Source organism: Mesorhizobium kamtschaticum, assembly GCF_056174585.1.
Window position 1 is genome coordinate 632,471 of the sequence record NZ_JBWBWI020000002.1, and the last position, 55,505, is coordinate 687,975.

Annotated in this window: 53 protein-coding genes, 1 tRNA gene and 10 pseudogenes (2 of these 64 running past the window's edge); 32 read left to right on the forward strand and 32 right to left on the reverse strand. The window is 59.8% G+C overall.

The window, feature by feature from the left end:
* On the reverse strand, positions 1-413 hold the start of the coding sequence (locus AC0V7N_RS38760; protein WP_258581067.1) for an AAA family ATPase. Its footprint begins 964 nt before the window's first position; only the first 413 of its 1,377 coding nucleotides appear in the window; it begins with the start codon at positions 411-413; its stop codon lies beyond the left edge, outside the window.
* 1,646 nt (positions 414-2,059) lie between these two features.
* On the opposite strand from AC0V7N_RS38760, the gene AC0V7N_RS38765 reads away from it, so the two are divergent.
* The gene (locus AC0V7N_RS38765) at positions 2,060-2,386 is read left to right on the forward strand and encodes a hypothetical protein (protein WP_258581068.1); all 327 of its coding nucleotides are present in this window, start codon (positions 2,060-2,062) and stop codon (positions 2,384-2,386) included.
* Between the two features lie 831 nt (positions 2,387-3,217).
* Here the strand turns inward: AC0V7N_RS38765 and AC0V7N_RS38770 are convergent.
* A pseudogene (locus AC0V7N_RS38770) lies at positions 3,218-3,640 on the reverse strand (IS5 family transposase); the annotation flags it as partial.
* Positions 3,641-4,017: 377 nt separating this feature from the next.
* On the opposite strand from AC0V7N_RS38770, the gene AC0V7N_RS38775 reads away from it, so the two are divergent.
* The 3 genes from AC0V7N_RS38775 (at position 4,018) to AC0V7N_RS38785 (ending at position 6,436) form a co-directional block, all read left to right on the forward strand.
* The gene (locus tag AC0V7N_RS38775) at positions 4,018-5,667 is read left to right on the forward strand and encodes an MFS transporter (RefSeq protein WP_496628175.1); all 1,650 of its coding nucleotides are present in this window, start codon (positions 4,018-4,020) and stop codon (positions 5,665-5,667) included.
* A 39-nt stretch (positions 5,668-5,706) separates the two neighbouring features.
* The gene (locus tag AC0V7N_RS38780) at positions 5,707-5,955 is read left to right on the forward strand and encodes a DUF982 domain-containing protein (RefSeq protein ID WP_496628176.1); all 249 of its coding nucleotides are present in this window, start codon (positions 5,707-5,709) and stop codon (positions 5,953-5,955) included.
* A gap of 211 nt (positions 5,956-6,166) precedes the next feature.
* On the forward strand, positions 6,167-6,436 hold the full coding sequence (locus tag AC0V7N_RS38785; protein ID WP_496628177.1) for a bifunctional hydroxymethylpyrimidine kinase/phosphomethylpyrimidine kinase: 270 nt from the start codon (positions 6,167-6,169) through the stop codon (positions 6,434-6,436).
* Between the two features lie 662 nt (positions 6,437-7,098).
* Here AC0V7N_RS38785 and pmtA read toward each other — a convergent pair.
* The 3 genes and pseudogenes from pmtA to panB all read right to left on the reverse strand — a co-directional run bounded on the left by pmtA (position 7,099) and on the right by panB (position 9,497).
* Positions 7,099-7,694, reverse strand: a pseudogene (gene pmtA / locus AC0V7N_RS38790) (phospholipid N-methyltransferase PmtA).
* A 70-nt stretch (positions 7,695-7,764) separates the two neighbouring features.
* Positions 7,765-8,655 carry a pantoate--beta-alanine ligase gene (gene panC / locus AC0V7N_RS38795; RefSeq protein WP_496628178.1) on the reverse strand — a complete coding sequence of 297 codons (891 nt, stop codon included), beginning with the start codon at positions 8,653-8,655 and terminating at the stop codon, positions 7,765-7,767.
* Complete coding sequence (gene panB / locus AC0V7N_RS38800; RefSeq protein ID WP_496628179.1) at positions 8,652-9,497, reverse strand: 3-methyl-2-oxobutanoate hydroxymethyltransferase; 846 nt, start codon at positions 9,495-9,497, stop codon at positions 8,652-8,654. The genes panC and panB overlap by 4 nt, the downstream gene beginning before the upstream one ends.
* Between panB and AC0V7N_RS38805 the strand changes: the two genes are divergently transcribed.
* Positions 9,478-9,837, forward strand: coding sequence for a hypothetical protein (locus AC0V7N_RS38805; RefSeq protein ID WP_496628180.1), 360 nt, complete (start codon positions 9,478-9,480; stop codon positions 9,835-9,837). The genes panB and AC0V7N_RS38805 overlap by 20 nt on opposite strands.
* A 571-nt stretch (positions 9,838-10,408) precedes the next feature.
* Here the strand turns inward: AC0V7N_RS38805 and AC0V7N_RS38810 are convergent.
* A pseudogene (locus tag AC0V7N_RS38810) lies at positions 10,409-11,558 on the reverse strand (IS110 family RNA-guided transposase).
* Positions 11,559-11,908: 350 nt separating this feature from the next.
* On the opposite strand from AC0V7N_RS38810, the gene AC0V7N_RS38815 reads away from it, so the two are divergent.
* From AC0V7N_RS38815 to AC0V7N_RS38835, 5 genes are all read left to right on the forward strand, one after another.
* Positions 11,909-12,157, forward strand: coding sequence for a hypothetical protein (locus AC0V7N_RS38815; protein ID WP_496628181.1), 249 nt, complete (start codon positions 11,909-11,911; stop codon positions 12,155-12,157).
* A 101-nt stretch (positions 12,158-12,258) separates the two neighbouring features.
* The gene (locus tag AC0V7N_RS38820) at positions 12,259-12,498 is read left to right on the forward strand and encodes an ATP-binding protein (RefSeq protein ID WP_496628450.1); all 240 of its coding nucleotides are present in this window, start codon (positions 12,259-12,261) and stop codon (positions 12,496-12,498) included.
* 62 nt (positions 12,499-12,560) lie between these two features.
* Complete coding sequence (locus tag AC0V7N_RS38825) at positions 12,561-12,926, forward strand: response regulator (RefSeq protein ID WP_258581075.1); 366 nt, start codon at positions 12,561-12,563, stop codon at positions 12,924-12,926.
* A gap of 459 nt (positions 12,927-13,385) precedes the next feature.
* Entirely contained in the window at positions 13,386-15,227 is a 1,842-nt protein-coding gene (locus tag AC0V7N_RS38830; RefSeq protein ID WP_496628182.1) for a HipA domain-containing protein, read from the forward strand.
* Positions 15,228-15,719 (forward strand): hypothetical protein, encoded by a 492-nt coding sequence (locus tag AC0V7N_RS38835; protein WP_496628183.1) that lies wholly within the window; start codon positions 15,228-15,230, stop codon positions 15,717-15,719.
* 82 nt (positions 15,720-15,801) lie between these two features.
* Here AC0V7N_RS38835 and AC0V7N_RS38840 read toward each other — a convergent pair.
* The 4 genes and pseudogenes from AC0V7N_RS38840 to AC0V7N_RS38855 all read right to left on the reverse strand — a co-directional run.
* A pseudogene (locus AC0V7N_RS38840) lies at positions 15,802-16,044 on the reverse strand (SMC-Scp complex subunit ScpB); the annotation flags it as partial.
* Positions 16,045-16,048: 4 nt separating this feature from the next.
* The gene (locus tag AC0V7N_RS38845; RefSeq protein WP_258599832.1) at positions 16,049-16,150 is read right to left on the reverse strand and encodes a DUF1403 family protein; all 102 of its coding nucleotides are present in this window, start codon (positions 16,148-16,150) and stop codon (positions 16,049-16,051) included.
* The gene (locus AC0V7N_RS38850) at positions 16,147-16,518 is read right to left on the reverse strand and encodes a DUF1403 family protein (protein ID WP_496628184.1); all 372 of its coding nucleotides are present in this window, start codon (positions 16,516-16,518) and stop codon (positions 16,147-16,149) included. Before AC0V7N_RS38850 ends, AC0V7N_RS38845 begins: the two co-directional genes overlap by 4 nt.
* Positions 16,519-16,603: 85 nt before the next feature.
* Positions 16,604-16,888 carry a DUF1403 family protein gene (locus AC0V7N_RS38855; RefSeq protein WP_496628185.1) on the reverse strand — a complete coding sequence of 95 codons (285 nt, stop codon included), beginning with the start codon at positions 16,886-16,888 and terminating at the stop codon, positions 16,604-16,606.
* 113 nt (positions 16,889-17,001) lie between these two features.
* Here AC0V7N_RS38855 and AC0V7N_RS38860 point away from each other — a divergent pair.
* The 7 genes and pseudogenes from AC0V7N_RS38860 (at position 17,002) to AC0V7N_RS38890 (ending at position 24,812) form a co-directional block, all read left to right on the forward strand.
* A pseudogene (locus AC0V7N_RS38860) lies at positions 17,002-18,122 on the forward strand (site-specific integrase).
* A 353-nt stretch (positions 18,123-18,475) separates the two neighbouring features.
* Positions 18,476-18,679, forward strand: coding sequence for a LuxR C-terminal-related transcriptional regulator (locus AC0V7N_RS38865; protein WP_496628186.1), 204 nt, complete (start codon positions 18,476-18,478; stop codon positions 18,677-18,679).
* 1,025 nt (positions 18,680-19,704) lie between these two features.
* Positions 19,705-19,875: a hypothetical protein gene (locus AC0V7N_RS38870; protein ID WP_496628187.1), complete on the forward strand. Its 171-nt coding sequence runs from the start codon at positions 19,705-19,707 to the stop codon at positions 19,873-19,875.
* 714 nt (positions 19,876-20,589) lie between these two features.
* Complete coding sequence (gene repA / locus AC0V7N_RS38875) at positions 20,590-21,792, forward strand: plasmid partitioning protein RepA (protein ID WP_496628188.1); 1,203 nt, start codon at positions 20,590-20,592, stop codon at positions 21,790-21,792.
* Between the two features lie 74 nt (positions 21,793-21,866).
* Positions 21,867-22,832 (forward strand): plasmid partitioning protein RepB, encoded by a 966-nt coding sequence (gene repB, locus AC0V7N_RS38880; protein WP_258581084.1) that lies wholly within the window; start codon positions 21,867-21,869, stop codon positions 22,830-22,832.
* A 155-nt stretch (positions 22,833-22,987) separates the two neighbouring features.
* A complete protein-coding gene (gene repC, locus AC0V7N_RS38885) occupies positions 22,988-24,193 on the forward strand; it encodes a plasmid replication protein RepC (RefSeq protein ID WP_496628189.1) in 1,206 nt (401 codons plus the stop codon).
* Positions 24,194-24,464: 271 nt separating this feature from the next.
* A complete protein-coding gene (locus tag AC0V7N_RS38890; RefSeq protein ID WP_258581086.1) occupies positions 24,465-24,812 on the forward strand; it encodes a helix-turn-helix domain-containing protein in 348 nt (115 codons plus the stop codon).
* Positions 24,813-24,843: 31 nt separating this feature from the next.
* Here the strand turns inward: AC0V7N_RS38890 and AC0V7N_RS38895 are convergent, their stop codons facing one another.
* From AC0V7N_RS38895 to AC0V7N_RS38905, 3 genes are read right to left on the reverse strand one after another with little or no spacing between them, the layout of a single operon-like run.
* Positions 24,844-25,983 carry a tyrosine-type recombinase/integrase gene (locus AC0V7N_RS38895; RefSeq protein WP_496628190.1) on the reverse strand — a complete coding sequence of 380 codons (1,140 nt, stop codon included), beginning with the start codon at positions 25,981-25,983 and terminating at the stop codon, positions 24,844-24,846.
* 2 nt (positions 25,984-25,985) lie between these two features.
* Complete coding sequence (locus AC0V7N_RS38900; RefSeq protein ID WP_258581088.1) at positions 25,986-26,372, reverse strand: type II toxin-antitoxin system VapC family toxin; 387 nt, start codon at positions 26,370-26,372, stop codon at positions 25,986-25,988.
* Positions 26,372-26,629 (reverse strand): type II toxin-antitoxin system VapB family antitoxin, encoded by a 258-nt coding sequence (locus tag AC0V7N_RS38905; RefSeq protein WP_258581089.1) that lies wholly within the window; start codon positions 26,627-26,629, stop codon positions 26,372-26,374. The genes AC0V7N_RS38900 and AC0V7N_RS38905 overlap by 1 nt, the downstream gene beginning before the upstream one ends.
* 167 nt (positions 26,630-26,796) lie before the next feature.
* Between AC0V7N_RS38905 and AC0V7N_RS38910 the strand changes: the two are divergent.
* Positions 26,797-27,812: pseudogene (locus AC0V7N_RS38910) on the forward strand (DUF1403 family protein).
* A gap of 5 nt (positions 27,813-27,817) precedes the next feature.
* Complete coding sequence (scpB, locus tag AC0V7N_RS38915) at positions 27,818-28,525, forward strand: SMC-Scp complex subunit ScpB (protein ID WP_496628191.1); 708 nt, start codon at positions 27,818-27,820, stop codon at positions 28,523-28,525.
* A gap of 405 nt (positions 28,526-28,930) precedes the next feature.
* Here scpB and AC0V7N_RS38920 read toward each other — a convergent pair whose 3' ends face one another.
* The 8 genes from AC0V7N_RS38920 to AC0V7N_RS38955 form a co-directional block, all read right to left on the reverse strand.
* Positions 28,931-29,710: an SMODS domain-containing nucleotidyltransferase gene (locus AC0V7N_RS38920; RefSeq protein ID WP_496628192.1), complete on the reverse strand. Its 780-nt coding sequence runs from the start codon at positions 29,708-29,710 to the stop codon at positions 28,931-28,933.
* The gene (locus tag AC0V7N_RS38925) at positions 29,707-30,216 is read right to left on the reverse strand and encodes an SLATT domain-containing protein (protein ID WP_023679075.1); all 510 of its coding nucleotides are present in this window, start codon (positions 30,214-30,216) and stop codon (positions 29,707-29,709) included. The genes AC0V7N_RS38920 and AC0V7N_RS38925 overlap by 4 nt, the downstream gene beginning before the upstream one ends.
* Before the next feature lie 275 nt (positions 30,217-30,491).
* Positions 30,492-31,538, reverse strand: coding sequence for a DUF4238 domain-containing protein (locus AC0V7N_RS38930; RefSeq protein WP_496628193.1), 1,047 nt, complete (start codon positions 31,536-31,538; stop codon positions 30,492-30,494).
* A 192-nt stretch (positions 31,539-31,730) separates the two neighbouring features.
* Entirely contained in the window at positions 31,731-32,804 is a 1,074-nt protein-coding gene (locus AC0V7N_RS38935; protein WP_496628194.1) for a TIR domain-containing protein, read from the reverse strand.
* A 146-nt stretch (positions 32,805-32,950) separates the two neighbouring features.
* Positions 32,951-33,055: transfer RNA gene (locus AC0V7N_RS38940), tRNA-OTHER, on the reverse strand.
* A gap of 6 nt (positions 33,056-33,061) precedes the next feature.
* Positions 33,062-33,544: a helix-turn-helix domain-containing protein gene (locus AC0V7N_RS38945; RefSeq protein WP_023679072.1), complete on the reverse strand. Its 483-nt coding sequence runs from the start codon at positions 33,542-33,544 to the stop codon at positions 33,062-33,064.
* Between the two features lie 349 nt (positions 33,545-33,893).
* Positions 33,894-34,721 carry a DUF3800 domain-containing protein gene (locus tag AC0V7N_RS38950; protein ID WP_091600501.1) on the reverse strand — a complete coding sequence of 276 codons (828 nt, stop codon included), beginning with the start codon at positions 34,719-34,721 and terminating at the stop codon, positions 33,894-33,896.
* Between the two features lie 192 nt (positions 34,722-34,913).
* A complete protein-coding gene (locus tag AC0V7N_RS38955) occupies positions 34,914-36,209 on the reverse strand; it encodes a DUF2130 domain-containing protein (protein ID WP_496628195.1) in 1,296 nt (431 codons plus the stop codon).
* A gap of 192 nt (positions 36,210-36,401) precedes the next feature.
* Here AC0V7N_RS38955 and AC0V7N_RS38960 point away from each other — a divergent pair, with 192 nt between their 5' ends.
* Entirely contained in the window at positions 36,402-37,040 is a 639-nt protein-coding gene (locus tag AC0V7N_RS38960) for a poly-gamma-glutamate hydrolase family protein (RefSeq protein ID WP_496628196.1), read from the forward strand.
* Positions 37,041-37,074: 34 nt separating this feature from the next.
* Here AC0V7N_RS38960 and AC0V7N_RS38965 read toward each other — a convergent pair whose 3' ends face one another.
* The 5 genes from AC0V7N_RS38965 to AC0V7N_RS38985 all read right to left on the reverse strand — a co-directional run bounded on the left by AC0V7N_RS38965 (position 37,075) and on the right by AC0V7N_RS38985 (position 39,837).
* Positions 37,075-37,551 (reverse strand): hypothetical protein, encoded by a 477-nt coding sequence (locus tag AC0V7N_RS38965; RefSeq protein WP_496628197.1) that lies wholly within the window; start codon positions 37,549-37,551, stop codon positions 37,075-37,077.
* Positions 37,552-37,762: 211 nt separating this feature from the next.
* Complete coding sequence (locus tag AC0V7N_RS38970; protein ID WP_496628198.1) at positions 37,763-38,170, reverse strand: ubiquitination-like system serine protease family protein; 408 nt, start codon at positions 38,168-38,170, stop codon at positions 37,763-37,765.
* On the reverse strand, positions 38,167-39,342 hold the full coding sequence (locus AC0V7N_RS38975; protein WP_496628199.1) for a DUF6791 domain-containing protein: 1,176 nt from the start codon (positions 39,340-39,342) through the stop codon (positions 38,167-38,169). The genes AC0V7N_RS38970 and AC0V7N_RS38975 overlap by 4 nt, the downstream gene beginning before the upstream one ends.
* Positions 39,317-39,589 (reverse strand): multiubiquitin domain-containing protein, encoded by a 273-nt coding sequence (locus AC0V7N_RS38980; protein WP_120018640.1) that lies wholly within the window; start codon positions 39,587-39,589, stop codon positions 39,317-39,319. The genes AC0V7N_RS38975 and AC0V7N_RS38980 overlap by 26 nt, the downstream gene beginning before the upstream one ends.
* 26 nt (positions 39,590-39,615) lie before the next feature.
* Positions 39,616-39,837, reverse strand: coding sequence for a DUF2188 domain-containing protein (locus AC0V7N_RS38985; protein ID WP_496628200.1), 222 nt, complete (start codon positions 39,835-39,837; stop codon positions 39,616-39,618).
* Positions 39,838-39,991: 154 nt separating this feature from the next.
* On the opposite strand from AC0V7N_RS38985, the gene AC0V7N_RS38990 reads away from it, so the two are divergent.
* The 5 genes and pseudogenes from AC0V7N_RS38990 (at position 39,992) to AC0V7N_RS39010 (ending at position 41,814) form a co-directional block, all read left to right on the forward strand.
* Entirely contained in the window at positions 39,992-40,318 is a 327-nt protein-coding gene (locus AC0V7N_RS38990; RefSeq protein WP_496628201.1) for a helix-turn-helix domain-containing protein, read from the forward strand.
* A complete protein-coding gene (locus tag AC0V7N_RS38995) occupies positions 40,315-40,563 on the forward strand; it encodes a hypothetical protein (protein ID WP_496628454.1) in 249 nt (82 codons plus the stop codon). Before AC0V7N_RS38990 ends, AC0V7N_RS38995 begins: the two co-directional genes overlap by 4 nt.
* Positions 40,515-40,685: pseudogene (locus tag AC0V7N_RS39000) on the forward strand (ImmA/IrrE family metallo-endopeptidase); the annotation flags it as partial. The gene AC0V7N_RS38995 and the pseudogene AC0V7N_RS39000, both read left to right, overlap by 49 nt.
* Before the next feature lie 69 nt (positions 40,686-40,754).
* Positions 40,755-41,365, forward strand: a pseudogene (gene istB, locus AC0V7N_RS39005) (IS21-like element helper ATPase IstB); the annotation flags it as partial.
* A gap of 119 nt (positions 41,366-41,484) precedes the next feature.
* Positions 41,485-41,814: a hypothetical protein gene (locus AC0V7N_RS39010; RefSeq protein ID WP_496628202.1), complete on the forward strand. Its 330-nt coding sequence runs from the start codon at positions 41,485-41,487 to the stop codon at positions 41,812-41,814.
* A gap of 371 nt (positions 41,815-42,185) precedes the next feature.
* Here the strand turns inward: AC0V7N_RS39010 and AC0V7N_RS39015 are convergent, their stop codons facing one another.
* Together AC0V7N_RS39015 and AC0V7N_RS39020 are read right to left on the reverse strand one after the other, a co-directional pair.
* Positions 42,186-43,412, reverse strand: coding sequence for an ApeA N-terminal domain 1-containing protein (locus AC0V7N_RS39015; protein ID WP_496628203.1), 1,227 nt, complete (start codon positions 43,410-43,412; stop codon positions 42,186-42,188).
* A 236-nt stretch (positions 43,413-43,648) separates the two neighbouring features.
* Positions 43,649-44,890 carry a hypothetical protein gene (locus AC0V7N_RS39020; protein WP_496628204.1) on the reverse strand — a complete coding sequence of 414 codons (1,242 nt, stop codon included), beginning with the start codon at positions 44,888-44,890 and terminating at the stop codon, positions 43,649-43,651.
* A 176-nt stretch (positions 44,891-45,066) separates the two neighbouring features.
* Here AC0V7N_RS39020 and AC0V7N_RS39025 point away from each other — a divergent pair, with 176 nt between their 5' ends.
* Positions 45,067-46,221, forward strand: a complete 1,155-nt coding sequence (locus tag AC0V7N_RS39025) for a phospholipase effector Tle1 domain-containing protein (protein WP_496628205.1) — start codon at positions 45,067-45,069, stop codon at positions 46,219-46,221.
* 282 nt (positions 46,222-46,503) lie between these two features.
* On the opposite strand, the pseudogene AC0V7N_RS39030 reads toward AC0V7N_RS39025, so the two are convergent.
* Positions 46,504-47,440 (reverse strand): annotated as a pseudogene (locus tag AC0V7N_RS39030) (IS630 family transposase).
* Between the two features lie 603 nt (positions 47,441-48,043).
* Complete coding sequence (locus AC0V7N_RS39035) at positions 48,044-48,817, reverse strand: glycoside hydrolase family 19 protein (RefSeq protein WP_496628206.1); 774 nt, start codon at positions 48,815-48,817, stop codon at positions 48,044-48,046.
* Positions 48,818-49,093: 276 nt separating this feature from the next.
* On the opposite strand from AC0V7N_RS39035, the gene AC0V7N_RS39040 reads away from it, so the two are divergent.
* From AC0V7N_RS39040 to AC0V7N_RS39060, 5 genes are all read left to right on the forward strand, one after another.
* Positions 49,094-49,618, forward strand: a complete 525-nt coding sequence (locus tag AC0V7N_RS39040) for a hypothetical protein (protein ID WP_496628207.1) — start codon at positions 49,094-49,096, stop codon at positions 49,616-49,618.
* Positions 49,615-49,998: a hypothetical protein gene (locus AC0V7N_RS39045; RefSeq protein WP_496628208.1), complete on the forward strand. Its 384-nt coding sequence runs from the start codon at positions 49,615-49,617 to the stop codon at positions 49,996-49,998. The genes AC0V7N_RS39040 and AC0V7N_RS39045 overlap by 4 nt, the downstream gene beginning before the upstream one ends.
* Before the next feature lie 19 nt (positions 49,999-50,017).
* Positions 50,018-50,161 carry a hypothetical protein gene (locus AC0V7N_RS39050; protein ID WP_496628209.1) on the forward strand — a complete coding sequence of 48 codons (144 nt, stop codon included), beginning with the start codon at positions 50,018-50,020 and terminating at the stop codon, positions 50,159-50,161.
* Between the two features lie 403 nt (positions 50,162-50,564).
* A complete protein-coding gene (locus AC0V7N_RS39055; RefSeq protein ID WP_496628210.1) occupies positions 50,565-51,050 on the forward strand; it encodes a TniB family NTP-binding protein in 486 nt (161 codons plus the stop codon).
* A 284-nt stretch (positions 51,051-51,334) separates the two neighbouring features.
* Complete coding sequence (locus tag AC0V7N_RS39060) at positions 51,335-51,718, forward strand: hypothetical protein (RefSeq protein ID WP_496628211.1); 384 nt, start codon at positions 51,335-51,337, stop codon at positions 51,716-51,718.
* A gap of 111 nt (positions 51,719-51,829) precedes the next feature.
* Here AC0V7N_RS39060 and AC0V7N_RS39065 read toward each other — a convergent pair whose 3' ends face one another.
* A complete protein-coding gene (locus AC0V7N_RS39065) occupies positions 51,830-54,397 on the reverse strand; it encodes an EAL domain-containing protein (RefSeq protein WP_496628212.1) in 2,568 nt (855 codons plus the stop codon).
* A gap of 56 nt (positions 54,398-54,453) precedes the next feature.
* Here AC0V7N_RS39065 and AC0V7N_RS39070 point away from each other — a divergent pair.
* A pseudogene (locus AC0V7N_RS39070) lies at positions 54,454-55,020 on the forward strand (ISL3 family transposase); the annotation flags it as partial.
* Here AC0V7N_RS39070 and AC0V7N_RS39075 read toward each other — a convergent pair.
* Positions 55,016-55,505, reverse strand: partial view of an IS481 family transposase gene (locus tag AC0V7N_RS39075; RefSeq protein ID WP_496628213.1) — the 3' end only. Its footprint extends 503 nt past the window's final position; only the last 490 of its 993 coding nucleotides appear in the window; its start codon lies off the right edge, out of view; the stop codon is at positions 55,016-55,018. The pseudogene AC0V7N_RS39070 and the gene AC0V7N_RS39075 overlap by 5 nt on opposite strands.

The window sequence follows — 55,505 nt, forward strand, 5'->3', positions numbered from 1 at the left end:
GGCAAATAGGCGATTTCCACTTGAACCGTTCGGCCGCCCCAGTGGTCAAAAAACTGCGATAGGAGGATCGCGACAGGCTCTTGGCCGATAAGGAACAACCAGAGGCCATTGTGCAGAGACGCGTAGGGCACATCTTCGCCGATATCGATGTCCTGATATTGCAAGGGTGTCAGCGCAACGGCGTCACCGTCGCGAATCACCATGTCCGACAGCTTCATGGCTTCGAACTCGTCCCACTGGTGGACGCCGATGAGCTTGGGAGATAAAGTCGTAATCTGCTCTTCAATGACCGTTTGAAGGTCAGGCAGCATATGGGCAGCAAACTTTCGGCGCGAGCTAGCGAGACCCGTCAAATCATCGGTTTTGAAATGCCGATTTAGTGCCTGCCAGGCATAGCGATCGATATCGGTCACAGCAGAATCCTTTTTTGCGGTTGAGGGAAGAACGATGCGACTGCATCATTTGTCGTTACGGCGCCGCCGAGCTCCCCCGAATTGCTCCCACCGGCAAGATTATCGAAGCAATTTGCGTGCCCGGTTGGCGCTCCGTTGGCGTTCCACCGCTTCCCGCTAGCCAGCGGCGCTTCTTGGCGACCTTTCGGTCGGCCTTGCGACATTCTAGTCCAGTTCCGGACACAAGAAGGTCTCGATACGCACGCTCGGCGAGACCAAATTGGAACCCCAAGCATGTAAACGTCGCACCCCAGCCCAATTCGATGCTCATCGAAGGCGCTTGCTGAAGAGCGGCTGGCCATTGGGGTGCTGCCACGGGCGTGCGTTCGCGCTAGTCGCGGCTCTGCGTACACAAAAACACGCTAGGGTAGACACTGTGCAATCGCTGCAATGCCCCCCGTGTGCGGTATTGCATGGGCTTGCGCTGTCTGGTCCGTCTTTTGCCAGCCGGTGCGGAAGCGTGAAATTCATCGCTACACAGAACTTTTGTTTCAATGCGATGACCTGGCGGCCATAGCGCGCACCCTACCTTGGCGAACACGTCGTCGAAGCCAAAGCGTTTGTGCAGAAGCATTTCATTGGAAATGGCATGCCGCTTGCTCCTCGTGCTTAGAGCCCATCAAACCACGAAGAAAGCGACTACCGGACCATGGTTGACACCCGAAGCCCTAAACGATCGACAAAGGCGACGGTGGTCGTCCTCGCTGAAGACCGGGACATCGTCCGGTTCGGAGATCCGTCCTCGGAGGTCGCTTTGCAGAGGGGGTCCGATGCCGACACGCCAGATGATGCTCGCGCATTTGCCGTGTACCGGTCCGCATCAGCTAGCCAATACGCTGAACCAGTTCAGCCACGCCAGTCTGTGGCGTGGAGACTCACATTTGCGACTCATACGCTTATCCCGCTACTGGCCATTTCCGGCTGTCAAGAGTTTCACCCCGGGCATGAGCAGTGGGTGATCCATGCCGGTTCCGGCGCCGCAGTCGCGGTAAGACGGATCGAGCCGCTCGAAAGTCCCCTCATCCCTCACATCGATACCGTTCGGGTGAGGAACATCTGGAGCCGGACCGTTCCCATGGATCGGGAGCCGCGTGGCATCATCTCGCGCCTGGTACGGGGCCCCAGCGCGGTACTCCCGCGAGCTCAGTCCAGTGCGCCAGTTTTTCTAGAGGAGCAAGCTGAATGACCGTTCAAAAAAAGGTTCCCTTCGTCACGTTTCTCACGCGTGTTCGCGACACCACGCAGGATCCCCGTCGCGCAAGATCGCCGGTAGCTTTCAGGCTGCTGTCAGCTAGGGCTGGCAAAAAAGGTGTTATCGGAACAACCAATCAGGAGACCTTATAAAATGAAAACTTCGGCCCAACTCGGCCAAGTTGGCACGAGTCTTGAAGCCCTTCGGTTCGAGGCGGCGAGAGCTGCCGACCGGCATTCATGTCGCGGGCAGCCGCGATGAATCGAACAGAAGAAGGAAAGCTACATGTCGGGCCTGCACAGCTTCGAGTCGGAGCAGACAAACGAGCATGGCGGACCAGGTTCTCATCGTCGACGACGACAGGGTCGCCTGTCCGCCCTGCTGAAGATGAAGCAATACTACACAGAGAAGTAACATGAAAAACAGACTTCGCGTATTGGCAATGGCGGCTATCATTGCCTCTTCCCTTCCATCCTTTGCGCTGTCAGAGATTTACGAATGTTGGATCGATGTCGAAAATCACAGTGACGTTGCAGTAGAAGAGCTCCACATAAAGCCCATCCGCGCCAAGCGCTGGGGTCCGGATCTTCTGGGTTCGTCCTACTTGGATCCAGGCTCCGAGATCATGGTGGAGCGGCCGGGCGGCTTGTGCCGCTTCGATGTGCTGATTGAGTACGAAGATGGCCGCAAAAAGGTCATCCGGGATATCAATCTTTGCGAGGAGGACGCTCTTAAAGTCTGACCCGCAACGCAAATGGAAAGGTCAGCCTCGAGGCTGACCTCAGACCGCTGACAAACCCCGTCGAATTTCGGCGGGGTTTGTTTTACGTGATTGAAGTGCTTTGGGAAGGTTGCGTCAGGAGATTTTGACAGGTTGAATGCTTTTTGGCTTGGCACGCTACATGCGCGCTGTTCAGCAAACGCGCGACTGAGTGGTCCCACCGCCACGAGAGCCGCTGACTTACGCCACCTCCCAAGGCGTACCCGGCCCGGCAGCGAGCTCAGTTTCCTGCCGGCATACGTGTTCAGACTTACTCGCGTTCAGAACAGCAGCTCATTCTAAAGCTGTGGAACTTTAATGGGAGAAGCGAAATAGGGGGTCCAGAGGAGCACTTTACCAAGCATTCACGCATTCACGCCTTCTTCATTGAGCCGCGCGGCGATCTTCTTCGCCGCGATATCGAGGGGTCGGCGGAACGTCGAATAACGCCAGCCGAGGCGCTCGCGCAGGGACTGGCCTACCGCGGTAATCCCAAAAGGCTGGTGACGATGCAGATGCAGAAGCCAATTATTGTTCTGAGCATGCTGTCAGCAAATTTGATCTTACCCGCGTACTTTGTGAAAAAGAAAACTGCCAAAGTGCGAAGAAAAAGACGGTTATCGAAATGATTACTTCTGCCATTATGTAAGGACGAAAAACATCAATGTTTATATCTGATCCCTTAGGTGCAGCAAGTGCCACCTACACTCGCATAAAGTTGCTTGCTTCGTGTAAGTTCGACACGTATCTCAACAGTATCCTGTCAGCTTCTCCTGCTCGAACGACAAGAGATCTCAGAGTCGGTTTGGAAAATCACGGATGGGCGTTTCTGCGTAGCATGATGCCGCCCATGGCGACGAGGATCATGGCCTGCGAGACATCGATGCGCTGCTCGTAATCGCGCACGAGGCGTCGCCACCGGATCATCCATCCGAACGTCCGTTCGACGACCCAGCGACGCGGTAGAACCTTGAAGCCTTTCTGGTCGTCGGCGCGGCGGATGATCTCGACGATGAAGTCGAGATAGCAGGCCTTATCCATCAGCTTGAGCCGGTCATAGGCCCCGTCGGCGAAGAGATGCTTGACCCACGGCCAGCGTTTGCGGATGCCGTCGAGTATCGCCTGCGCACCCGCGCTGTCGGAGATGTCAGCGGTGGTCAGGTTGACCATCAGGAGCCGTCCGTCCGTATCGACCGCAATATGGCGCTTGCGCCCGACGATCTTCTTACCCGCGTCGGTCGCGCCATATATGGGAACGCCTGATTGTAGGCTTAGGGCCAGACTTACGAGTGATTCCTCGACCGCAACAACGGTCACCGGGTCGCTTTGATAACTGTGACCCAAGGGGTCGCGAACCGGATGTGGATGTTTGCCAGGCAGGTATGCGTAGTCCGGGAAATTCTTTTCGCGAGGACGTGACATAGACCCAGCGATTATGAAAGCGCGTTGGCGGCAATTCCAGATGAAGTAATCGCTTGCGCCAGAGTGCCAGCGGTAAAGAAATATCTTGCGCTGCCCCGACAAAATGCGCTCATGGTGCCATTCCTCCATGGGCACGTGCGCCGGGAGGGCACCTCTAAAACGACCGATAGACCGAGGGAGGGCTCAACCCAATGAGCAGGGTGCCGCGCGCAGATGCGAGTCCAGCTTCGTCGGCGACATTTGCGCCGCTCGAGAATGCGACCTTTCGATCGATCTGGCTTGGCACCCAGGTCGCCAGCCTTGGCTGGCTAATTCAAACTGTCGCCATCAGTTGGCTGATGGCGACCATCTCGACTTCGGACGTTATGGTCGCCTTGGTTCAGGCTTCGACCACACTGCCCGTATTCGTCCTGTCGATCTTCGCCGGGGCCCTGGCTGACAACTACAGCCGCCGCAATCTCATGTTCGCTGGCTGGTGCATGATAGCGTTGTCCTCGGCGATGCTGACTGTTCTTGCGGCCCTCGGGATTTTCAATCCATGGATGGTTCTTGCCTTCAGCTGTTTGGCCGGAGCGGGCGCCGCTTTCACCGATCCTGCTTGGCACGCGTCGGTGGGCGATATCTTACGAAAACGCGAAGTCCCAGCCGCGGTCACGCTCATCTCGGTTGGATACAACGCCATTCGAAGCGTCGGCCCGGCGCTGGGTGGCATCGTCGTTGCCTCCTTTGGACCTCTGACAGCTTTCGCTGTGGCGACACTGACCTATGTAGCGCTGCTGTGGACCATAGGGCGCCGCAAATGGGATGTTCGCACCTCACCTCTCCCGCGCGAGCCTTTGACCACCGCCATCCATGACGGAGCGCGCTTCACGGCCCTGTCGGCGGAGATCAAGGCGGCAATCGCGCGTGGAGCGCTTTTTGGCCTGACCAGCATCTCCATACTCGCGCTGCTGCCTCTCGTTGCCCGCGATCAACTAGGGGGAGGACCAATCGTTTATGGTGTCCTGATGGCCGGCTTCGGGACGGGCGCCTTGTGCGTCGGCATTTGCAACAATGTCTTGAGGCGGTCGCTGTCCCAGGAGCGGCTGACAACACTGGCATGCATTGCCTGTGCGGCGTGCTGTCTATCTCTTGCTCTCACTACTTCAGTGGCGGTGGCGGCTATTGCGCTGGCGCTCGGCGGCGCGGGCTGGGTCGTCACCTGGACGGGGCTCGACGTGAGTGTCCAATTGGCAAGCCCAAGGTGGGTCGTCGGTCGCACGCTCTCGATCCACTATGCCCTCTCGTCTGGCGGTATCGCGGCCGGCAGCTGGCTGTGGGGCTCAGTGGCTGAGACCTATTCGCTTACCTTGTCCCTCGAGGTTTCCGCTGGAGCGCTGGTAATGGTCGCGGCCACCGGCTTCCTGATGCCTATCCGTCAATGGCAGGACTCTGATCAGGATCCTTTTGGCTTCGAAACGCCACAGCTCGCTCTCGACCTGAAGCCGAGAAGCGGGCCGATCGTCGTCAAGATCGAGTACTCAATACCGGAGGCAAACGTCGAAGCTTTCCTGGACCGGATGCAGGAACGACGGCGAGTGCAAAGCCGCGTCGGTGCTCGGCACTGGAACCTCCAGCGCGATCTTCAGGATCCTTTGCTTTGGACAGAAACCTTCCGCACGCCGACCTGGATGGACTATTTGCGGCTGAATCATCGCCTGACGACGGCGGACAAGGCGTTGGACCAACATCTGCTCGAATTGAACATGGCAAATCCGCCTCGTACCAAGCTTTCGATTGAACGACCGACCGTGGCAACCCAGAGGCGGGATCAATCGACGCGATTTTTCTTCCGGCTGTGATCGCCGGCTTTGGGTTGGTAGAGCTTGGGGGACAGCGAGATGACCGGTTTGGTGAGATTTGAGAGGCAAGTCGTGGTCCAGATTGGCCGCCACAGCCTAGAACGTGCCGTATTCGATGTCAATGATGCGGCCGCCATCTTGCTGCAGGTTTTTGGTCGTCAGACGGAGAAGCGCAGGGCAGCGATGGACGCCTGTTTGAAGGCTCTACGGGGTAAGGCTCATCCACCCGCCGCCCGAAGGGCCTTCGTCGCGGCCGCGCGCGAAGCAAATATCCTACGCGGCGATTAAAGGTCAAAAATTCGTATCGTTCATCAGTTCCTCCATTAGCCGAACGAGCGTTTAAGACGTCGAGCCCGCGTCGCCCGACGCTGACCGAAGCGGCGAGAAAATATGTAAAGAGCCGCTTTGGCTGACAAGAATGCACCGGTCTACGTCTTCAGCAACGCCGGCAAGCAGCGTAAAGTCTTCGCCCGAAATCAGGTGGTATCCGATCTCCAGGGTGAACGCGCCGCTGGCCGCCGGGCCTCAGGCTCTGCTGATCAAGGGCGGCGGCCACGCATCGGGACCTCGATCGACCGACATTCTGTTACTCCGCGATCAACAACCGATCCGCTTCGACACGCCGCGCCTCGCCGCATCGATGCGCGGGACGGGTTGCATGCTGGCCGGCGCGATTGCGGCGCACTTGGCGCACTCGCGGCCCCTTGAAGACAGCGTGCGAGGCAAGCTGTTTGTGTTCGAGAAGCTCTTGAAGCATGCAGTCACATGACAGCGAGTGACGATCGGAAGAGTTGGACTAGCGACGACGCTTCTCCAACGAAAGCGAATTAAAGCGCTTTGCAAGAACTGGAAGGGCTGCAGTTTTCTTTTTTCGCGGTCCACTGAAAAGTCTTCAGCCTAAACATGACTATTGTGGTTCGCCTGTCGTATTTCCGAACGCCATTGCACGGTAAAGTGACCGAACCTCGTCGCTAGCATGGCACGGAAGGCCAGGAGGCCATCGTACAAGCTGAGGCACCACAAGATGGCGTAGACCGTCACGCTCTTCAAAAAAGAATATTCGGGGGATCGTCATCATTGATCCGGCTGCCGGGAGGCTCGGGCAGCTGAAAGAGGGCGATGGCTATGATATGGTCAAGGACGGGATGGCATGATTTGCGTCAGGCACCTGCACGGATCACTTCTCAAAAATGGCAGGCCGGTCCCGGCATCGAGACGCCGTCGCGAGATTTTCGAGGTGGCGGTAGCTTCGCTGTCTGTTGTCCGCAGGGTGAAGTCCGTAGCAGATGAGTGTGCGCTAAAAGGCATGGCCGCTTCCGCAAAGCGGAGGCGGCTACAAAAGCGCAATCGATGCGAATTTCGTGACGATCACCGTCGTGTCCTTCAGCATGATTTTGCGAAGGCCCACGGTCTCCCGCGCGTCGGGCGCCGTCAGACTGCTCGTCGGTAAGTCCAGAGCTGTGCGGGCGGGATGTTGCGGACGACGAAATCATAGTGAGACACGACGTAGCGGTCGGGCATTTTGATCACCGGCGACAAAGGTCCGTAGGTGATTTGATCACGGGCCTCCCGCGAGGAATTCGGGCGAGCAAATCCTCGAGCAACGCAATGCACTGTTCCATTGGAAAGCTCAACAACGGCACCGCACTTATCACACAGTCGAATTGCTCCCCGCTCCGCTCGGCCAGCACTTCCCCCAGCGCGAACGCATCGCCCAATCGAAAATCCACGCCCGGAAGGGCTCCCGTCAGGCGCTGATAGAAATCCTTGGAATATTCGACCGAAATCAGCTGATGCGGCTTGATGCCTCTTTGCAGGATTGCCCTGGTGATGACGCCAGTTCCCGCGCCAAGTTCAAGAACCGGCAATCCGGATGCCGGGTTAATCACGCTTGCCATGCGACGCGCGGCATGAACGGACGTTGGCATGAGCGCGCCCACTCGTTTCTTGTCCTTCTGCCAGCCCTTGAAGAATTGCACTTCCTCTTCAAACTTCCTGCCGAGGCGCTCCTTCAATCGAAAGACCATATCATGCTATGGCTATTTGTCTGGGCCATGTTGACGACGCACGTTTGTACAAGCCTTGCGGCATTTTCAATCATGCGGCATTGGCTGCCGCGAGCAACTCGCCTTTGCGCTGCCCGGGAAGAACTCCGACGTTATCGATAAGCCGCGTCCCGCCGAGCCAGGCGGCGACGATCAGGCGGGCCGGTCGATCCGCGGCGGAAAGCGGCGACAGGTCATGGTCTGCTCGTAGCTCGAGATACTCGACCTCGTCGTAACCGGCAGCGAGGATCGCTTGCCTGGCCTCGGGAAGCACAAGCTCCGCCGGCGCTCCCGCCGACAATCGCCCGGCCGAGGTGGAGAGGACTTCGGCGAGCCTTGGCGCTGCCAAGCGCTGTTCGGCCGAGAGCCTGACATTGCGCGACGACATCGCCAGGCCGTCAGCTTCACGTACCGTTGGACATGCTACAATCTCGATCGGAATCTCGAGATCGCGGACGAGCCGGCGAACCACGTGCAGTTGCTGGAAATCCTTCTCGCCGAAAAAGGCGAGATCAGCACGCGTCTGGAGAAAGAGCTTGGCGACGACGGTTGCCACGCCGTCGAAATGGCCGGGACGGAACGCGCCGCACAGGCCCCTGCTCACCCCACTCACCGAGATCGTAGTGGCGAAACCTTCCGGATACACGTCCGCTGCATTTGGCGCGTAGAGCAGATGAGCGCCGAGCGGCGCAAGCTTGGCGGCATCGTCATGCTCAGTGCGCGGATAGGCCGCGAGATCGGCCGCGCTGTTAAACTGTCTCGGGTTGACGAAGAGCGTCACGATAACCCGGTCGGCCTTGGCGAGCGCGGTTCGCACCAAGCTCAGATGGCCTTCATGCAAGGCACCCATAGTCGGCACGACAGCGACCTTCAGGCCATTCTGACGCCATCCGGCCACAGCCATGCGCAACTCGGCGACGGTTCGTGCGATCGGAATGGTCATCCGGCTTCTTCTCCATTCACGGACTTTGGCGCATCGCCGAAGACATGGTCGGATCCCGGAAAGCGGCGGTCGCGCACTTCCTGCGCATAGGCCGCAATCGCCTCCCCGGCGATCTCACCGAGTCCGGCATAGCGCTTGACGAATTTGGGCCGGAAGTCGCCGAAGGTGCCCGACATGTCGTCGACGACGAGAATCTGTCCGTCACAGGCTGCCCAGGCGCCGATACCGATCGTCGGGATCGCTACCTCTGCGGTGATCCGGGGGGCGAGCGCCTCGGGGACCTTCTCCAGCACCACCGCGAATGCCCCCGCTTCGCTCACGGCAAGCGCGTCGGCCCCGACGCGCTTCGCATCACCGCCTCTGCCCTGCACGCCGTAGCCGCCGATGGTATTGACCGCCTGTGGCGTCAAGCCGACATGGCCCATGACCGGCACGCCGCGTGCAGCCAGGAAGCGGATCGTCTCGGCCATTGCCACGCCACCTTCGAGCTTGACCGCCGCGCAGCCGGTTTCCGCCATGACGCGTGCAGCATTGCGAAAGGCCTGCTCGGGGCTTTCCTCGTAGGAGCCGAACGGCATGTCGACGATCATCAGCGCCTGCTCGAGGCCGCGTCGCACGGCCTGGCCGTGCATGATCATCATCTCAAGAGTCACGCCCAGCGTCGACGGCAAGCCGTGGAGCACCATGCCGACGCTGTCGCCGACGAGAACAGCGTCACAATGCCGATCAACCAGCTTTGCGATCGGCGTGGTATAGGCCGTCAGGCAGACGAGCGGCGTTCCGCCCTTCCGCGAACGAATATCCGGCGGTGTGATCGGCCTGGTGTTAGCAACCGCACTCAACAAGGACTCCTTCCCCAACGTTACCAACCATGGGTGCCGCGTTTGGCACATTTTTGTGCAGGTGCGAAGAGTTAAATTCGCGATGCGCGTGGTGTTGACGGGCCACAGTCATCGTCAGAATCAATCAAATCGGTTCAAGCTGCTTCAGCAGCGCACCTGCCAACCGGCCCAGGGATCATGGCCATCAGGCAAAGCCAACCAGGAAGGCAGATCGGGAGGCAAGGCGAACGACGTCAAAGCGGTCCTGATCGCCGTCGTGGTCGCCCTGACGAATGGTGAGCCAGGCATGCTTACCATCGGGCAGGCTAATGCTTCGCCATACAAGCGCGCTGGAGCCTGAGGGACTCATTGCTCAGTGCCCGATAAAGCGCTGCAGACGCAGGTTCCAGCGCGTTGGCTGCGGTCGGCAGGCAGAGGGACGACCGACGAGCGGACGTTCATCGAATGGCGAGTCATTTTGACGACGCCAAAGGCGACGATTGGGGCCCCATCGGTTCGAACCCGTGGCAGCAGACCCGTATTCGAGACTGCCTTTTTATGCGACTATCGAAGCACAAACATAGGACTGAAAACGTCTTTGCTCTCCGATCCAGACGTCAGCCTCGCGCCGAGGGACGGCGATCAGAAATCTCGGCGTTGAAGGTCTTGATTGGGGCCGTGTATGGACGGCTCTCTGTTAGCAAGGGTTCTATTTGAGCGCTCTGCAGTTGCTGGTTGGTGCGGCCATGTATCCGACCTCACATCCGGCGGGATGATATCCCAACCACTGTCCCGCATTCGGGACGGGAGAGCTCCAAAGGAACGGCACCACTCTGTGAAGACGGCACTGAAGCACCACGCCGGACAACGGCGTGGTTCCCTCGGTCACCGGGCTGCTTTGCCGTCGCAGAGCTGCCCGATCTCGATAATTATCATACGGCGGGCTTCATGGTCGCTCCCTCGGGTACGACACCATCGACGGCAAAGCGCCACAGAGCGATCAGCAACTTGCGACCGAGGGCGACCACTATGACCTTGCGGACGCGGCGGCCAGTAGAGCCGGTGCGTTCCCGGAACCAGGCGACCTGGGCAGCACCAGGCTGGTAGCGTTGCCAGAGCCAGGCCAGCTCCACCATCACCGTTCGAAGCCGCCGGTTCCCGGCCTTTCCGATCCCTTGCTCGCGTTCCACCCCACCACTGTTGTAAGGCGTCGCAGTAAGACCTGCATAAGATCCGAGCGCTTTGGCATTAGCGAAGCGACGGACGAAGGCCTCGCGGACCAATATTGTGGCACTCTGGACCCCTATACCGCGCAGACTGCAGAGCTGCTGGATCATCCGACTGGCATCATCCGAAGCGGGCACCTCCGCTACCGCATCGCGGTCGTGTTCCAGCGTGGCGATCTGATCGAGAACGAGCTCCGGCCGGCTCAGTAACCGTTCGATCTTGGCGAGGGCGTGAGGTGGGTCACCCAGACCGGTACGAAGGTCGGCCAGACGCCGCCGGCGGTTTTTCAGGAGCGGGTTGTAATCCTCGACGCCGAGCGTCGCGAGGACAGCACCGATCCGGTTGACAAGGCTGACACGTTCGGACACGAGCTCTGTTCGTTCGCGGACAGAGCGCCGTGCATCCTCATCGGCTTCGTCAGGGATCGGTACCATGGAGCAGACGCGCGGTTCGCCGCGAAGCCACGCCAGCAGCGTACGCAGGAGTAACTCGGCGTCGATCCCGTCCGACTTTGCGCGACGCATGCGACGATCGACGGGCACGCTGGAAGGTTGGATGACATGACCTCCACGCCTTTGGCAATCAGCCATCTGGCAAGCCAGAACCCGGACCATCCAGCTTCGTAGGTCGCAACCACCCGATCTACCGGGTGGCCGGCAGCAGCAGCACGAGCACGATAGCCATGGATTGCGGACTGAAGAGCAAGCTTATCTGGCTCAATGGCACGCTTCGCCTTGGTCTGCGGCAGGCCGGGCACCTGGGCGGCAAAACCCAGTTTTTGTTGCTTAGTTCGATAGCCAGCACGAGCGTACGATCGTATTGGACAACTTCTGCGCCGTTGAATGATTGCGACATGATCAGGCCTCCAGAGTTTGAAATGGGGCAGTCTAATCTGCCTGCGCCGCAAATCATGGGATCTGTAGGTGCGGCGCTTCACATATGCTGCTGGCCATAATGCCATTCGCGCGGCTCAGGTCCCGATCGAAAGCTCGCACTCGAAGGTGCACGGCCCAATTGGGTTCTCCTGATCGGGCGGTATCAACCGGCTTTTTGCATTAGCTCACCCCAAGACCCGCCCACGGGTCAGCTTCCTGCGGGCGACATGGCGTTCGTGCGTCCCGCTTTCGAAGTACCGCTCCATTGCGAGACGCCCAACGCTCCAGGCCCTCAAGGTCTCGCAGAAAGCGCTACGCACCGGCGAACTCGTGGATCGTGAAAGCCGCCAGGTCATCCGCAAAGCGATCGGTGGCTATCACGAGCTCGACGACGATCAGGCATGGCTTGAGCTCGGCCACGTTGACAAGCAACTGCGGCAGTTGCGCACCCAGCTTGAGCGAGGCCTAAGAGACAAGATCATCCAACGGGTCGACGGCTACCTCGACGTCCAGGACGGAGCGCTTGCCCGCTATCTCGAGAAGCTTCGCCAGCAATGCGTCGATGACCTCAGCGGATAAGGTTCAACAGCACCTGCTGGACCTCGATCCTAATGCAATAGAAGCCAAGGAGGGCGCCGGAAGACGTGCTGCTGCTTTCAACCTCCCCCATTGCACATGACATGGTTGCAGTGGCAGTAGCCGACACCGGCGCCGGTTTAGCGCCGGAGGGACGCGACCGCCTGTTCCCACCCTTCGTGACCACCAAATCCCCCGGCATGGAGATTGGTCTGTCGATCTGTCGGCGAATGGTCGAGTCGAGGGGGCCAGTTGTGGGCCGAGCACAACGCAGGAGGCGGGACAGCAACGCTGCAAAAAGCCGCGCCCGCTTGATTAGCATCAAGGACGAGCTGGAGAGCTAATCTATTCTTGTGGGCTGCTTGGCGCATAATGCGCCATTTCGAACCGCTGCAAAGGTATCTGCATGAGTAATATCAATCGGAACATGATTGCCGTTGTGGACGATGACGAGGACGCTCGGAAGGCGCTCAACTTTCTTCTCGATGCGCTCGGGCGGTCTGCGGAAGGCTTCTCTTCAGGCGCGGACCTCCTCAACGCTGAGCTGGAGAATTTTGACCATATTATCCTAGATCAGCATATGCCCAGGATGACCGGCTTGCAGCTAATGAGCATCCTCCGCTCGTCGCAAATCAATACTCCGGTCATGTTGATGAGCGGCAATCTGACCGACGAGGTGGTTGCGGCGGCCGAAGCCCTTGGCGCCAAAGTCACCGAGAAGCCACTGAGTCTGGAGGTCCTTGCCGCGTTCCTTGACAAGGAAGAAATGTAAGTTGCGCTAGCGAACAGTACGGCCCCTGGCAAGGGCAAGCAGCCGAGCGGATCGAGGCGGCCGGCGAGAAGGAACGAGCAGGCTGCTCCCACGGAACGGCTGGCAAAGACTGTCAAGCGTCGGGCCAACCGGGTGCACTGCCGTCGCATCTTCCTCGTGTCGAGATGGTTGTCGTGTTGCCTCACGTAATTTTGTTACCGGCTGCCTCACCAAGAATGTTACCCGCTCGCCAGACGTGTGGAATCTGAAGCGAGGTATGGCGCTGGGCCGCTGACCTTGCCGATGAGCCGCTGCACGGCTTGTTGTCGCCACGCCCTTAGTTCGGTCAGCTCGGCCTTGGAGGCATGGGCCTCAGATTCCTAACCTTCCCGTATTTGAAATACGCTAAAGTTAGAAATCATTGCCGTTTCAAGCCTGCCGTGTTACTTTCCCGTATGTGAGATACGCGAAAGTTAGAAAATGCCCCTGCACCTAGTTGGAGAGAACATCGACAAAACCCGCAGCCACTATCAGGCTGAGACGGGCAAACTCGTCCAGCTGATGCGCGGCATCTACGTCGATGCCGGGGAGGATATCGAGGCGACGGCACTCAAGCATGCCGTCCGCATCGCAAAATATCTCTACCCCAACGCCTACCTGTCAGCGGCGAGCGCTGTCCTTCTCGGGCCAACCCGCGACGGCCGCCTGTTCCTAAGCGGGCGGCGGATACAGCGCACGCGCATCCGCTTGCTCGAAATCATCCAGAACGCGGCTCCCGATCATCCATCTGTGGCCGCGGCGATTGTTGATGACGGCATGGGAGAATTCCGGATCGACGTTTCCTCAATGCGCCAACGCTTCCTCGAAGCCTTCCGTCTGCGCAGCGAGCACGCGGCATCCATCGACGAAACGATGCGCGAGACAATCGCGAACCGCCTCATCGAAGAGTACGGCAGCGCCCAGGGTGCGGCCGATGCCATATGGTCACTTGCCCGCGAAAATAAGTGGTATCGCGAAGGTGAGCATGCCGAGCGCTTCCTGCTCCGGCGTCCCGCGCCAGCGGAAGCAGCGCGCAACGAGGCCGCACTTGATTTGATTGTCGCATGGCACGGCGCGCCCCTGGGCAACCTAACTCATGACGGTTTTGAATGGCGCTGGAATCCCAACGATCAGGACGGCCCGCCGCTCGTCCGCCAGACAACGCCGGGTAAACTCCCGCCCTTCATTTTGTCGCTGCTGCCCGAAGGCTGGCTTGAGTCAGTCTTGAACGACCGCGACGAGCGCGCGATGCTGCGCTCGGGCAAGCGCTACATGTCGAACATCACGATCGTTGAGCGCGCGAACGATCTCGCCGCCCTGCCGCCTGACATACTGCTGACCCGGCTCAGTGGCTTCACTAAGAACTCTCTATTCACTGGCCAGTATGCCGGGCCGGGCCGCGGCGACCTGGAGCAAAGCTTCGAACGCAATCTCGCACAGATATTCGAGCGCACCGATACACCCCGCTTGTCGGGTGTCCAGATCAAAGCGCCAATGTTCCTCGATGCGGATGGCACCTTGTCGCCCAGCACCGGCAAACCCTTCACCCATATCCTCAAACCTGCTGGCACGAGCGGATTTGCGGCTCTGCCGGTTATTGAATGGCAGTCGCTCGCGTTGGGCCGCCGATCCGGTTTCACAACGGCCCCGACCGCACTCGTTCCCATGCCTGACGGGATGCCGCCCGCGCTCGTGGTTGAGCGGTTCGACATCAGGACGAGCCTTGATGACAAGCATCTTCTTGCGCTTGAGGATTTCTGTTCCGTGCTGGGTGTGCCCACCGAAGCAAAATACGACGGCACGATGGAGCGCATCGCGCGGGCTCTGAGACCTCTATCAACCGCCCCGGAAGAGGATGTTCTGCTTGTGCTGAAGCGATCCCTGTTCGCCTGGCTGATCGCCGATGGCGACATGCATCTTAAGAACATGGCGCTCCTCAAGATCGCAGAGCCGGGCAGCGCGCAATTCAGCTCGGTTCGCATGGCACCGCTCTACGATGCTGTCACGACCCGCGTGTTTCCACGTCTCGAAAGAGACCGGATGGCGCTCAAACTGAACGGCAAGGACGATCGTCTGCGCCGCGCCGACTTCATGACGTTCGCCAGCACTGCAGGCCTCAAGGCTGCCGAAGCAGACAACGCAATTGACGATCTTGTCGCCGCTCTTTCGCACGCACTCGATCACCTAGAATTGCCATCGCCTCTATCAGACGGGTCTCAAGGCGCGAAGATGGCGGAGCAAATGCGCGCGATTGTCCGCGAACGTATCGAAGGGTTTGCGTAGATGATCGATCTCACCGACGCGCCGGTCTCTGCCCTCCTTGAACTGCACGGCGATTTGTTGGCAGAGCTGCGGCGTCGTAAGATCGTGCGCAGTGCCAACAATCCAACCGGCGACTACGGAGAGCTCCTATTCTCCAGAGCCTTTGGGTGGACCCTCAACAGCAATTCTTCCGCCGATGCTGACGCCATCGATACCGAGGGGGTGCGCTATCAGATAAAGTGCCGCAAGCTTGAAACACTGGGCGGTTCCCGTCAGCTCGGATTTATCCGCCGACTCCCCGACAGACCTTTTGACCGGCTCGCGGCTGTCCTGCTCGATGGCAAGTTCCGTGTCACCAGGGCAGCCATCATTCCGTACGAAGTCGTCGAACCGCGCGCGACGTACGTCGATAGCGTCAAAGGCTGGAGGTTCATGCTGCGCGACACTGTCTGGGACATACCCGGCGTCATGGATGTTACGCCCGAATTGCGAGCGGCGGAGCAGGCGATCTGATGGCTGGCAGCGGCGCGACCCGTCCTACTGATCGCGTCCGAAATCGCTTTGCGCAAGGAACCCAAGGGATGCGTAGTCCGACATAGGGGCGGCCACGCAGTTCCTCGCGGATGTCATCGATGATCAGATCGAGATTGCAGCTCTTGCTGACGATGCGCGCAAGAGCCTCACGCGAAACGGGTTCGCTGGCGGCAAAAATGGTCGCCTCGACGCGATGCATCCACTCGCGCCAGCGAACCTCCGCCGGCAGATGATCCAACTCGCGGTCGACCAGCATTCGCTGGACATCTCGTTTTTCTCGTGTGCGTCGTGTCGGTTCCACCATTCGATCACAATCCGTAGATGCGGAAGGTCGGGCGGCCCGACAGTTCGCGCACGGCGCCAAACTCGAGCAGCCGGTCGAACAGCCGGCGCAACCCGCGATCGCTCATGCCGGTCTTGTTGTATCACCGCGCGAGGCGACGACGGCGTCATCGCCGAGAAGCGTCTCGATCACCGCGTCCGCACCTTTTGCCTGCAATTTTGGCGCAACAGTCAGCAGATGATCGGCGCGGCGGCCGAGCTCGGCGGCAAGATCCACCGCCTGCAGCGCCGCCCGCGCATAGGCGGCAAAAATGGGTTGGCGCGATGCCGGCTGCGCTTGCCGTTGGTCCGCTGGCGACAACCGATCGCTGGCTGTCGGCGGTGGCGGGTAGGCGCTCGAGCGTCGCGATGACATCGGCGGCCACGCCGACCGCGTTCGCGTGTGCGCCAGCAAGCCCTTTGATTTCATCGCCGAGACGCCCTGCCGTGTCCTCATCGAGGAAACTCCCCAGATCCGCGCCTATCTCGCCCAGCGCCGCTTCGCCAACCAAAGTCGCGACCGGACGCGAGGCCAGCCTGCGCTAGATCAGCAGCATGCGGCCGGCGGGCCCGAAATTATCGCCGGGGCGGGTGAGCAGCAGTGCGTCGCGCAACGCCGCTGCGTCTTCCATCCGGCCGGCGCGTTTTGCCGCTTCCGCCGCCGCCGCGGCGGCGGCAAAAGCGGCATCTTCAAGCGATTGCGGAGCGGCCGCCGCGGCGCGCAGCCAGGCCGGCACCGGAGCGACCGGCGCAACCGGGCCCGAGCTCGCGGTGACAAGCGGGGGATGGCGGATCAATTTCGGGCGGAGAATCATCGCCGAGAGCATGAATCGGCGCGGCGCTTTTGGCAGCGTACTTTAGCAGAAACCGCTGCGCCTGTCGTGCAACTGTTACGAACGATAATCTTGTTATCGGACGTATGGCGCTAGCCTGCCAAATCATGGAAGATTCCCCATGGAAACCCGCCAAAATCGACCTCTCGCCCGCCGACCATCCAGATGGCGATCTGCCCGATATCGTCGATCTGGTGCTGGAAATGGGGGCCCCACCCACCACCCCATGGGCGCCGGCGAATCTCGAAGCGCTCGTCGAGACGGCAACAGGCTACGCCAGGGCCGCCAGCTCCGAAAACACCCAAACCGCCTACGCCAAGGATTAGCGGCATTTTTCAGCCTGGTGCCGGCGCAACGGTTTCGAGCCCCTGCCCCCAGAGGTACAAACAATCGGCCTCTATATCAGCGCCTGTGCCTCAGGCAGCGCCGCCGGTGAGGCCCACCGGGGCTTGCTACCCCTTTCGGTCGCCACAATTGAACGCCGCCTGTCCGGCCACGCCTGGAACTTTACCCAGCGCGGTTTTGCGCTCGATCGATCCGATCGGCATATCGCCATGGTGCTTGCCGGCATTCGCAGAAAACACGCAAAGCCACCGCGGCAGAAGAAGCCGTGCTCGGCGACGATCTCCTGGCGATGATCGCGACGCTCGGCCATAATTTGCGCGGCCTGCGCGACCGCGCTATTTTGCTCCTGGGCTTCGCCGGCGGCCTGCGCCGCTCCGAAATCGTCGGCCTCGACGTCGTGCGAGACGACAAGAGTGACGGCGCCGGCTGGATCGAGATTTTTGCCGGACAAGGGCGTGCTGGTGACGCTGCGTGGGAAGACCGGCTGACGCGAGGTCGAGGTGGGCAGCGGCTCCAGCGATTTGTCTTGCCCCGTGGTGGCGCTGGAGACCTGGATCAGGCTGGGCCGCATTGCGCGAGGCCCGCTTTTCCGCCGCATCTTCAAGGACAACGAGACCGTCGACGTCGAGCGGTTGTCCAACAAGCAATCGCCCGCCTGGTCAAGCAAACGGCGCTCGCCGGTGGCGTCCGCGCCGATCTTTCGGAAGCGGAGCGCGCTGTTGTTCGCCGGACACTCTTCGCTGCGAGCAGGTCTCGCCTCTTCGGCCGAGATCGAGAAGCGCTACGTGCGGAAGTAACTCGCGCCTCGGCCGAGATGACCCGCAAATATCAGCGCCGGCGTGAGCGGTTCCGCACCAACCTCACCAAGGCTTCCGGGCTTTGAACGGCCCCCTAGGGCGAGATTTCTACTTCGCGTTTCAGTTGACATCGGGAGTTAAGGGCGACAGCGGCCTCGCTAATCTCCCCGAGACGCGGAGCCTACGCCTGGTCGGAGCAAGGTTTGCCCGTTCCAGCAAGAAGGTCTCACCCAACGTTCTGTGGCGAAGCCCGAAAGTTTTGCATCCGTTCGGAGATGTCGATCCCGATCTTCGACGGGTCCGGAAGGCGTGCCATCTTTACCTTCCCGTCCCGTGAGCGGAAACCCGACCCCGCGATGGTAGCGGACGGGTATTCCGTTCTGACACTTGGTGCCTTCATCGATGGCTACCTACAGAGCCGCAGCGACGACGGGTTGATATGCGCAGCCCCCTCCCACTGACGAGCTATCAGCTGGAATGCCTCGCATGGCTTCTGCAGGGCAAGACCAACGGCGATATGGCAGCACTTGGCAATGTCAGAAGACGGGCGGTCGAGTTCCCACTGCCGAACATCCGTCGGAAGCTCAACGTCATGACTACCTACCAGGCCCTCGACATCGCGATAAAGCGCAATTGGATCTAAGCTCGATTGCAGACCGCGGTGGCTTCTCGGGAAGTGTGAGCTAGAAGACAGACGTTCTGGTGATAGGTGCCTATGCCACCGAATCATGGAAACATTCGTCATTTGGAGACAAAATGGTCAAGGCTACCAGCTGGCGCGACCAAGGATTGCCAATCTTGATTGATTGTCGCCGAAAAGCACTGGACCAGCTCTCTCTGAGGCCCCCTGGGTAGGCATAGCCTCCGTCTTATCGTCTCACCGGGAGGGCCACAACATTTCCCTCGCCTGGCAGATCAAAAGCCATTGCCAGCAAGCGTGTCGTAGCCATCTCGACGATCAACTCTTCAATGGACCGATCGGGCAAACCAGTCTTGACCCGCTGGCGAACCAGCACGGTGAGTTGATAGACCGGAACCGGGCCAAAGGAGGATGATCATCGAGCAATTGACTAATCTCGATTACAAGGTCAGCATCGATATTCTTGGCAATTCTCGCATAGGCGATCCTTGATCAAATAAGGTGAACATAGACACGCGAGCAGTCTGAATGTGATTTATACATGCGACCGCCACGATCTGCGCCACCTGCCCCCTTTTAGTCCCAGCTATTGAACGCCAAGCCTTCGTCGCTTGCTTAAACTACCCGCCCCAACGCCCCTCCGAAGAATGCGTCTGGCTGGCAGGCGAGTCCAGAATCGAGATGGAGGAAAGTGGCTAGGCCTTTGCTTTCCGTATCCTTCCGATGGTCGGCCGCTGAAGCGGAGGCAGTCGCATGAAGATGGAGGTGAACCCGAAGAAATCCGTCGCTCGACGGTAATCTTGTCCCTTGCCGGGACGAGCAGCGGCAAACCCGCCAGGAGCTATGCAGCCCTTCCATCGGAGCGGACTGCGTTGCTGACATTGGGAGCCGCAGCGTCCGATGCCATGCTGTGGCGAGCACTGTTCGACCACGAAGAGAACGCTGAAACCGGCAGGAGGCAGCTCATTCGTCCAAGGGCCAGTAGGAATTTTATCTGGCGATCGACGTGTTGCTAGAACGATCCGCGAATGAAGGGCGTGAGCGGCTATTTAGGTTCTGGGACACTTCAGCACCGTAAGCTGGCCGCCGAGGAGCTGGGTGAAGGTCACCCTGCCGACCTGGTCGCGCTGCACCTCGATCCAGACGCTGTGCACGACATCGGCAAGGCTAGAAAACGGTTGACCCGGGCCCGCAATTAGAGAACGCTCCTGCGGTTGTCCCGTTCCCCGCCACGACGGGGGCGAATCTCCTCCATCCCCCGCGCGAAGGTTGTCCAACGTTGGTGACGCGCGCTGGATTGCGGTTTATACGCCCTCTATCCTTTGAGCGCCGAGGAAGGGATTATCAAGCATACGAATGCGAGACACTCATGCACCCGCACGACGCCACCGACATCCGCTATCGACACGGCTGCTTGATTTCTCGAACAAGATAATGGGGGCCGACAGTTGCTCCATCCACGCCGCCCCGCGACTTGCTTGGAGCCAATCGGCCCAATTGAGCTTGGACCTTCGACCATTGCTCACCTGCCTCCCCTTCGACGGGCGGCCCTTGCCTCTGTCTCACATGGCCAGATTGTCCCTCCCCGGTCTCGCCGGCGGGAACCAAACGCACTGCCCTGCGCTGCCGGCAAACTGCAATCTTTGGCTGCTGACGACCGTGATTTACTGCCGTAAAAACTGATCCTTATGGCAGAGAAAACATACATTTAGATGGGAGAGCGGAAACCTCCTAGTTTCGGCTAATGGGTACGGATTATGTTATACCAGCATCAACCGGCAGCAAAGGGGCCGACCCGCATCGTTAACGTTCTTTTAACCTAAAACTTCTTGCGGGGGTTGGCCGAATCGGAGCTTAATGGCGGTTGTTGAATAGTTTCATCGCAAAAAGCGCCAATTCAGGTTCCGACGAGAATGAACATCGCCATGCGGCTACCACGCTTTGAGTTCGAAGACAAAATTCTCGAGCAGGGTGCCGAGATATCGCGACGCCTCAACCAGCTTCGCATGGAGAAGTTCCCACCTAACGCGACGAAGACGCTACGCTCTTTTTCGATGGCTGAGGTGGCCCACTATCTTGGTGTGTCGCAAAACAATTTGAAGCGCCTTCATCTTGAGGGCAAAGGGCCGCTGCCCGATCAAGTCCCCTCCGGCCGGCGATCTTACACGGCCGAGCAAATGCTTGAGCTGCGCCGTTTCCTTGACCGCCACGGCCGGACCGAGGTGAAAAAGTACGTCCCCCACCGCAAGCCCGGCGACAAGCTCCAGGTGGTTGCTGTCGTCAACTTCAAGGGCGGAAGCGGCAAGACAACGACCGCCGCCCACCTCGCCCAGCACCTGGCGCTGACCGGTCACCGTGTCCTTGCAATCGATCTCGACCCGCAAGCCTCGCTCTCCGCGCTCCATGGCTTTCAGCCGGAACTCGATCGCAACCTCTCTCTGTATGAGGCGATCCGCTACGATGATGAGCGCAAGCCGATCTCCGAGGTGATCGTGCCGACGAATTTCCCTGGCCTGGATATCATTCCGGCCAATCTCGAGCTGCAGGAGTATGAGTACGACACGCCGCTCGCCATGCAGGACAAATCGTCCAATGCCGGCCGCCAGTTTTTCACCAGGATCGCAAAGGCGCTGTCAGAAGTAGACAGCCGTTATGACGTCGTCGTTGTCGATTGCCCGCCGCAGCTTGGCTATCTCACCTTGACGGCGATGTCGGCGGCGACATCCGTTCTCATCACCGTTCACCCGCAGATGCTCGACTTGATGTCGATGAGCCAGTTTCTGCTGATGCTCGGCGGCATCTTGAAGACCATCAAAGCGGCCGGCGCATCGATACAGCTGGATTGGTTTCGCTATCTGATCACGCGCTACGAACCGACAGACATTCCGCAGGCGCAGATGGTCGGCTTCATGCAATCGATGCTTGCTGGCCAGATCCTCGAAAATCCCATGCTCAAGTCGACGGCGATTTCGGACGCGGGCCTGACGAAACAGACGCTCTACGAGGTGGAGAAATCGTCTTTTACCCGTTCAACCTACGACCGGGCGCTCGAATCGCTGGACGCGGTGAACTCGGAGATCGCGACATTAGTCCATCGCGCATGGGGACGGTCATGACGGCTTTTACGGCAGTAAAAAGTGACAAGTTTGCTCGTGAAATCAGTCGACTAACCGAGAATGGGAGCGATTGAATGGCGCGCAAGGACATATTCGGCAGTGTTATGGGCCCAGCGACTGGAGTCGCGAATAACCAGGATGTATCGGGGTATGCCGTTCGCGGCGCATCACGGTCGATTATACAGTCGTTCGAGGAGCTCTCGAAGAGTTCTGTCGTCGATCTCGATCCGGCATTGGTCGACACGTCATTCGTCTCTGACCGCATGGCCGGTGACGATGAGGCCTTTCAGGAGTTGCTGGTGGCGATTCGTGACCGAGGACAGGATTCCCCTGTACTGGTCAGACCTCATCCGGAGATTTCCGGTCGGTTTCAGACCGTCTTTGGCCACAGGCGCGTCAGGGTCGCCCGCCAACTGGGCAGGCCTGTCCGTGCTGTCGTCAAGAAGATGGGCGATGAGGACCATGTCATCGCCCAGGGTCAAGAGAATGCTGCCAGGTCTGATTTGTCCTTCATCGAGCGGACGCTTTTCGCGGAGCGCATTCTCAAGCGGGGCCATTCGCCGGATACGGTGAAGTCGGCTCTTGCACTCGATGATACGACCTTCTCGAAGATGCGCTCCGTTACCAGCAGCATTCCTGAGCAGGTCATTCTGGCAGTCGGCGCCGCCAAGGGCGTTGGCCGGGATCGCTGGTGGCAACTTGCCAAACTGTTGGAGCATCCTGGGGCTGCAGCCAGGGCGACAGAGTATGTGGAAAGCGCGGATTTTGCCCAACCGGGGAGTGATGGCCGTTTCGCCCATCTCTTCGACTATCTGAGTGGCCCGGTGAAACGCCCGCCGGCGCCATCAAAGTCTCAGCAAAAGTCGTGGATCCCCCGGGACAAATCGGTCCGGGCCAACATCACCGACACTGGAAAAGTGTTTACGCTTGCCTTGAAATCCAAGGAAGCATCACCCTTCGGCGCATTCATTGCCGGCAAGCTCGACGAGCTTTTCGAGGCTTTTCGGGAATCGGAAATTGCGAAGAAAGCAGGAGACTAAAACCGCAAAAGAAAAAGGCCCCCGAACGTCACCGTCGCGGAAGCCCTTCTCATGTCTCTAGCAAGCTGAGAATCGCACTTCCCCGAATCACTGTCAAGAGTCGTGGCGCCGTTTCGGCGAGCAGAGTTCTTTTGCCTGATTGAAAGGTGAGGGAAATGAAGAGTGGGTACGCGACGACGCCCTTCGGGCGGCGGCCGATGACGCTTGCCCTGGTGCAAGCGAATACGGCATCGCGGGAGATCCCGAAAGGATCTCTCGTCGAGAAGTGGCAGGTCTATCGTTGGCTCTGTGAGGGAAAGTCGGCTCTCGGCGTGGGAGACCGCGCGCTGGCGGTGCTGAGCGGCCTGTTGACGTTCTACCCAGACGACCAGATCAGCGAGGAAAACGGCCTGATGGTCTTTCCGTCGAACGCTCAGCTGTCGTTGCGCGCACACGGCATGGCCGATTCCACATTGCGCAGGAACTTGGCGGAGTTGGTCAATTGCGGTCTGATCATCCGCCGCGATAGCCCCAATGGCAAAAGGTTCGCTCGCAAGGGGCAGGGCGGGGCTGTCGTGGAAGCGTTCGGGTTCTCGTTGGCGCCCCTTTTGACACGGGCCGCGGAGTTTCAGCTGGCGGCCGAGCAGGTCCGCGCCGACTCTAGGGCGCTGAAATTGATGCGTGAGCGGGTCACGCTCCATCGCCGTGACATCCATAAGCTTGTCGAGGCTGCGATCGAGGAGGCCGTTCCTGGCGACTGGGGAGCCATCTGGAGGCGTTTCCGAACCATCGTGGGGGCCATTCCCCGCCGAGCCGGCCTATCTGACCTGGAGGGCTTCGTTGCGGAGCTGACCGCATTGCACGATGAAGTGGACAGGATGCTGGAAAGCTTCACAAAGTCCAGGAATCCTAGCGGCAATGAGTCCCAAAATGAGCGGCAGCAATCTGATTCAAACACAGACTCCACTTTTGTATTTGAACCGGCTTTCGAAAAAAGCAGGGCGGCGGTCGAGCCAACATCTGTTTCGGCCGAGAAACCGAAAGGCTACCCGATAGGACTTGTGCTGAGAGCGTGCCCCGAAATTGCGGACTATGCCGTCAACGGGATCGGAAATTGGCGCGACTTGATGATGACCGCTGCCCAGGTGCGGGGGTACCTTGGCGTTTCGCCCTCAGCGTATGAGGAGGCCTGCCATGTGATGGGCCAGGAAGTTGCCGCGATCGTGATCGCCTGCATCCTGCAAAGAGCGCAACATATCAACTCGGCAGGCGGCTATCTGCGGGTGCTGACCGAAAAGGCGAGGGAAGGGCAGTTTTCTGTCGGACCGATGCTCATGGCGGCGCTGAAGGCCAATGGCTCGATAGCAAGGATGACCGGATAGTATGGGGGTCATCCACGATTGTGCATATGTCGTGGGCATCGACACGTCGTTTAATCATGTCGATAGAATACCAATTTGTCGACATGTGGCCGAACTGCTTCTGTACATAGCGGGGCGGAGCGCGGGGGATCTGCTATTGGTACAGTGACGATGCCCCGATTTATGCCCTTTTGGCCGACGGCAAGAACGAAAAGACGGATTTGAAGCCGGAAGAGGCTAAGGCGGTTGCAGCATTTGCAAAGGCGATCAAGGCTGCAAACAGGAGCAGGACATGAGCGAGATGACGAAATTCGGTGCGGATCTGATCCAGGCCATGTCTGAAGCATTGGCTCATGCGCAGGGCAAGAATGTTCCCGGCGTTCGCGTGAGCGCTGTTGATGTCGGCACAGTTGATGCGAAGGCAATCCGCAAGCAGCTTGACCTCACTCAGGATGAAATGGCGACTGTGCACGGTACAAGTCCTTCCGGCTACAAAAAATGGGAGCAAGGAAAGCGGCAACCCAGTGGTGCTGCTCGAACCTTGCGTCGGATCATGGAGAAAGAGCCCGAAGCCGTCTTGCGGGCTCTGTCAATCGACAAGTCTGCCGAGGAAATTCAAACCGCCGCGGCGCCTCACTGAAAATTGGGCAGGGGAGGGGTTTTATCGCCGTTTACAGTCCTGATGCCTTGGTGAGATTAACACGAAAACGGTCGCGCCGGCGCTGATAGCGGCGGGTCATTTCGGCGGAGGCATGGCCGAGTTGTTTCTGCACATAGCGCTCATCGACCTCGGCCGAGGAGGCAAGGCCGGCGCGCAGCGAATGCCCCGAGAATTTTGCCCCACGCTCCCCTTCGGCCAGGTCGCCGCGAACACCGGCAGCCAGTGCAGCGCGCTTGACCAGCCGCGCGACCTCCTGGGGGTTGAGGCGCTCGGCGCCAACGGCCTTGCCTTGACCGGTGACGCGCCGAAACAAAGGGCCATGGCCAATCCGCGCCAGTTTCAGCCAGGTCTGCAGAGCGACTACCGGACATGTGGCATCGGCGGAACCGCGGCCGATCTCCACCTCGCGCCAGCCAGTTTTGCCGCGTATGTTGACCAAAATTCCTTTGTCCAAAATCTCGACCCAACCCGAAGACTCCTCGGTCTGATCGCGCGAAAAATCCAGGCCGACGATTTCCGAGCGCCGCAGCCCGCCGGCGAAGCCCAGAAGCAGCATGGCGCGGTCGCGCAGGCCGCGCAGCGCGCCGCGGTCAAGGGTCTCGAGCATGGCGATCAGGTCTTCCGGCAGAATGGCTTCTTTCTGCCGGGGCGGGGAGGCGTGGCTGTTGCGAATGCCGGCCAGCACGGTGGCGATATGCCGGTCCTTTCTGTCCAGCGGCTGGCCACGCTGAGAAAAATTCCAGGTCAGCGAAGAGAGACGTCGCTCGATTGTCGAAACGGCGTTCGGTTTCTTATCGCCCGTTACCTTACCGGACGCGCAGGCCGTAATGTAAAGGCCGACGAGCTGCGGATCGGGCGGCAACACATCGAGATGCTGGCGGCGCGCCCAGGCGCAAAAATGCTTCCAGTCGGCGGCGTAGGCGCGCCGGGTGTTGGCTGAGCTTGCCGCCTCGACGTAATCGCGAGCGCGCTCGGCGAGCGCGTCGAGATGTGCCGGCTGGCGGGGATTGGCGACGGCCGGAAGGGGTGGGGAGGGGGCTTCGGTTGACGGTTCCTCCGGTGCGCGTCCCATCTCCATGACCACATCGATGATGTCGGGAAGATCGCTCTCTTCGGAAGTAGCTGCTGAAACTTGACCTTCGTCAGCCATCCTTATGCCGCCTCGATATCCGTCTGGGAGAAGTCCTTGCCGATGAAAAGCAGCGGCTCATCGGCACGCTTTGCCAAAGCGTAGGAGAAGCAATCGGCAAAGTTCAAGGCGGCAGGATGACGGCCCTTGCCGTAGGAGAGCCAAGCTTGGGTGGCCAGATCAACCAATTCGGAATCAACGGGAATGATGTTGGCCCCGATCTTGTGAAGCCAGAGATCGATCTCCGCCAATGCGTGTTCGCCGCGCCTGCTGACCAGCACCATGCGTGCTTCGAGCACACAAGTCGCCGGAACCAGACGGATTGGATCGGAGACAAGGGCTTGTTCAAGCCTTGCTGCCTCGGGTTCGCTACGCAGGATCGCCACAATGGCTGAAGTGTCGATCACCATCAGTTGGGAATGCCGTGTTCGTCGTAGCCGATGATCTCCTCGTCAGTGCGATTATCCCGTTCAGGCAACCGCGCCAGTCTCTCCCGGATTGAGCGCAGCTCCGCGAGCAGGCGCTCCTGCGCAGTGTCACCGAAACCCATGCGATGCAGGCGCTCGCTCAAGGCCTGATGAATAGCCGCCGTCTTGCTGATACCCTGGCGGCGCGCGAGCTCGTCGGCCAGCGCGACGGTTGCCGGATTTTTGATATTGAGGGACACGACAGGCTCCAAAAGTCTACCTTTGCGTCAGTTTCTACCTGTCGTCGGCAAAGATGTCAATATGAACGATAATGCAACATTATCGTTCGTTATATGTTGCCGACAAGCGCAGCGCTTTTTATCCAATACTGTTGCCAAAAGCGCCGCCGTGATTCATCGTGCTTTCGATGATTCTGCGTCCTAAACCCTCTCCGCGCCACTACGCCACGCTTGCCGGTGCCCCTTCGACCGGGCCGATCGCGACGGTACCAGTCTGGCTGCGTCGGGCCACCCCGAATGCGCAAAGCCTTGCGGGAAAAGAAATTGAAGACCTCGCGCACACCGCAGGCGCTGCCATCGGCGCGCTCGATGCGGTGGTCCGTCGGCAGGAGCGATGGGCTGGCGCTTGGCGGCTGCGGCTGGCGCTTGTTGCGGCCGGCGTGACGGCACAGCAGGCTGGCCGCGTCGAGGATGAAAGCGCATTGCGCGACGCCGTGCTGCTCACGCGACCCGGCGACAATGTCGGGCCCGCCGGCCTTTTGCTCCTCGCCTGGCGCCGGCTGGCCGCCCGGCCCGCGGAGGAGCTTCTGACAAAGAGAAATCTGGCCGCGGTATTGGAGGAATTCGGCTATGCTCCCGACGACGAGGGCGTGAGCGCCCTGACGGACGATCTTCAGCAGTTGGCCGCGAGTGACGGGACGGTGGGAATAATGACCGGCGCCATCGCGATCGCCGAACGCTACGGCTTTGCGCGGACCTTCGGGCCTGGCTCGCCGACGCCTTGCTGGCGCAGCGCCTGGGCTGGGCACATGCTTTGCCGCTGCTCGGCGCCGAAGCATCCTTGGGCACAAGCGCCCGCCCGCGTCGATCGGCAGCCAGCTCCGTGGCGACAAGCATTGAGACAGATCCTGAGCGTGCGAAAGGTCTGCTTGCCGCTCAGGCGCGCGCCGCGCTACGCGCGATTGATCTTTCCGCCGAGCTCGAGCGCCGCGCGGACCGACTGCTTGCCGTTGCGCCAAAACTCAGGGCCAAGGCGGCGGACATGGTCGTCGAAAGACTCCTGTCCGACGACGCGATCGTCGCATCCGAAAAGATCGCTGGCATGAGCGACCGCGGATTGCGCCGCCTGTTCGATCGGCTGGTCGAGCTCGGCGCTGTGCGCGAACTGTCCGGCCGCGCGACCTTCCGCATCTACGGGATCTGAACGCGATGGCGGAAGCAACGCACAGACAAGGGAAGGGGCGGTCAGATGACCGTCGATCAGCTGACCAGTTGTTTGACCGAGAGCTGGATCACCTGCCGCCGGAGGTGCGCTGGCGCGAATGGATGCACCGCGTCGAGGCGACCATCTTTGCCGCAAGCGAACCGGTGTCGCGCGAAATGCTCGCCCGCATCGTCGGGAAAAGCTGCAGCATTGATCTTCTCATCGACGACATCCGCGAGGAGCTGCGCGGCCGCCCTTACGATCTCGTTTCGGTCGCCGGCGGCTGGAAACATTTGACCCGGCCTGCCTATGCAGACGCCATCCGCGCTGCTGTAGGTGGAAGTGGGAAGACGGCCGACCTTACGCAGTCTGAGGTTCTGGTGCTGATGTGCATCGGCTACTTCCAGCCGATCACCCGCGCCGAACTGTCGTCTTTCTTCGGCAAGGAGATCAGCCGCGATTTTATTGGTCATCTGCGCGGTGCCGGCCTGATCGCTTCCGGTCCGCGCAGCCCAACGCCGGGCGCGCCCTACACCTATGTGACGACAAAAGAATTCCTGCTGGAGTTCGGGCTCGACACGCTGCGCGACCTGCCGGATTTCGAGGCGCTTGAGGATGCCGGGCTGCTGTCGAAGGAGAAGTTGCTGGGCGGTGACATCATGCCAGACTTTGCCGTCGGCCTAGAGGGTGTCGGAGGCGAACTCGACGAATAGCCGCGGCTTATTGTTTGTGAGGCTTGTCCGAAATTCGTAGCATATTTCCGACGTCTCAATCGTGATCTCGTCCGAAATAGGACTAGATTGTTCGGACAAAATCCCCAGCGTTAACCCGCCAATCGCCGCCCGAAGCGGGAGTTGTCGAGGAGCCTCAACAGGTTTCCTAGGTTAGGTCGACGCGACTGATAGGTGGTTTGGAGCGTCGGCGCATGTCCCAATCACAGAGGCGTGGGGCACGTTGGACAGGTTGACCTGGCTTCGCTCAAGGTGCTCACTCCAACGACGGGGAGGGGACACGGCATTTGACCGGCCTGCGATCACTGATGCGCATGATCGCGTTTACAGGGACAGCAGGCTCAGCCGCGTTGGCCGGAGCGGAAGAGCTATCACAAGTGTTGCTCGCTATGCGGGGACAAGCTTCTTGACCTCGATCTCAGCCGAATTCGGCATGTCATCGGCTTCGTACTTGCGGACCCTGGCGATGATGTCCTTGGCGCGCGTGATCTTGTCGTTGCGCCATTGGGCCACTTCGTTCGCCGACAGGTTGTCGAACACTTTGAAGAAGTAGTCCTTCTGGGTGTAGCAGCCATAAAAGCCCAGGCCGACGATCCATTTTTCGAGGCCGTACGAATCGTAGACATAGCCGGCTTCTGCGTTCCAGAATTTGACGAGGCGGACGGTTGGCTTGATCAAATAGGAATTGTTGCCGTTGACAGTCTCGAGCGTGCTGTTGAAATCGTTCGGGTTCGTGCTTTGCCACTCATCGGGACCCTTGGGGATCTGATACGTCGTGCCCCACGAGAACAAGGCGGGCACTAGGTCGAACTTGATATGGTTGAGCTCCAGAACCACCGTGGGGCTCGATTGGTAGAGTTCGGAGTTGGCGTATTTCTGCTCGGCGAACTTACGCAGTCGGGTGAGGTAGGTCTGTGGGTTCAGTCCGCCTTTTTCAAAAACGATCATGTAGTCAACGTCCGAGTGCGCATCCATCTTGCGGGGAAGGATCGTGCCACGGGTGTGCGAGCCGAACCGGAAATGCGACGTTAGGCCATCACCGGCGACCGTGAAATAACTGGCCAGCCGGGAGCTCAAGGTCGTGACCGAGGTCGCGATCGAGGCCTTCTCGTCGGCCGAGAGCACCGCGTCGCTTGCACGGGATATGAGGTAGCTATTGACTGTCATTGGTGGGAACCTTTGTCGACCGCGTGCTTGGCTTCGCCGGCGTTAATGCCGTCGCGGGCCTTCTTAAAATCGCGGTCTGAAAAAGCAGGGCTTGCCTGGTTCAGTTCATCGCGCCGCGTGGTGAAGCCTTTCAGGGCGGTCAGCACGGTTTCGGCATCGGGCGTGTTGTCGAGTTCGACCTCGCGGAAAACGCGGGAATTGTTGCGTAGCGCCAGGTACTGGTCGCCCGAACTCTTGTGGTCAGCCGACTTCTCACCGGGTTTCAGGAACGTCATCAGCGACGTGAGGACGGCAACGCAAAGCGCCATGGAACCCGCGACGACAGGATAGTCCTTGAAAAAAGCAGCGCCCGCTGCGGTGCTGAGGATCACCGAGGGAATGCCGAAGACATAGTTCCACACCGCCCAGCGCGCTGAAGCGTTGAAGTGCGCTTTGCCGGAATGAATACAATCTTCTTCCATGCGGAGAAGTTCGTCTGTCACGCGTTCCCGCGTCACGTCGGACATGATGTCTCCTTTGCAGAGCAGAGAGAACTAGCACGCCTCGCATGGTCAAGCTGCGGAATTTCAATCTATCCCCTTCTTTCAGCGGGTTAATCTGGGACGGTCTGTCGAAGCAACAGCTGCGGCTTGGTTAGGGAATACTGCTGCCGGAGGCGCTTGACGCGCCGCAGTGCCGACGTCTCTTTCCTGCGCTACTAGCTCCCGTCGGACAAGGGGCTCGATGCGGCTGAGGCCATTTTCGCTTCTAGCCGAGAGGCCTTTTCTGGAGTGTCAATGTACTAAGAAAGAGCAGGTTTCGACCCGAAGATATGCCGCCAGACGATCTGGATTTCATTGTTGTGTCGGCGGACCTCGGTGCTGATCGTCGGTACGAGATGCGCATGGGCACAAATCAGCGCATCGCTCGACCGGTCCTGGCCGACGGTCATCCGGTACGCGAATTGAGCGATTGTTCGATTGAACCGGCGAACTTTGTGCTTATCCGTGACGTCGCGGTGCCGTGACAGGACGCCAAACGGCTGACGCTTGCTTGAACCGAGCACCAGCATGCGGGCGGTCAGGGGAAAGATCAGCTCGATGTCACCGGAGTGATCGTAGGGGGTGCGTGCGAGCAGCGGTTTGCGCGGGTCATAGGTGCACACCGGATTGTCGGAGGTGAGGAATGGGATGTCGGTCTTGTTGTGAAGAACCTCGAAGCCAAGCCTAAAGCAGAGATCGCCGAACGTCTGGAATTCATCCTCCATCGCGAGCAGAGTTTCTTGCGGATTGATGCCGACCGGGACTGTGTCGAACTGACCGGCGTAGCGTTCCAAGTCTGGGGGCAGTTTACCGATTTCCTCGAGCACCTTGCATTCGCTTCGCAGCTTAGCCTCCAGCATAAGCGCAATGCGATCACGGGTCGCCGGAACGCGCGTGCGCATGATCGTTTGCATGCCTTGGACATTGAAGGATAAAGCCGGTGAAAGACGACGTGCTTGAAGCGCACGGACGGTCTCCGGCCAAACGGTCTCGATTGGATTCCAGAGGTCTTCGAATCTGTGGTTTTCTTGACCGCCACTGGGGAGTTTCTGAGAGTAATAGTAGTTCTCGTACCCAGTTGCCCTCGGCTGCTTCGGCAGCGGTGCCTCTGGCGCCTCGGCCCGATAGACTTGGACGCGGCCGCGGTCATCGGCGAAGCCTTCCATATAGGTGACCGAGATGAAGTGGTGTTTTCGGTTCGTCCGTCCCGCCCCGCTGCGGACCGGATTGAAGATGCTAAATGGCCTCACATCGCCGTCGACGGGGACGTCTCCCCATTTGCCAAAATAGAAGGGTGACTGCTCCATGGTCCTGTGGTCGGGCTCCCCGGTCACTGCACCTTGTCGGGCATGACCCTGCGGATTGGCATCCTCAGCTTCGGTTCTTCACGAAGCGCCGCGTGGCGTCCGTTTTCACCACCCGGATCGAATTGTACTGGCAGGCGAGTACCTTGTAGTCGACGATCAGCTTGCGGGCCATCAGATAGGCCAGAGCGGGGTTTATGCGCCTCGGCTCCCAGCCGTACCGCTCGGCGACCTGGCCTGTATCGTGGGCATCAACGGGTCGTTGATCAGGTCGGCAGCGATACGCAGCGCGTCATCTTCGGGCGACCAATCCATGAAATATTTGTCGAATGTGGCAAACAGGTCCTCCTTGGGCAAGACGCGGCCGAAGCTGACGGAAACCAGATCGCGCAGCTCGTGCAGAGCGTCCTCGATGTCCTCCTCTGACGCTTCAATGGTGGCCGCCAGCTCATCTACCCCTTTCTGAGGGTGCGAGAACATTGCATCCGACGTCTCCTCAACAAAGATCTTGGCAATTGCCGTTGCGACCTTGGAGTAACCCGTCGCCGGCTGCACAGCCGCAATGGGCGCTGGGCCGAGCTGCGGCTTACGCGTCACGCCATGGATGTCGTTCACCAGATTGCGCACGCCTTCGTCTAGGCGCGCGGCATCAAGTTCTGGCGAGAGCATGCCCGACAGAAGCGGCGGCAATTCCCGTGCCGCGACACCGTAGCGAAGGGCTATGAAGCGCGCCTGCCCAGAGATGCGGCGGACCAGGCCGGCATCCATCTCCTGCTGGACCCACGGCTTCTGCATGGCGCTCGGAGTCAGCAGCACGATGAAATGCGTGCAGTTGCCCAGTCCCTCGTCGATTTTGCGGCGCAAGGAATCTCCGGAGCGGATCTCCCATTCCGCCCACCAGGTATCGATTCCATCCGCCATCAGGGCGCGCGCGACCGTCTCTGCTAGCTCGCGATCGTCGAACGAGTAGCTGAGAAAGGCTTTCGGCGAGCCCTGTTGCAGGGGCAGGAACACAGTCGACGCCTGCTCATTGTCGCTCATCTTGTCCTTCACCAGCGCGAGAAGCTGCGGCGAGCCCTCAATACTGAGCCGCAAATCGTCAAGGGCTTCTCCAAGGACCAGGACAGTGGGAAATTCGCCTGTATCAGGATGGCGAATGGCACTGAACCTCTCCCACAGCTGTTCCTTGATGCTCTCGACAGCCGCAGCTTCAAAATCCTTTGCAAAATCCCCCGAATCAAACGGCCGGCCATTGTATCGCATGCCCATATTGAGTCCTCGTGTTGGTCCCTTGATATGAACATACGCAGAACAAATATCAAAGGGAGGCCATTGAAAAACCACGGTAGATTATGGGTCCGGTACCGGAAATCTTTCGAGTTTCCGGAGCCGAGGGATCCATATCGAGGACAATGGCGTGACGGCAGGACTTGAACCTGCGACCTCCTCGCCCCTAGATAGCGGTGTCACGCACCACCCAGGTCGAAAGCGAGGCGCTCTATCCTCTGAGCTACGCCACGATCTGCCTATGCATCGTTGTCCACGACCAGCTGCGGCTTCTTACGCTTCAACCGGTTCGATCTCTCCTCAGCCGCCTTCTTGATCTCGGCGGCCTTTTCCAAGGCAAACGGCCTGGCGGCCTCGATCAGGCCATCGAAATGATAGCGGTTCGTCATGCTGCCATTTGGCGTGTTGCGCCGTTCCTCCCGGCCAAGAAGTTTAAGGGCCTCGAGGGCGGCAATGCGTTTCTGAATGGTGCGGGGCGTCACCCCGATCGCCTTGGCGATGGTTTCGACCGAGGGGTGGGGAAGGTTGTCGGGCAGCCACCAGTACTGGACCAGGTGGATGATGATGTTCATGTCGAGCGCATCGAGGCCGAGAGCCTGCTGCTTCTCGATGATGATGTTCGGGAAAGCGCTCCAGCCCGTGGCCATGAGTGCCTTGGTCCACTTCTTCTCGTTGGTGCGTAGCTTGTCGACGTCTGCCTTGGCGGTTTCTGGCTGGGCCATCTGAGGCTCCCTGTGATGAACTGCGCCGAGATATGGTGGTTTCCCGTGATGACGCAAGGGCATTGGGGACGGTTCTGCATTCAGGGGGAGGGTGTTTCAAGGTTCGCCCGGCCTATGTCCCTGGATTCAGGGGCCGGGGAACCGCGCTGCACCCAAAGAAGAGGACTTGATAATATGAAGTGTCGATCAGACCAACCGTGCTACATGCAAGCGATAAGATAGGGGCCCCCCGACCAGAGGTTCACCCGGGGTGTTGACAAAGAGAGCGTCAATACCCATACTTTGGGCGTGAGCATCGCTCCGGGGTTGGCGCCAGGCGCCAGCCGAACTTTTCAAAACAAAGGCCCGGCTAGTCCGGGTCTTTGTTTTTTATCCGTTCAAAGCAGCTGTATTTGATGCCGCAGGATGCCAGGTCTTCGGGCTGCAGGTGCGCGTCGATGAGACGCTTGTGGTCCATCAGGGCCCTGTAGGGCCGGTAGGACGGGTCATAGCCGCCCTTGGCCATCGGATAGAGGTAGAGATCGGCGATCTGCAACATCGGCGTGGCTTTGGTTCTGCCGCGGGGCTCCCCGCGCACGATGTCCCTGAACTCCTCGGCAGTTAACGACCCGTAGCTGGCGGAGTTGGCGCCGTCGAACGGCATCCCCTGCGTCTTCAGGATCCGCGTGTAGGCCACCAGGTCGCGGTCCTCGGCTTTGCCGGCGCGCTCGAAGAACACGCGCAGCTTGCGGTCCTGGCTGCGGGCATATTTGGCGGCGCGCTCGATCAGGATGCAGTAGGCGGTCTTGCACATGAACCAGAGCTGGTCCCGGTACCGGTCGCGGTAGCGGGCAACATAGCCCGGTCGGTCGATGACTGCGGCGATGCCGATCACGGGCAGCCCAAGCAGCATTCCCTGCAAGTCTCCGAGGAATTCAAAAGCGGACTCCGGCTTCTTCAGCCAGCCGAAGTCGCCACGGCCGCCCCGGATCGCCCAGGAGTGGAGCGGGTAGGTGATGCCGTGCTTCTGGCAGAAGGCCTTGTGGCGGGCATAGAGCTCATCGACGTCTTCCTCGTTGATGAGGATGCCGCCGAGGGCGAAATAATCCATTTCGTCCCGGCGCTTCTCTCTGGGCTCTCGGTCTGGCTCACGGCTGCCGCTGTCATCGAGGTAAAGGTGGATTTCGCGGTCTGTCACGGGCAGGCTTTCATTGTCCGCACAGCTTGGCTCAAAAACCGGAGGCTGCATAGCAATCTGATGACCCGGCCGGGCGAGTGGGTTCAGCGCGGCGGCTTCTTTGCGTTGCGTTCCGCTTTTGACGGATCATCCGTAACAAAGACCAGCTTGCCCTCGTTCTCAAACCCGATATCCAGTCTAGATTAGCCTTTCTCAATCGGGCATGGACGCGGATGCTTCTATGGCCAAGACCTCCAAGCCCGCGATCTCCTGCATCACCTTGCCGGCGATGCCCTGCAGATCACCGTACATTCCGACGGTCGACTCGATGACACCCTGGATCTGAGCCTCCCGCTTGGCCCAGAGGCGGATTGTGGCTTTCCTTTCCCTGGCAAGGTCGTCCTGCATATCGGAGAATTTCTCGACGATCGCCTCGACCCGGTGGCGAAACCTGGGGCCAGTCAGATAGCCGTAGACCTGCTCCATCTTGGTGGCCTGGCCGTCCTGGGCGAGGCGGGAGTTGGCGAGCTCGATGAGGGACTGCCGGAGCATGATCGCGATCGGAATCGCGCATTTGGGATGGGCGATGTAGACGCCATCCACCAGATCGAACGTTTCGACCCCCGCAGGCAGCGCCTCGGAGATCATCAACGCGATGTCTGCCTTGGCGGCGCGCTGGTCTGTCCGCAGCTTGCCCAGCCAGCCCTGGCTCCAGTTCCTGGTGCGTTTTGATTCCCACAGGATCGCGCCGCACGGCTGGCCGGCCGGTCCCACCACGCGTTGCAGCACGTCACCACCGAACTCACCCTTGGCGACCGGTTCGATGATGTCCATCGGGAACCGGCTGGCGATCAGCGACTCCAACTCGAGCTCAAGGACCTCGCCCTGAAGCTGCTGAGATCCTTGCTCGGCGCGGCGCTTCAGCTCCTCGATCTGGCGCTGCATGCCGGCGATCTGTTCCTCTTTCTCGGCCACCTTCATCTTGAGGCCGTCTTCGGCTTCGGTCCTGGCCTTGACGCGGACGGCGTCCAACCCTTCCTGGATCCTCTTTTCGATGGTCAGCGCCATTTCGCGCTTTTCATCGTCGAGCGCCCGCTGCTGCTTCATAAATTCGGCCTGCTGCAACTGCGCCGCGGCGAGCTTTTCGTCCCGCGCCCTCAGCGTCGTCGCCATCTCGCCCAGCCTCCTGTCCTTGTCCTCAAGGTCGGTCGAGACCAGAAGTTTTGCCTTGCGGGCCTCTTCGGCGGCGATGGCGGCACGCTCGAGCTTGAGTTTTTCGGCGACCTGGCTGTCGATGTCATCCCGGGCGGCGTCGATAGCCGCCTGCTTGCGTTGAACCTCCTCCTCCCTGGCCGTCATGGCGGCGTTGCTCTGCGCCAGTCGCCGTTCATATTCCTCGCGCGTGGCCGCAATCAGCGGCGCCGCGAGCGACTCGTTGAGCTTGATGTCGGTCTTGCAGCTCGGGCAGCTGATTGTCGGCTCATTGAGAGTCCTGGGCTGGACAGTCATCAGGCAAATCCTCGCAAGGGAACGTGGTGCAAAAGAACGCCTCAAAGTATACAGGATTGCAGGGCGGCCGGATAGAACAAAGAGTGAACTTGCCAGTTATCCCCCGGAGAGGTGACTTGACCGGAACTGAACCGGCCATAGGCCGTCTTCGTTGCGATCCGGAGGATATAATAGATAGACAGGGAGCTAGCGATGAATCGATCTCCAGGCATTGTGCGGAAGACCAAAGACGGCGAGTACATGGCTTTCGCTGACCTGGCAGCCGAGAAGCTGCAGGGCGTTGACTACGATTTCCTGGTTCTGGATCGAGCTTCGAACGTAGCAATTGTAGCGCCGCATGGCGGCTGGATTGAGCATGGCACGTCTCAATTGGCCACCGCCGTCGCTGGTGATGATTTCTCGCTATATCTGTTTGAAGGGCTCAAGCCTAAACGACCGCATCGCGAGCTGCATATACCGTCCGAATGTTTCGACGAAAATCAATGCGTCGGCTTGGTCAGCAAGGCCCAGATCGCGATCGGCATGCACGGCCGCGCGGACGGCGACGACCCGGAGACGATCTGGCTCGGCGGCCGGGGCAAGGAGTTGCGCGACGCCATTGCGCTGGCAGTTACGAGCGTGGGCTTCAAGGCCATCACGTCCGGCCATCGCCTTCCCGGCGAGCACCGGAACAACATATGCAACCGCGGAATATCCCGGGCGGGCGTGCAACTCGAGTTGCCAAAAACGCTCCGGGATGCGCTGGTCGCGAACCCCGAACGCCGCTCTCTATTTTCCGGCGCGATTCGCAAGGCGATTTCGGGTCATCTCTGCAAAAATGGGACGGCTTGACATCTGGGCGGCGGCCAGCCCTTCAGCCCGACGATCACGGCTTCGGTCTGAACGCCCATACCGGAATCTTGTTCTGCCTGCCGGTACAGCGCTTGTTGAAGAGCGCGATCCAGGCAAGTTGGACGTCCAGCAATTTTGCGACCGCCGAGGTAACCAACGCCTCGTCGATCGCTTCGGCGTCGCCGTGGATGAACGCGTTGCGCCTATTCTGAACGGTCTGGAGGTGCCGTGCCACCTCGGGGTAGCCGATGTCGGCCAGATCGTCCCAGAAGGTCTTGCCCCAGCGGTCGCGGTAGACCCGGTCCAGCCTTTGCCCGATGTTGGGCGTCCGGCGAAGCTCCTTGTTCTCCGGATCGTCGGCGAAGGCGGCCTCGAAAAACCGCTCCATCAATAGCTCAAAGGCGGTCCAGAACAGGATCACGATGACCAGGCGCTGGGAAACGCGCCCAGACATCCCATTCGTGGCGGTTAGCGGCCGCTCCCATTCGTTCCGCATCAAGTCGAGCAGCACGAAGATCGTGTAGGGAGCCGCCCCCGGCAAAGTGTACCGTGGGAGGCCGTCGCGGCGTTCGGCTCGGGAAACGCGTCCGGCTGCATCTGACGCTGGCAAACCGGACACGGTTGGTGCACGTCCTTGTAGAGCCCGTGACATCCCGGACTATGAACCATCGGGACCAGCCCGTCCGTCCAAGGTGACCGCACAACTTCGGACGATGTCATCGTCATCCGCGCCATCCGAGCAGTTTGAGCAAAGCGTCCCAAAGGCGCCCGACAAGGCTGCGCTTCGGCTCACGTGTCTTGAAGTAAGCTTCCCGCCGCCTCTCTTCCGACCGGCGGCCGGCAGCGATCTGCTCCTCGCTCCAGCGCGGCGCCCAGTCGATCCGACCGTCGGTGATCAGGTAGTGGGACTGGCAAGGCAGCTGCCAGTTGCCGATCGATGGGCGCAGTGTTGCGCGGCCGCCGCGCTCAGACAGCGTCCACTCGGCGGGGCCAAGCGGGACCGAGACCTTGTTGCCGCAGCCGCACGCGCAGAGATGAACGGCTACCGCAAACTCCTTGGAGACATAGAGAATGCCAGGCTCGAACTGCTTTGGTACGTACTGGACGTGACGGAGCGCCAGATCCGTCATGTGTCGCGCTCCGACATGATCCTGAGAGCGGTCGTGTCCATGAGCAAATGGTACGCCGAACTGTCGTCGACGTAAAAGCCGCGCCGCTGCTTGTACATCATGACGGCAAGAGCGGCATTAATGGCGTTCAGCTCCGCGATCTGGACATTCTGCCGGTAGGCGTTGTCTGGGTCATCTACTGTTTCGGCCAGGTTCATGGCGCGAACCTTTTCGGCATCCTCGACGCTGAAATAGGTTGCGCGCAGAGTGCCCGCCAGCGGGCCCTGTTTGCGATTAAGGCCCATGCCGACGTCGATGAAAGGTATTCCCATGCCCGCCAAAAGCTCGAAGATGTCGGCGCGGGCCGAGCCCTTGTCCACGCAAACGAAAGCAAACGTCACCCCTTCGAGCTCAGCGGTCGAGGCGGCGCCGATATAGGCCTGCCGCATGGACAGTCCCTGCCGAAAGTTCGTGTAGCGCTTTTCGGCGACAGAGGCTTTGGACTTCTGCCAGTCGTCGAGGTCCAGGGCTCCCGGCGACCGGAACGCGTTGTGCGGGTAAAACAGGTCGCCATCAAAACCGCGGATCTCCTTGACCCTGGTCTTGACCATGAAATCGAGAACATAGGAGCCGGTGCCACCAAGCCCGATGATGGCGATGACCTCGTCCTCGAAGACGCTGGCGAGATCGGCGATCTCGGCGCGGCTGGTCAGGGAGTCATGCACCTTGAACACGGAGTCCGGCACGATATCGGGATCGACGCGAAAGGTGAGGGGGGTGGCGCTGGGAAACCGCTCTATCGCCGGCCCGGAAATCAGCGCGACGTAGTGTTCGACTTTGTCGAAAAAGTTCGCAAAGCCACCCTCGGGCTTGTTGGAAAACGACCTCTGGACCACGACATCGTCATGCGACAATGGAATGGTCGTTGCACCGCCGGCAAGGTTGGGGACGGGCTGACCTTCGAGGCCGTATGGGGCCGATCCGGCAAAATAGACCTGGTGGTCATCCTGAACGAAGTGATGCTCGTCGACAGGGACGAGTTTGGCGACAATGGACCCGGTCTGAAGCACGCCCTCGTGGTCGAGGTAAGGAACGTCCCGGACCACGAGGTGCAAGGTGTCCACCCTCAGGGCATAGCCCTTTTCGAGCAGGCGACGGATATCGTCGTTATGACTGGCCAGTTCGATTAACACTGAAGACCATCCCTTCCTTGACCTTCACGCTGCCACCCGGAGCCAGGATGCCTTCCGGCTTGTGGCCATCGCCGCGCGTGTAGGTCACCGAGTAGGTGATCTCGGGGTGCTGCGGATAATCGGGGTAGGCCAGCGTCACCACTTCGGCGTAGCTGATAGTGTCCTTCTTCGGGACCTCGTAGGGGCTGCCGTCAACGATAATGGTGACGGTTTTGTCCTTGTCCTTTTCGTTCTCCTGGGTCTGCATTTTGGAGTATCCTTTTGTTGAAGCCGCTAACCGCGCGGCGGGAAGGGATCGTTGCCGTAAGAGTTCGAGTCACGGATTTGTCCGTTCGGCCTATGGATCACCACCTCGCTTTGCTGGTTGATGGCGATGTCCCTTGCCGAGGCAATCGCATCGGCTTGGGTCGGATGAAGGGAAGTGGCGCGGCTGTTGCCGGCGCCGAGCACCGCAAACTGACCGTCGCGAGGTACGACATGCTGATTTTTGCCCATAAAAGTCTCCGTTAAGGTTCGTTTGCTACAAGTGCGTACAACTATATCTTACGGCGCGGGTTGCGTCAATGCCCATGGTATGATGTTGTAGTGCCTGATCAGACGGCGTGCCGCGAAAGCGTGCGCGCCAAAAATGATTCCGGAGAAGGACTGAATGGTAGAACTGGCCGTCAAGCTGAAGCAGCTGCGTGTGCGCAGCGGGAAATCGCTGCAGGAGGTCGCCGACGCAGTCGGGGCCTCCAAGGCCCATATCTGGGACCTTGAACGCGGCGCCAGCAAAAACCCATCCCTTGTCCTGCTCAAAGGCCTTGCTGACTATTACAAGATCGGCGTCGCGGATCTGGTTGGCGAAAATCCGGCCGCGGGTCAGGAGGAACCCGAACTCGTGGCGCTCTACCGCAATCTCAGTGAGCTTTCGCCGGCCGACCGGGAAACCATCGCCTTGCTGGCCGAGCGTCTCAAGGCGAGCCGCACTAAGTGATGAACATCAGCCGCATCGATCTGGCTGATGCAGCCAGCCCCGAACGGCTCGTCCTGGAGATCCTCAAGCACGAGCCGCATCTGGCGATTCCGGTGCCCATTGAGGAGTTGTGCCTGCGCCTCGATATTCTCGAGATCGTCCCCCTGACGGCTACGAAGGCGGCCTTCTCACCTCGGCCGACAAGTTCAACGGAACAATTCTCTTCAACGAAGCGAGCCCTAGGGAGCGGCGGCGCTTCACACTAGCCCATGAGCTTGGTCACTTCCTGATGCCGTCGCATGTGCCGTCGGCCGAAGGACGTTTTCTTTGCAAGCTCCAGGACATGCGGGCGCTGAAGGGCGGGGAGTCGGATCGGCGCCTGAAAATGGAAGTCGAGGCCAATCGCTTTGCCTCGCAGCTCCTTATGCCGGCCCCAAAATTCCGGGTTGATGTTGCCGTGGGTAACCGGCTCGCCTCCGCCAAGCTACGCTTTGTCCAGGCCTGCATCGAAGATATCGATTTTGCCGCTTCCCGTGGTCTCGATCGGCGCAACACCCTGGCGCTCGCCCAGGGGCAATGGCTCACCGCCCGTGAGAACCTGATCGTGACCGGTCAGACCGGCACCGGCAAGTCATGGTTGGCCTGTGCCTTCGGCAGGCAGGCAGCCAGGCTCGGTCACTCCGTGCTCTATGTGCGCGTGCCGCGCCTGTTCGAGGATCTCGCGCTCGCCCGCCTCGATGGTTCCTTCCCCCGCCTCATCGACAAGCTCACCCGTGCCCAGTTGCTCATCCTCGACGACTTCGGCACCCATGCTCTCTCCGATCAGCAGCGCTTCCACCTCTTTGAAATCGTCGAGGAGCGCTATCAGAGAAATCCACCCTGATCACCGCCCAGGTCCCCGTGGCAAGCTGGCACGACCTTATTAACGACAGCACGGTCGCCGACGCCATACTCGACCGCATCGTGCACAATGCACACCGCATCGCCCTCCATGGCGAGAGCATGCGAAAGAAAAAAGCCTCGCCCCTCTTGACCGACTCCGAGAACACCGAAATCAATCAGCCCTAACAGCAACCAGGCTGCCGAGGACCAACCTCGTCAAACTGTCCGGACTTTTGTGAAAACGCTGTCCGGGAATTAGCGGAATCGCTGTCCAGCTTTTGCGAAGCGCGCAGCAGAACGACAAGGTGCTGCGTGACTATCGCGACTCGCTCAAATTTCCCAGACTTTCAGTCCCAACCGGGGCCATGGTTCCCGCGCACTCGCTGCTGCTGCGGCGCAAGCATGAAATCGGCGTGCCCAGTGAGATTGACGAAACCGACGCCGGCGTGTGGCTCCATGTGGAGAGGGGTACACAAGCCGCGCCGCTCTACGAGCAAGTCCTTCTGCAGCGGCAGGGCTTCGCACTGATCATGCTGTCGCGAGAGGCAGCCTCCGGCGATGACGACGAGGCTGACGAAGAAGCGGAAATGACCTCTGCTGAGCGGCTCAAACGCCGCCTACATCTTGACCGGTAAAGGCGGCTGGGCATCAAGGCCGCCCTCGGCGGTTTGTGCCACGCGCAGAACCCGCCGCGGTACTCTCACACATCTCGTTGCGACGACGTCGCCTGGTTGCGGCGCGGCAATCAACGTGAGAGCGCGACCTCTCTTCCAGATTGTCGCGTTACACCTGGTCCTCGCCAGCGGCGGCGGTCGCTCCGCAGGGTCAGGCCGGCGTCTTCAAGCACACGAACGGCGGCAAAGCGGTTGTGCCCGTCGATGAACCGGCGCCGGACAAGCGAGCTCGGCAACCCGGCCAGATGGAGAAGCAACGCGTGATAGAGGAGGCTGAGCGCCGAACTCAGCAGCTGGATGTCGTCAACGAAGGCATCGTAATCACCAAGTTCTCATCTTCCGCCGAAGTGGGAGACGTCATTGCGCCGGCCTGCGCATCGCTCAGCGAAGGTTTTCAGCTGACCAGGCTGGAACTCAAGGGGCAGGGTGCCGACAAGTTGAGCGATTCTGGTGGCAAGCGACGGCTCATCACTCTGCGGCAGCCACCGCTCGGCCCAGTCGCGATCCTTTTTCGTTGCGATCGCGTCTAAAATGCGCTGCACCTTGGCGGCGAGGTTCGGATTGGACTCGGGAGCGGGATGGAGCTTGCGATGCAGTGCTTCCAAGCCCCACACGAGACTCGCGAAACGGTGCTCCGGATACATCACTTGACCGCGCCGGTTGCCGAGATAGAGGTGCACGCCTGGACCGAAGCGGTCGTAGAGCGCGAGCCAGGTCTCGAGCACCGTGCCGAATGGTTCCCGGCACAGGCCGAAGGTGGCGAAACACTGATCCCAAATCACCGGCTCGGGTCCGCGCGGGGACCGGCGATAGTAAAGACGCACAGGTGCGCTCTTTCGGGTCCGGCGGAGGATGGGGAACGGCACACCTCGATTGCTGTCTGTGAGCAAAATCAGCAGGTCCTGGATTTTCGACGTCAGATCGATGGCATCGTCGGCAGTCAGCGTCCGCTTGGAGAGCTGCAGGCGCAACGAGGCCCGCTCCCGCCAGGCCAGCTCGCGCATCTTGAGGGCATGGCGCCCGTCAATCCAGCGGACCAGTTCGAGCGTTTGCCCGTCCAGGCTCCAGCGTTGCGCGGTGGGCCTCCGGTAAGTGGCTGTGACGGTGCGCGCGGTTTTCGTGACGTTTATGGTCCTCAAAAGAAGCCAATCCTCGAGGCCGTCGAGAGGTATCTCGAGCTGCGAGAACCGCAGGACTTTTTCCGCCTGGAACCGATCGTGAGAAATCAGACATTGGCTGGCGCGGTAGGCCTCGGTGGATGGTCCGTCCATATGGGTATTGCCACCATTCGGGATCAGTCCTGCGAGCCACACCCGCTCGTCTGTCCCGGCAAGCACCCCCGCCATGCTGCCATCAACCGGACCTTGGCGGAACAGCCGCGAAACACGATCCACCGGACCGGGCCGCCCAAGTGGGGCGTCCAATTCCAGGTCGATCCGACCGGTCTCGGATATCCGCAGCATGCCCGGGACGCTGGTGGGGTGCGCGAAATGTGTGTCCGGCACCAGCAGCTCAGACTGCCAGAAATAGCCGCGGCTTTCGACTAGGTAAGACGGCATTCTCGTTTCACTTTATCGAGGGGGACCTGCGTGACGCCCGATGTGCAACCGGGCTGGCTAGCTTAATCCAGCCAATTGCGAGCGAACTGGGCGCGGCTGCTCGGCCGGACCGTTTCCGGCATTGCAATCTGTGATCCCGGGTTGCGCCAAGGCTGACATCACGCCTAAGGCAAAGGTCAAAGGTAATCGTCAGCAATGTCGCGGGTCGCGTCCATAGGCAGGGAAGACCCCGCCGCTTATTTCGCATCGTAGGCCTCGTAGGTCATCGTAACCGTCGAGCCGATCTCCTCGGTCACTGACACCAGCCGATCTCCGGCGGCCGCAAGGACCGCGTCGCCGGGGTGCTTTTTACTTCCTGTGCGGACATGGGTGACGAAAGTGGCGTCGGAACAAAGCGCCTGGAGGGCTGCGTTGGAATTCTTGTCCGAGCCATGGTGAGGCAGGGCGAGCATCCGTACGCGCGCAAGTTCATTCTGGTAGCAAGATTGCCAGTCGCTAAGGTGGGCAGGTTTGAGCAGCTCAGCGTCGCCGGTATTGAGCCACGCGGGCTCTGACCAGCCGATAGACCAGCGATGTGGCCGATGGAGTTCCCAATGTTGATGCACGTCGGCGCTGACGACCGGTGTGCTTAATAACGACAGCGACGCGCGGTTCGAAGAACCCACATAATGCTTGTAGATGTTGCGAAGCCCGGCCCGGCCCGCGGGAGTCCGTGCATGACGGGCGACGGCATAAGCGAAAGCACCAAGTCCAGGCTGGAGCGATCCAACGAAGGTCGCACCAACCACATGCTCGATTGCCTTGACTATGCCGCGCAAAGCATAAGGCTGGATTGGCGCGCGATAGGGTTTAAGACGCAGTCCGACGGCACGGGTATGCAAGGTAATCTCGCAAACGCCGCCGTCGATGATCTGGGTTCGATCCGGCGACATCGACGCGTCGATCTCCTGATTAGGGTCCGACACCGGCCACGGCGCCGGGTTGACCACCGTATACCAGCCACGCTCGTCTTTGGGACGGTCGGGACCACGCCCCTCCGAAATTCCTGGTTCGTCACCTGGTAGGCTGCCACGAAGGTAGATGACGCGTTCAGCCCCACGCGACACGAAAAAGCCTGTAGGATCGGCCGCCAGATCAAACAGGGTTCGGTCGAGGTTGTCGCGGGCGACCTCGTGAAGAAGCAGATAGGCGAACTCGCGGTCGTTCAGGTACGGCACCATCACATTATCGATCAGAGTGCGGCTCATGAGGCTGTCGAGACCGCTTACATGGTCGGTGTCGAAATGCGACACGAACAACCAGTCGAGTGCCATCGGTGATCGACGGGCCCACCCGGTCAGATACTCATTGAATCTGGCAGTCCGCCGCGAACCGCAGTCGAAGGCCCAGTTGAATGTTCCTTCGCCGGGCACCTCGAGGTGGCCAGTGTGGAAGCCGCCATGGCCCACCGCGTGCTGAATCCATTTTACCCTGAGCATGCAGCACCTTTAGAGTCAACGATCTGCCTCGGCCAGGATTTATTCTATCCGATCTCGCTGCTGAGCAGCTGAGTCATTAGCTATCAACTGATTTTAATGTACACGCGGTAGTACAAGGCGTGACTTGGTCGTCAAGCTGGCCTTGATCAAAAGGTCCACTGCAGGGAGGGGAACCCGTGGGAAACCCAAAACGGCTGGCTGTCTTTCTGGACGGAACCTGGAACACGTTGGGCGACAACACCAATGTTTGGCGCCTGAAATCTCTCTGCGATCCGGACGATCCGCTGCAGCTGGTCTATTACAGCTCTGGTGTCGGCACCCAACTGGGAGAAAAGATCAGGGGCGGGCTCTTCGGATATGGCCTCGATCATGAGATCACCGACGCCTATGAATGGCTGATCGACCACTTCAACGATGGCGATCAGCTCTATATCTTCGGCTTCAGCCGGGGCGCGTACACGGCGCGGAGCCTTTCAGGCTTCATTTCAAAATGCGGCCTGCTCAGGCCGGGATCGCCCCTATCGGTTTCGCAGCTTTATGGCCGTTACAGGCGCCGAACCGACAAAACAATTCGCGACCTTGTAGTCTCCGGAGGAGCAAATCAGGCTTTGGGCTTGGAGGAGCAATGGGTGCTGCGCTACTCCAAGCCGATCAATATTGAGTTCGTAGGCGTGTGGGACACTGTCGGATCTCTCGGCATCCCCGTCGGCAAAAAGCGCAATATCGAGAAATATCGGTTCCTTGAAACCCATCTCAGGCTAAGCAATGTAAACGCCTATCAAGCGTTGGCCGTCGACGAACATCGCGCGTCCTTTGCCCCGACGCTGTGGACCAGGACGGACGTGATTGGCAGTTCCAATCCCGCGCCGGCCAGACCTATGGCAAACGTAGAGCAACGATGGTTCGTGGGGGCGCATGCAAATGTGGGAGGAGGTTATGCAAGCGATTTGCTGGCCCAGATTCCTCTGAAGTGGCTTATGACAAAGGCCCAAGCCCATGGCCTGAAATTCCGAGCGGATGTCGACGTCGGGGGCGACAATGCCCTCCCGCCGATCACAGATTCATACGCAGGGTTCCTCGGTGGCATCTACCGGCGGTTCAGCAGTCCCTACTACCGGCCGATCGGCGCAGCCGCCCAGACCGGCACCGGCGCCACGACGTCGACGATCAACGAGACCGTCGATAAGAGTGTTTTCGATCGCTGGCAGGCCGACACCTCCTACCGACCCCAAAACTTGCAGGAATGGGCTAAGAGGGTCGGAGCTGATCCGTCCGGGATTACCCAATCGGTCCTCGCCGCCGATCCGAAGGTCGTCGCACCGGTTGCGTAGGTAATGACGTTCCTGACTCTGCGCTAAGGCGTGCGTGGGAGACGCGAGGACCACCGCCGCCACAACAATGGCTCTCATAGTTTTCCTGCCGTAGAGACGCCCCTTTCAGAGGAGTCGATGACCCCTCATTTTCGCGGCGACTGGGCGTCGTAACCCACCCCGGGCGCATGTGCGTTCGCGCGTTGTGCGGAGGACTTTTCTGGTGATGACGCCACCGCCCAACGCCGGAGCGCGCCGAAGCGGGCGAGGTACCTGATAGCTGATTGCTAGAGCAGATTCGACTTACTCCGGGTCATACCCGGCTGCCTCGAAGTAGTTTCGGCATTCGGCGGGTTTGAAGGCGTCGAGGCAGTCGGCGATGACGGACCAGAGTTGATCGATGGAGCGGGCGGCTGCTTTTCTGAGTAGGGCTTTGAGCTTCGAGAACGCCATCTCGATTCGGGCGAATATGGCGGCAGCAACAGAAGCCGTGCGCCGGTCCTTTGGATGGCCTCGCGAACGCCGGTGATCTTGTGAGCCGGCAGGTTGTCCATGACGACGATGTCGCCGGGAGAAAGTTCAGGCGCGAGCACCTGTTCGGCATAGGCCAGGAAGGCGGCGCCGTTCATCGGCCCGTCGAGCAGCATCGGTGCGGTCAGGCCGTTCAGCCGCAGTCCAGCGGTGAAGGTCGTGGTCTTCCAATGACCATGAGGAACCGGCGCACGGCAGCGTTCGCCACATTTGGCCCGCCCGCGCAGCCGCGCCATCTTGGTGGAGGCCGCAGTCTCATCAATGAAGATCAGCTTCTCGGGGTCGAGATCGAGCTGGCCGTCGAACCAGGCGCAACGGCGCGCCTTGACGTCGGGGCGCTGTTGTTCGCTGGCATGCGCCGTCTTTTTTTAAACGTGACGCAGCGCCTGTCGAGAAACATCCAGATCGTCGAAGGAACCACGCGCACGCCATGCCCGGCCGCCAGCCTCTCGGCAATCTCCGCCAGAGTGATGTCGGGCGTCTCCTCAATCAGGCCGAGGATGAAGGCTTCGTGAGGATCAAGCTTCGAGCGCGACGGTTGGCCCTGCTTGCGTGCCGCCATCTCACCCGTCTCGCGATAGCGGCGATACCAGTTCCCCGCCGTAGCAATCCCGATCCGGAACCGGCGTGCTGCCTCCCGCGTCGAAACACCCTCCGATATCGCCAAAATCACCCGACCGCGAAGGTCCGCACTCAAGCTGCGTGTCATCGTCATCTCCCTGCGAATCACAGGGAAAATGAAACAGACTTCCGCCACCGCGTGAATCCCAAATGTGACTCGGCGTTCACGGAAAATGCTCTAGCTAGAGGCGGCGGGAGCTTGCTGGCGGCGCTGCTTGAGGTGTAGGCCCACCAAGAGCGAGAGAAACAACTCAAGCGGCGGCGCGGGTCGAAAGCCAACATGGCTGAGACCACCAGTGGTCAGGCCGCCAAGTCTCGCAGTTGCTTGGCTGCAGGGCTTGTGCCGTAGCCGACTTCGCCACTGGCGTTCCGGACATAGGCCCGGCCGATGGCAGTGCCTACCAGGTCACTCGGGTTGAGATAGAGGGACACGGCCTCTCGGGATTCGAGACGCCGCGGCCATGGCCCGCCATCCAGGATCACGGGTCTCGCCACTGCCGCCCGGGGGGGTTGACACGGCCGGCGTTGATTGCCTGCCGGGTGTTCACGCCGAGCACAGCACCAAGCAGTGCCAGTCCGAGAGTGCAGGTCGATCCAGGTTGGTGGGGGCGCCATGACACCCCCATAACCGAGTCACGACCGGACCAATATGGTGTCGGCCGCGGGTGTTGACCCTTACCGCCTGCAAGCCTCACACCGAGCTCGCTTGGAGGATAACGGCCAGAAACACCCGGTAGAAGGATGCAACACGCTTCCACTTATCCAGCCGATTGACGGTTCGCCGTGCATTCTTGACGTCGTCTTTTGCGCCGCGCGGGAGGTAATGGCCGATGCCTTTGCCTCGATGCGGGGGTTTGCTGCCGTTCCAGCGACCGTCGATGAGGCCGAGGATCAAGATGCGCGCGCTGATTTTTGGATTAAGCATCAGATCTGGGTTCGCCACGAGGTCGACACCGGCGTCATGGGACGACGCCTGGTAATTTTTCTCCCATGTCAGCTGGACCTGTCCGCGACCGTAGTAGGCATGGCCATATTTGCCTGCGGAATGGGCATATCGCTGATGCTTCAGGATGCGTCTTGCTTGGTCGTCACTTTTAGCGAAGCCTTCTCGAACAGGCGACATACGACGGCCCGTTTCGAGCGCGGCTGTGGCAAGTGCGTACGCCAATGTTTTCGGATTGCCATCGCCCAGTTCGGCGAAGGCATCGAGGATACCATTGATCCCGGCCAATTGGCTGGGTCCGAGCTTGGCACCCAGCACCTTAGTCGCCCGCAGGGTTGTGAAAAATTCATGTCTTGGCAGAGGCAGACGCCCGCCGTTTGGTGTCGGCGACGGGTCGGTCGAGTTGTCGTTAGCGGGCCTGATCGGAGCAGCAGCGCTTGCGCCGAACGAAAGCGAGACGCCGGCACCGAGAACTTTCAAAAAGCTGCGGCGGTCAGCGTTTTTCAGAACAATATTGCGCATTTGGCTTGCTCCCTTAAACGAAACCCAGTGAAGCGATTCGGGCTTCATGTAACGGGGAGTTTAGGGGAGTTTTGATCTGACTTTTTCAGCCTCTGGTATTTCTCGGTTACGCCTACCATCTTGAGATACGGTGCGTCTTGTCATGCCACAATTTCGGGAGAGGGGCGTCGCGCGATTTTTTGGTTTTCTGAAAAACGCCACTTTCATCCGCGTTATAATCCACCGTGTCGAAGTCTGATTTTCCGATAGGAGGAGTCCTTGACTAGGAAGTCGACAATGAAAGAAAGCTCACAAAAGGTTCGGTCGCTTGACGATGCCGCGTGGGTAGAGGGCCTGCGCAATACAGGCCTCAAGCTCCGCCAGATGGTGCTCGAAAGTCGCATTGCCAAACGCAGAGAAAAGCTCCCCGGCCGGCGGGCAAATCTGACCAACATTTGGCGCATCGAGAACGAAGGCCGCGCCGCCAGTGACATCGCGGGCCTCACCCACAGCATCATCTATGCGTTTTTTGGCACGGTAAGCCGGGTGGCTTATGAGGCACAGCTGGCAGAGCATCTGCTTCGTAACGCTGAGCCGCATAAGCTTCTCGCGGCGATCGCGTGCGCCAGGCCGGTCCTCGCGAAGCTGACGGTTGTCGCCGAGCGGCGGCTCGACGTTGTTGATCGGCTGGCGATCACATCGCTCGCTGCACAGGTCTTGCTCTACCAGGCTCGAAAAGAGAGCTCACCGGTTCGCTTGCGCTCGATGTACAGCGAGGCCCTGGATGCGCTTCTGGGCCACCTGGGCGAAATCGCCGTTTGACTGCTGGCGATCTCGTTGCGGCAGATCCAGGCCTGGGCGTTCTGGTGGTGCGCATGATGCTCAATGGGTTGTTCGCCGCCTACAAGATCGACGAACTCGACGGCAATGAACGCCGGCCCGTCACCCGCGTTACGGCCGCCAAGTTCATGACGGCTGACTTTGCCAGGACTGCTGAGAAAGCGACCCTGAAGTTCGGCGATCCGCGCCTTGGGTTCTTTGCAGCAGAGGCGGCTATTTATCTCGGCAAGAAATTTGTTGCCGCGCGACTCATGCGTGCGTCGATGAAGGTCGACGGAGCCAACGATTTTCGTTCCTGGCAGCCGCATTGGGCACCGAAAAAGCCCGGCGACGATCCTAATCTTTCTGATCTTGACCTCTAACAGCTCAAGGGAGCGTGCTATGCAGACCAAACTCATCAAGACTTTGCTGGTCTCCGTGTTCTTCGGTTGCCTGATCAACACCGCAGGGGCATCGATCGGTCCCGGCCATGTCACGGATGCCGTCAAGGTTGCTTCGATGCCGGGCCACGTTACGGTGGCTTAATATCTCACGTGAAAGGACGAAGGGGCCGCGCTAGCGGCCCTTTCTGCGTTCGGGGAGCCCCAAACCCAAAGCGCTGGCCTCATGTCACGCGCCAGTGTGGCTATGGCGGCACCGTTCAGGCCCAGCTGTCGTATCTGCTGACGATATTCGTTGAAACCCGCGCTGCGCTCACCGTGCGGGCTGCCTTCGATACTGCGGTCAAGATGCGATATCCGGTGCTTGCGGTCGGCAAAGCCGGACTGGGAAAGACTGTAGCGCTCAACTGGATAGCCGCCCAAAGCGGAGCTGCCTATTGTGAGGTTACGCAGCATACCAAGGCTATCAGGCCGATGTTCCTGATGCTGCACGACGCCTACGGCGTCCAAAAGACAGCAAGCACACATACGACCTTGCGAAGGATTGCATGAACTTTCTGGGCGCCCGATACGGCCCGACGCGTCCGTTGCTGGTGGACGAATATCAGAACTTCACACCCACTGTTTTGCGGGAGCTGCTGCATCTTCAGGAGCGCTGCGGCTTCGCTTTTCTGCTCGCCGGTAACACTCATCGGTTAGCGGGCACGAGGCGTGACACCCACGCTATGGATCAGATAGAAAGCCGTATCGGCATGCGTTTCGAGATCGGGCAGCCGACGCGGGAGGACTGCATAAGGATCGGCGTCGAACACAACGTTGAGGGAACCGACGGCTACGAAGCGATTGCCAACTACGGTGAGAACACCTCCCTTCGCGCGCTTTGCCATCTTCTCCAGAACTGCGCTGCCGGCACCAGCGGCTTCGGCAGCATTCGTCTTCCTCGGATCGAGACCACGCTTCGCGGCATGTCGTGCGGCAGCGATGTGCTCAAGCTTCTGCACGAGCGCCGACGCGACCTCCGAAGCCCGGCTTAATTCCGGACAACGACAGATAGTTCTGGACGGCACACCGTGGAACGTCGGTCAACAGATCGGTTCCTGCAGAGGGGCCACCGCGCGAACCTTGTGCTTTATTAAGGCGTCATGGCCACCACCGCAGCGGCCGATAGACGATGTTAGGGCCAGTGAAATGCACAAGCGAAGTAGCGCCGGGCCAAGAGCGCAGTTTTGCGATGTAGGCATCCTGAGGGCCGCTGATGCGTGGATAGTCAGTCCTGGCCCATTGCCGATTGCGCCAGCCGGCGCGCCCTTTCGCAGCCATGGTGGCGGAGCATGTTGAATTGGTGCTATTTGAGCAGTCACTCGGCAATGTTGAGGGCCTGAATCGGCCGTTCTGTGGCCGTGTGGCTGACGCGGCGGAAAAAACCGCAGGATCGGCCCTGTTCGATGTCCGTATCGACGGCGATGTCTGCGTTCAGCGGATGGCTGCGATTGGATATGGCGTGACCGGCACAGCAATAATCGTTATGGACAAGAACGGACAGCTTAGATGCGCGTCGGTGAACCAGGACGCCGCCCTTTTGGTGGCAGAATTGGCTGCCTGGGATGCGTCACCCCTGAGCGAGAAGGCGAGGGATGACCGCCGCGGAACGGCCAACATCCTGCTAGCGAAGCTTCGTCGCTCAGGTCACTTCGCCTGCTAAGCGGGTGCATGGCTGACCTACTGAGATCGCTGACAAGCCATTCGCACAATTAACTGCAAAGCGACAGGCGCAGATTCATGCATGAGATCAAAGGCGAGAGCTGGGAATTGACTATGAGTTGCCGGGCGCGTTGAGCAGTTTCTCGATGTCCTGCGCGGACACCGGTTTGCTGAAATGATAGCCCTGCATTTCGTCGCAATTGTTTTTGAGCAGGAAGGCGATTTGATCGTCGGTTTCGACGCCTTCGGCGATAACCCTCATGTTTAGCTTTTGACCCAACGAAATTACGGCGCTGGCAACAGCCTGATCGTTTTCGTCTTCGGCGACGTCGTTGATGAAGGATTTATCGATCTTTAGTCGCGCAACCGGAAACGTCTTGAGTGCGCTGAGGCTTGAATAGCCCGTCCCGAAATCGTCGATGGAGATCTGAACGCCCAGGCTTTGCAGTTCGTTCATCGTCGCGACCGCCAATTCTGTGTCTTGCATGATGAGGCTTTCGGTCAACTCCAGCTCAAGATAGCTTGCCTCCAGGCCACTGTCCCTGAGTGCATTGACGACACGTCCGACCAGGTTCTTTTCCTTGAATTGTCGTGCCGACACATTCACGCAAACGGTCATCGGCGGCAGACCCGCGTCCTGCCAGGCCTTGTTCTGTCGACAGGCTTCATGCAGAACCCAGTCGCCGATCGGCACGATCAAACCTGTCTCCTCGGCGGTCGGGATGAACGTCATCGGCGTTACCATGCCCAGTGTCGGATGGTTCCAGCGTATCAACGCTTCTACCGCAAAGACGCGCCCCGAGCGAAGATCGACTTGCGGCTGATAGAGCAGCACGAATTCCGAGCGGGCCACGGCGTTTCGCAATTCCTCCTGAAGCACGAATTTTTCATGCGCCCTCGAGTTGAATTCGGGAGTGTAAAACTGGAAATTGTCGCGGCCGAGCTCTTTTGCGCGATACATGGCCGCATCGGCATTGGCCAGGAGTGTTTCCGAGCTCGCCCCATCCTTGGGGTAGTTTGCGATGCCGATGCTGGCCGTCGTCCTCAGGTGATGCTCTCCGATATGAACCGGCGCTGCAATCGCTGCCCGGATCATTTGTAAGGTCTCCGAAATGAGATCGACATTCGTAGGCTGGTCGAACAGAACGATGACAAATTCGTCGCCGCCAAGCCGCACAACGGTATCGGTCGCCCTTACGCATTCAACCATACGGCCGGCGACAGTCTTCAGCAGTTCGTCTCCGGCATTGTGGCCCAGCGTGTCATTGACGAGTTTGAAATTGTCCAGATCGATGAACACCACTGTCACCCAGCGATCGTATCGCTGCGCGTACAAGATCGCTTGAGAAAGCCGGTCCTCCAGCAAGGCGCGATTGGGAAGCCCCGTCAGCACATCGTGATTGGCCATGAAGTGGATCTGATCTTCAGCCAGTTTGCGCTCGATCGCGATCCCGGCGATGTGCGTCGTGAAGTCAATCAGCCGAGTCTCGGCCTCGATCGGTTCACGCACCGTCATCGAATACATCGCAAAGACACCCAACACGGCACCTTGATGCGACAGGATCGGGGTCGACCAGCACGAACGATAGCCGTAGGGCGCCACCAGCTCGCGGTAATTTTCCCAGAGGGGATCCTGCAGGATGTCGGCGACAATGACCGGCTCCCGCCGATAAACGGCGGTTCCACAGGACCCTACCTTGGGACCGATGGCGATCCCGTCGATGAGAACGGTATAGTCTTTCGCCAGGCTCGGCGCGGCGCCGTGCCGCAAATGGCTGCCGTCCTTGTCTAGCAGCAAGACGGAACCGAATATCCCCGTCAGCTGAGATTCAACGAGGCGCATGAGGCGGTCGAGCACATCTTCGAGCGGAGCGCTCGTCGCGATCATCTCCAGGATAAGCGCCTGCCCGTTTCGAAGGATGTCCGCTTGCTTGCGCGCCGTGATGTCATGGGCGATGCCAACCAGACCGAATATCTCATTTTGAACATTGCGCAACGGTACCTTCGTCGACGAGAACCACTTGCCGGCGCCTGACGCATCTAGAACAAACTCCTCCTCGTCGATCAACGGCTGTCCACTGTTGAGGACATTCTCTTCGATGAGGCGAAATTTCTGCGCAAGTTCGGGAGCATGGAGATCAAAATCGGTCAAGCCGATCATGTCGCTTGTCTTCTCGCGGCCATTGTCGGACGCAAGGTCCTTGTTGACCACGACGAAGCGGCTTTCGGTGTCCTTGACCCACAGATATCCCGGCACCCAGTCGATCAGTGTCTGCAGCGAGATGCGCTCGTCAACGATCTGACGATTGGCGGTAAGTTCCGTAATGTCCTCATGCGTCGAAACCCAACCACCGTCGGGCATAGGCTGGTGGCAGACCTGAATCGTTCGGCCGTCGACGAGGCCGGCGGCCCAGGTTTTTGAAGCCGAGCCCGAGTTGACCGACCGGGCCAATGCGAGATAGGCGTCGGTGGCCATCGCAGATGTCCTGGCAGCGACGCGGCGTTCGATGATTTCGCTCAATGTCACGCCCGGCTGCAATTGCTCGGGCGCAATGCGGTAGATTTCCGCATAGCGACGGTTGGACAGGATCAGCCGTTCATCGGCGCCGAAAAGGCAGATGCCTTGCGAAATGTTGTCGATCACCGTCTCGAACCGTAGCGCTTGATCGTCGCTGAGCAATCACGTTGTTCGAACAGGAAAGCCGCCTAGCTCTGCATTGGCAAGCGCACTACGGATTGCCGATCGCCCGTCGGCGGGTTTTCCTGCGGGTGACGGTTCGCCGTTTCTGGTGCGACGCCGTTCTTTGCCGCCGCCGCATTTTTGCCGAGCGGTTTGGCGCCGATATTCTGGCTCCGTTATCGCGAAGGACCGGACGTCTTGAGACGATCGTTCATCACTTGGGGCTCGCGCTTGGTGGCAGGCCGGCTGCTGCCTTTGCCGATCGCCTCATGATGCCGGTGAGCAATGATACCCTGTTGCGTGTCGTGCGCCGCAGGACTGAACAGCCTCATGATGAGCTCGCCATCATCGGCATTGACGACTTTGCATTCCGGCGCGGTCAGCGATACGGGACGATTGTCTGCGATCTCGAACGCCGCAGGCCGGTGACATTGCTGCCTGATCGCGAGCAGGCGACATCGCAGGCATGGCTCATGGGTCATCCGTCCATCACGACCGTCGCGCGTGACCGAGGTGGTGGATATGGCGAGGCGATCGCCAAGGCGTTGCCGCATGCCGATCAGGTGGCCGACCGCTGGCACCTGATGGAAAACGCCAGCCGAGCCTTTCTCGACGCGGTTAGATGTTTAGTCCCGGCATTTGCTGGAGCGGATTCAGCTTGAAGCGTTCGGGCTGTGTGGCCCAAGCCTTGCAGATGAACTCATAGGGGGTGAGGCCTTTGAGGGTCTTGAGCCTGCGTCCGAAATTGTAGGCCGAGACGAAGTCGGCAAGGTGCTGGCGGAGTTGGTCGTGGCTCTCATAGTAGAAGCGCTTGACGGTGGCGTCCTTGATGGTCCGGTTCATCCTCTCGACCTGGCCGTTAGTCCACGGGTGCCTTGGCTTGGTCGTCCGGTGTTCGATGTCGTTCCTAGCGCAGGCGTATTCGAAGGCATGGGCGCGGAAGAGTTCGCCGTTTGCTATGGCCTCCTTGATCAGTGGCACGGCCGAGCCGCCGGCGCCGGGGGTGGTGAACTGGATGCCGTTGTCGGTGAGCACAGTGTGAATCTTGTAGGGAACAGCCGCGATCAGGCGCATCAGGAAGTCTCTCGAGACAGCGGTCGTGGCCTTC

Bases quoted from the DNA above. Each gene is read 5' to 3' on its own strand.
- AC0V7N_RS38890 (WP_258581086.1), top strand. From the start codon at position 24,465: ATGAGCGAGATGACGAAATTCGGTGCGGATCTGATCCAGGCCATGTCT.
- AC0V7N_RS38985 (WP_496628200.1), bottom strand. From the start codon at position 39,837: ATGGGCAAAAATCAGCATGTCGTACCTCGCGACGGTCAGTTTGCGGTG.
- AC0V7N_RS38835 (WP_496628183.1), top strand. From the start codon at position 15,228: ATGATCGATCTCACCGACGCGCCGGTCTCTGCCCTCCTTGAACTGCAC.
- AC0V7N_RS38920 (WP_496628192.1), bottom strand. From the start codon at position 29,710: ATGACAGTCAATAGCTACCTCATATCCCGTGCAAGCGACGCGGTGCTC.
- AC0V7N_RS38775 (WP_496628175.1), top strand. From the start codon at position 4,018: ATGAGCAGGGTGCCGCGCGCAGATGCGAGTCCAGCTTCGTCGGCGACA.
- scpB (WP_496628191.1), top strand. From the start codon at position 27,818: ATGGCGGAAGCAACGCACAGACAAGGGAAGGGGCGGTCAGATGACCGT.
- AC0V7N_RS38765 (WP_258581068.1), top strand. From the start codon at position 2,060: ATGAAAAACAGACTTCGCGTATTGGCAATGGCGGCTATCATTGCCTCT.
- AC0V7N_RS38865 (WP_496628186.1), top strand. From the start codon at position 18,476: ATGCGCAGCCCCCTCCCACTGACGAGCTATCAGCTGGAATGCCTCGCA.
- AC0V7N_RS39020 (WP_496628204.1), bottom strand. From the start codon at position 44,890: ATGCTCAGGGTAAAATGGATTCAGCACGCGGTGGGCCATGGCGGCTTC.
- AC0V7N_RS38825 (WP_258581075.1), top strand. From the start codon at position 12,561: ATGAGTAATATCAATCGGAACATGATTGCCGTTGTGGACGATGACGAG.
- AC0V7N_RS38960 (WP_496628196.1), top strand. From the start codon at position 36,402: ATGAATCGATCTCCAGGCATTGTGCGGAAGACCAAAGACGGCGAGTAC.
- AC0V7N_RS38855 (WP_496628185.1), bottom strand. From the start codon at position 16,888: ATGCTCTCGGCGATGATTCTCCGCCCGAAATTGATCCGCCATCCCCCG.
- AC0V7N_RS38850 (WP_496628184.1), bottom strand. From the start codon at position 16,518: ATGAGGACACGGCAGGGCGTCTCGGCGATGAAATCAAAGGGCTTGCTG.
- AC0V7N_RS39055 (WP_496628210.1), top strand. From the start codon at position 50,565: ATGAACTTTCTGGGCGCCCGATACGGCCCGACGCGTCCGTTGCTGGTG.
- repA (WP_496628188.1), top strand. From the start codon at position 20,590: ATGAACATCGCCATGCGGCTACCACGCTTTGAGTTCGAAGACAAAATT.
- panC (WP_496628178.1), bottom strand. From the start codon at position 8,655: ATGACCATTCCGATCGCACGAACCGTCGCCGAGTTGCGCATGGCTGTG.
- AC0V7N_RS39050 (WP_496628209.1), top strand. From the start codon at position 50,018: ATGCAGACCAAACTCATCAAGACTTTGCTGGTCTCCGTGTTCTTCGGT.
- AC0V7N_RS38845 (WP_258599832.1), bottom strand. From the start codon at position 16,150: ATGAGCGATCGCGGGTTGCGCCGGCTGTTCGACCGGCTGCTCGAGTTT.
- repC (WP_496628189.1), top strand. From the start codon at position 22,988: ATGAAGAGTGGGTACGCGACGACGCCCTTCGGGCGGCGGCCGATGACG.
- AC0V7N_RS38970 (WP_496628198.1), bottom strand. From the start codon at position 38,170: ATGACGGATCTGGCGCTCCGTCACGTCCAGTACGTACCAAAGCAGTTC.
- AC0V7N_RS38830 (WP_496628182.1), top strand. From the start codon at position 13,386: ATGCCCCTGCACCTAGTTGGAGAGAACATCGACAAAACCCGCAGCCAC.
- AC0V7N_RS38925 (WP_023679075.1), bottom strand. From the start codon at position 30,216: ATGTCCGACGTGACGCGGGAACGCGTGACAGACGAACTTCTCCGCATG.
- AC0V7N_RS39035 (WP_496628206.1), bottom strand. From the start codon at position 48,817: ATGCGCAATATTGTTCTGAAAAACGCTGACCGCCGCAGCTTTTTGAAA.
- AC0V7N_RS38945 (WP_023679072.1), bottom strand. From the start codon at position 33,544: ATGGCCCAGCCAGAAACCGCCAAGGCAGACGTCGACAAGCTACGCACC.
- AC0V7N_RS39060 (WP_496628211.1), top strand. From the start codon at position 51,335: ATGGTGGCGGAGCATGTTGAATTGGTGCTATTTGAGCAGTCACTCGGC.
- AC0V7N_RS38935 (WP_496628194.1), bottom strand. From the start codon at position 32,804: ATGGGCATGCGATACAATGGCCGGCCGTTTGATTCGGGGGATTTTGCA.
- repB (WP_258581084.1), top strand. From the start codon at position 21,867: ATGGCGCGCAAGGACATATTCGGCAGTGTTATGGGCCCAGCGACTGGA.
- AC0V7N_RS38895 (WP_496628190.1), bottom strand. From the start codon at position 25,983: ATGGCTGACGAAGGTCAAGTTTCAGCAGCTACTTCCGAAGAGAGCGAT.
- AC0V7N_RS38780 (WP_496628176.1), top strand. From the start codon at position 5,707: ATGACCGGTTTGGTGAGATTTGAGAGGCAAGTCGTGGTCCAGATTGGC.
- AC0V7N_RS38900 (WP_258581088.1), bottom strand. From the start codon at position 26,372: ATGGTGATCGACACTTCAGCCATTGTGGCGATCCTGCGTAGCGAACCC.
- AC0V7N_RS39040 (WP_496628207.1), top strand. From the start codon at position 49,094: ATGAAAGAAAGCTCACAAAAGGTTCGGTCGCTTGACGATGCCGCGTGG.
- AC0V7N_RS39015 (WP_496628203.1), bottom strand. From the start codon at position 43,412: ATGCCGTCTTACCTAGTCGAAAGCCGCGGCTATTTCTGGCAGTCTGAG.
- AC0V7N_RS38980 (WP_120018640.1), bottom strand. From the start codon at position 39,589: ATGCAGACCCAGGAGAACGAAAAGGACAAGGACAAAACCGTCACCATT.
- AC0V7N_RS38955 (WP_496628195.1), bottom strand. From the start codon at position 36,209: ATGACTGTCCAGCCCAGGACTCTCAATGAGCCGACAATCAGCTGCCCG.
- AC0V7N_RS38870 (WP_496628187.1), top strand. From the start codon at position 19,705: ATGAAGGGCGTGAGCGGCTATTTAGGTTCTGGGACACTTCAGCACCGT.
- AC0V7N_RS38990 (WP_496628201.1), top strand. From the start codon at position 39,992: ATGGTAGAACTGGCCGTCAAGCTGAAGCAGCTGCGTGTGCGCAGCGGG.
- AC0V7N_RS38820 (WP_496628450.1), top strand. From the start codon at position 12,259: ATGGTTGCAGTGGCAGTAGCCGACACCGGCGCCGGTTTAGCGCCGGAG.
- AC0V7N_RS38930 (WP_496628193.1), bottom strand. From the start codon at position 31,538: ATGGAGCAGTCACCCTTCTATTTTGGCAAATGGGGAGACGTCCCCGTC.